The following is a 41,258-nucleotide window of genomic DNA, read 5'->3' on the forward strand; positions in this document are numbered from 1 at the left end:
GCGTCGGCATAATTGCCAGCTTGTCCAAGGGTTTGCGCGACGCGTCGTGCTGAAGGACGGACGCGTCACCGGCGTCGATCTGGGCGACCGGATCGTCCATGCGCGGCGCGAGGTGATCCTGGCGGCGGGGCCGATCAATTCGCCCAAGCTGCTGATGCTGTCGGGAATCGGGCCGGGCGGGCATCTGCGGTACATGGGGCTGGACGTGATCGCGGACCGGGGCGGGGTCGGGGCGAACCTTCAGGACCATCTGGAGATCTATCTTCAGATGATGTGCCGTGAGCCTGTAACCCTTTACAAATATTGGCCTTTGCTGGCCAAGGCCTATGTCGGGATGCGCTGGCTGGTGAACCGGACAGGACCGGGGGCGTCGAACCAGTTCGAAAGCGCCGGTTTCATCCGCAGCCGCGCGGGCGTCGAATACCCCGACATCCAGTATCATTTCCTGCCGCTGGCAGTGCGCTATGACGGTAAGGTCGCGGCGAAAGCCCATGGTTTTCAAGCCCATGTCGGACCGATGCGGTCGCCGTCGCGGGGGTCGGTCACGCTGCGGTCGCCCGATGCGGCAGCGGCCCCGGTCATCCGCTTCAACTATATGAGCCACGAAAAGGACTGGGAGGATTTTCGCCTTTGCATCGCGCTGACGCGCGAGCTTTTCGCGCAGGAGGCGTTCGCGCGCTATGCCGGGGACGAGATTCAGCCGGGCCGAAACGTACAATCTGTACAATCCATCGACGATTTTGTACGTTCCAACGCCGAAAGCGCCTATCACCCCTGCGGCACGGCGCGGATGGGGGCGGCGGACGATCCGCTGGCGGTGGTCGATCCCGAATGCCGGGTCATCGGGGTGCGCGGCCTGCGGGTCGCCGACAGTTCGATCTTTCCGCGCATCACCAACGGGAACCTGAACGGCCCGACGATCATGGTGGGCGAGAAGGCGGCGGATCACATCCTGGGCCGCGATCCCCTGCCGCCGTCGAACCTGACGCCCAACCTGCACCCCGACTGGCGGACGGCGCAGAGGTGATCGCGGAACCGCAGCGTCGGGACGGTGTTGCCGCAGGGCCGAACGGGAACGGCTGGGGATAGAGATGACGGACGACAGACAGGCATTCTGGGGCGCGCGGCCCGCCGGGGACGGACGCTGGCACGCCGCGCTTTGGGCGCCCGAGGCGCAGCGGGTCGCGCTGCGGGTGAACGGGGCGGATACCGACCTGCACCGCGACGCGGACGGGGCCTGGCGCGGCACGGCCGCGGCGTCGGAGGGCGACGCCTATCTTTTCGTCGTGGACGGCAAGGCGCTGCCCGATCCCGCATCGCGCCGCCAGCAGGGCGACTTGCACGGCCCGTCGATCCTGACCACGCTGCGCAAGCCCGATCCGTGGCCGGCGCGGCCATGGTCCGTAGCGGCGGTCTATGAGCTTCACGTCGGCACCTTCACCGACGAGGGCACGTTCGCCGCGGCGGCGCGCAGGCTGCCCGATCTGGCGGCGTTGGGCATCACGGCGGTCGAGGTCATGCCGATCGCGCAATTCGCCGGATCGCGGGGATGGGGCTATGACGGGGTGCTGCCCTATGCGCCGCATCCGGCCTATGGCACGCCCGACGATTTCGCGGCGTTCGTCGGGGCCGCGCACGAGGCAGGGATGATGGTCATCCTCGACGTCGTCTATAACCATTTCGGCCCCGAAGGCGCCTATCTGGGGCAGATCGCGCCGCCCTTCTTCACCGATGACCGGCATACGCCCTGGGGGTCGGCCATCGACTTCACCAAGGTGCCGGTGCGCGAGTACTTCATCGGCAACGCGCTGATGTGGGCGGCCGAGTTCGGGGTGGACGGGTTCCGCCTGGACGCGGTGCACGAGCTGAACGACCCGTCCCAGCCGGACATCCTGACCGAGCTGTCGCAGCGCCTGCGCGCCGCCCTGCCGGACCGTCCCGTGCACCTGATCGCCGAGGACGACCGCAACCTGCCGCGCTGGCGCGACGCGGGCGCGATCACCGCCAACTGGAACGACGATTACCACCATTCGGTGCATTGCCTGCTGACCGGCGAGGACGAAAGCTATTACGCCAGTTTCGCCGTCGATCCGATGGACGACCTGCTGCGCGCGCTGACGATGGGCCATGTGGAGCAGGGCCAGCATCGTCCCCCCAAGGAGGAGGCGCGCGGCGCGCGATCGTCGCACCTGCCACCCACCGCCTTCGTCAATGCCAACCAGACGCACGATCAGGTCGGCAACCGCGCGCAGGGCGACCGGCTGCTGACGCTGGCCGATCCCGGTCAGGTGCGGATCGCGCATGCGCTGCTGCTGACCTCGCCCGCCGTTCCGATGCTGTTCATGGGCGAGGAAGCGGGCGTGCGCCGGCCCTTCCTGTTCTTCGCGGATTTCGACGGCGATCTGGGCCGCGCCGTGACCGAAGGACGGCGGCGCGAATTCGAGGGCTTCGGCGCTTTCGGCGAGGACGTGCCCGATCCGCTGGCGTTGGAGACGTTCACCGCGTCGCGCCCCTTCACCGATCTGCCGGACGATGCCGACGATTGGCGCGACCTGACGCGGCGGCTGCTGGCGCTGCGGGCCGCGTCGATCGCGCCGCTGCTGGCGACGCGCCGCCGTTCGGCCCGCGCCTGGCGGCTGGGCGCGCGGTCGCTGTGCGCCGAATGGCGTTTCGATGGCGGGCGGATCGTGACCTATGCCAATCTGGGCGCCGCGCCGGATCGGGCGTGGACGCTGCCCGGTGCCGACCTTTCCATAGCCCAGCCCACGGACGCCTGCGCGTTCGCCATCAGGATCACCCGATGACCCCCAGACTGACCGCGACCTATCGCATGCAATTGCGGGGCGGCGTCGATTTCGCCCGCGCCGAGGCGTTCCTGCCCTGGATCGCCGATTGCGGCATCAGCCATCTTTACCTGTCGCCGATCTTCACCGCGACGGAAGGATCGACGCACGGTTACGACATCACCGACCCGAACGAGGTCGATCCGGCGCTGGGCGGGATGCCGGGGTTCGACCGGCTGGCCAGGGCGGCGCGCGACCACGGCCTCGGCATCATCGTGGACGTGGTGCCGAACCATACGTCCTTCACGATGGAAAACCCGTGGCTGCGCGATGTGCTGCGGCACGGTCCCGACAGCCGCTATGCGCGGTATTTCGACATCGACTGGGATGCCGGGCCGCTGGTGCTGCCGGTGCTGCCGCGCACCTTCGAGGAGATGCTGGAAGCCGGCGAGATGACCGTGGAAGGGGACGAGTTCGTCGTGGGCGAGCAGCGTTTTCCGCTGCGCGCGCGGCCTGACCCCGTGCCCGGCGACGCCGACGGCCTGCGTGCGCTGCACGAGGACCAGTTCTGGCGGCTGGCGCATTGGCGGCTGGAACGGGACGGCGTGACGCATCGGCGGTTCTTTACCGTGACCGGCCTGATCGGCATGCGCGTCGAGGACCAGGCCGTGTTCGAGGGGATGCACCGGCTGCTGTTCGAGCTGATCGACCAGGGGCTGGTGCAGGGCGTGCGGCTGGACCATGTGGACGGGCTGGCCGACCCGACGGCCTATCTGCGCCGCCTGCGCGCGCGCCTGCCCGACACGCCGATCTGGGTCGAGAAGATCCTGACCGGGGACGAACCGCTGCCCGACTGGCCGGTCGAGGGGACGACCGGATACGAGGCGGGGCGCCAGATCGCGATGGTGCTGACCGATGCGGTCGGCCTTTATCGCGTCGTGGCCGAATGGAAGGCCGCCACCGGATACGAGGGCACGTTCGACGAGGCGCTGGAACAGGCCAAGGGCGAGGTGATCCGCCAGGAGCTTGCGGCCGAGCTGCACCAGCTGATCGGGCTGGCCGAGGCCGCCGCCACCGCGCGCGGCGCCGATCGCGGGGCCGAAACGCTGCGCGAGGCGGTGCTGGCGCTGCTGTCGGCCTTTCCGCGCTATCGCACCTATTTCGCGCCGGGTGTCCGCCCCGAAGGCGACGTGGCGCTGATGCGGCAGGTGGCGGACCGGGCGGCCGAGCCGCTGCGGTTCCGCGATACGGTCGATCTGCTGACCGACATGATCGTGGACGGCGAGACCGGGCAGGACCGCGCCTTCGCCGTGCGCTTCCAGCAGGTGACGGGCGCGCTGCTGGCCAAGGCGCACGAGGATACGGCGGGCTTTCGCTGGAACGGCTATCTGGCCGCGAACGAGGTGGGCGCCGATCCGGGCCATGCGGTGGCGACGCCCGAGGACGTCACGCGCTGGGCGCGGGATCGCGCGCCGCATGCGCTGACGCTGACATCGTCGCACGACACCAAGCGGTCCGAGGATGCGCGGATGCGGATGGTGGCGATCAGCCACGCGCCCGACGCATTCGGGGAGTTGTGGACCGCGGCGGAACAGGCCGACGACGTGTCGGCCAACCGGCGCTGGTATCTGCTGCAATGCGCGCTGTCGATCTGGGATGCGGACGATCCCGACCTGATCGAACGGCTGCGCGACCATACCGTCAAGGCCATGCGCGAGGCGAAGCTTTCGACGAACTGGATCGCGCCCGACGAGGCGGCCGAAGCGGCGGCGATGGACTGGGTGACGCGGCTGGTCGAGGGCTGGCGCGAGGACGAACCCGACGCGCTGCGCCGGCTGGTCGATCTGGGCGCGCGGCTGTCGCTGGCGCAGGTGGCGCTTAAGATGACCATGCCGGGCGTGCCTGACATCTATCAGGGCTGCATCGGCGCGCATTTCGCGCTGACCGACCCCGACAACCGCCGCCCCGTGCCGATCGAGCGGCTGCCGGACCTGCCCGATGCCGCCGGGTTCGAGGGCGCCAAAGCGCGCCTGTCGCGTCGCCTGCTGCACCTGCGCAGGGCGCGGCCCGATTTCTTCGACGGCGCGGATTTCGCGCTGCGCGAAGGCGACGGCACGCTGCTGGAGATCGCGCGGCAGAAGGACGGACAGCGCCTGTATGTCGTCATCGACCTGGGCGCGGACGACCTGGAAGGCACCGTCGATATCCGCAGCGCGCCGGAATAGGGGCGGAACCGAATGCCGGCCTCCGCGTTCGATGCGGGGTCTGGCCGCATGCCCGCCGCGCATCGGTGCTGGATGCGCCCCGTGCCATGCGCTAGGCTGACCGCTACCCCGAAAGTGCCGGCGCGCCGCGCCGGTTCAGACACAATCGCAGTCGCCCGTCATGGACGGTGCGGCGTTCGCGCGAAGGAGTCCGCCCCGTGAAGGATACCAATCATTCGTCCATTCCGTTCGACGCCGATCAGGCCCGGTCGGACACGATGGGGGCCGTGCCCTGGGACGAGGGGACGAACTTCGCGCTGTTCTCGGAAAACGCTACGGCGGTCGAACTGTGTCTGTTTGACGAATCCGGCCAGCACGAGACGCATCGCCAGGAACTGCCCGAGATGGAAGGCGGCATCTGGTACGGATTCGCGCCGGGCGTGAAGGAAGGCCAGGTCTATGGCTACCGCGTCCATGGCCCCTATGCGCCCGAGGACGGGCATCGCTTCAACCCGGCCAAGCTGCTGCTGGATCCCTATGCGCGCGCGCTGACCGGCAAGCTGGAATGGGACGACGCGCTGTTCGGCTATACCGTGGGCGACGACGATTCGGTCGCCGATCCGCGCGATTCGGCGCCCTTCATGTCGAAGGGCGTCGTCGTCGGCAGCGATTACAGCTGGGAAGAGGACAAGGCCTTGCGCCGGTCCTGGAAGGAAACGGTCATCTACGAGGCGCATGTCAAGGGATTGACGCGCAACCATCCCGACGTGCCTGAACGCGAGCGCGGCACCTTTGCCGGTCTGGCGTCGGATGCGATGATTTCGCACCTGCACCGCATTGGCGCGACGGCGGTGGAGCTGCTGCCGGTGCATGCGTTCCTGGACGACCGGCATCTGGTCGAGAAGGGTTTGTCGAATTACTGGGGCTACAACACGCTGTCGTTCTTCGCCCCGCATCGCCCCTATATCACCGGCTGGGACATCCGCGAGGTCAAGCAGGCCATCGACCGCCTGCATGCCAACGGGATCGAGGTGATCCTGGACGTGGTCTACAACCACACCTGCGAAGGGTCCGAACTGGGGCCGACGCTGTCGTTCCGGGGGCTGGACAATGCCAGCTATTACCTGCTGGCCGAGGACAAGCGGCACACGTTCGACACCACCGGCTGCGGCAACACGCTGAACGTGGCGCATCCGATGGTGCTGCGGATGGTGCTGGATTCCCTGCGTTACTGGGTCGAGGTGATGCATGTGGACGGCTTCCGCTTCGATCTGGCCTCGACGCTGGGCCGCGAGGCGCAGGGGTTCGAGCGCGAGGGGTCGTTCTTTGCCGCCGTGCGGCAGGATCCGGTGCTGAGCAGCGTCAAGCTGATCGCCGAGCCGTGGGACATCGGCGACGGCGGCTATCAGGTGGGCGGCTTCCCGTTCCCGTTCCGCGAATGGAACGACAAGGCGCGCGACGACATCCGCGCCTTCTGGCGGCGCGATCCCGGCCTTCTGGGTCCGATGGGCGAGCGGCTGACCGGATCGCCGGTGCAGTTCAACCATTCGCTGCGTCCGGCCACGTCGTCGATCAATTTCGTCGCCGCGCATGATGGTTTCACCCTGTGGGATACGGTCAGCTATAACGAGAAGCACAACGAGGCGAACGGCGAGGACAACCGCGACGGCCACGGCCACAACCTGAGCGACAATATGGGCGTCGAGGGCGAAACCGACGATCCCGATATCCTGGCCGCGCGGATGCGGCGGGCCAAGGCGATGCTGACGACGCTGCTGGTGTCGCAGGGCGTGCCGATGATCCTGGCGGGCGACGAGATCGGCCAGAGCCAGGGCGGCAACAACAACGCCTATTGCCAGGACAACGACATCGCCTGGCTGCACTGGGACAAGGCGCGCCCCGGCCTGATCGACACGGTGGCGGCGGTGACGGCGCTGCGCCGCGAGGTGCCGGGGCTGATCGATTCGCGCTTCAACGCGCTGGTGGACGGCAAGCCGCGGCTGACCTGGCACCATCCCGACGGGCGCGAGATGACCGAAGGCGACTGGACCGACGGCGAACAGCGCTGCACCGGGCTGCGGATCGCGCTGCCGCAGGGCGGGGCGGTGCTGGTCATCGTCAATGCGGGCGACGACCGGGACTTCGCGCTGCCGCAGGGCGACTGGACGCTGCGCATCGACACCGCGCGGGACGAGCCCGCCTGCGACGAAGGGGTTTCGGACAAGGTGGCGCTGGGCTGGCAGTCGGTGGCGATCCTGCTGGACCGGCCGTCCGGCTGATTGCGGGAACGCAGGGTCATTGCAAGATCGTCGCCATGCGTGTTTGCTGGGTTCATCCGATCACGGAAGAACCGAGGAGACACCATGAACAGACGCACATTCAGCCTGGTCGCCGGCGCACTGGCGGGGCTGGGACTGACGGCCACGATCGCCGTCGCCCAGCAGCCGCAATTCTTCCGCATCGGCACCGGCGGCACGTCGGGCACCTACTACCCGATCGGCGGCCTGATCGCCAACGCGATCAGCAACCCGCCCGGATCGCGGTCCTGCGAGGAAGGCGGATCGTGCGGCTATCCCGGCCTGATCGCCACCGCGCTGTCGGCGAACGGGTCGGTCGCCAACGTCAACGCCATCGCGGGCGGGACGCTGGAATCGGGCTTCAGCCAGTCGGATGTCGCCACATGGGCGCAGACCGGCACCGGCATCTGGGAAGATCAGGAACCGGTCGAGAAACTGCGCGCCATCGCCAACCTTTACCCCGAGACGATCCATCTGGTCGCCAGCGCCGACAGCGGCATCGACAGCGTCGATGACCTGCGCGGCAAGAGGGTCAGCCTGGACGAGCCGGGATCGGGCACGCTGGTCGATGCGCGCATCATCCTGGACGCCTATGGCCTGTCCGAAAGCGACGTGGACGCGCAGTTCCTCAAGCCCGACCAGGCGGCGGAACGGATGCGCGACGGGGCGATGGACGCGTTCTTCTTCGTCGGCGGATTCCCGGCGGGCGCCATCGCCGAACTGGCCAGCCAGGAAGACATCGTTCTGGTCCCGATCAGCGGCGACGAGGCGTCGGGCATTACCGACGAATACACCTTCTTCGCGCAGAACACCGTGCCCGGCGGCACCTACGAGGGGGTCGAGGACGACGTTCAGACGCTGTCGGTCGGCGCGCAATGGATCACCAGCGCGGACCAGCCCGACGATCTGATCTATGGCATCACCAAGGCGCTGTGGAACGACAACACCCGGCAATTGCTGGATGCGGGCCACCAGAAGGGCAAGGAAATCACCGCCGAGACGGCGCTGAACGGTGTGGGCATCCCGCTGCATCCGGGCGCCGAACGCTTCTACCGCGAAGCCGGCCTTCTGAACGAGTGACACGAGACCGGGCCGGCCCGTGCCGCGGGCTGGTCCCTTTACGGGGCCGAGGAACCAGCCGATGAGCACAGAGACAGAACGCGCCGAGGCCCTGACCGAAGAGCAGATGAAGGAGCTGGAGGAGCGCTACGATCCCGAAGTCCGCTTCCGACCGCTTCTGCCGGCGCTGGGCTGGCTGACGGCGACCGCGCTGTTCGTCCTGTCCTGCTATCATTTCTATACGGCCGGCTATGGCATCCCGCAGGCCACCACGCATCGCGGCACGCATCTGGCCTTCACGCTGGGGCTGGTGTTCCTGTCCTTCGTCGCATTCGGCCAGCGCAAGGAGCCGCACAACACCGTCCTGACGCCGCTGGGCCTGCCGCTTTACGACTGGATCCTCGCCATCCTCGGCATCGTCTCGGCGCTTTATGTGCCGTGGGTCTTCAACGATCTGGCGTTCCGGGTGGGCAATCCGCTGCCCATCGACGTGACGATGGGCACCATCCTGATCGTCGTGCTGCTGGAGGCGACGCGCCGCGCGATGGGCTGGCCGCTGCCGGTGATCGCGCTGCTGTTCATCGCCTATGCCTATTTCGGCCAGTCGATGCCGGGCGTGCTGATCCATCCCGGCGCAAGTTGGACGAACATCGTCAATCACCTCTATCTGACCAGCCAGGGCATCTATGGCACGGCGCTGGGCGTCATATCGACCTATGTGTTCCACTTCGTGCTGTTCGGTGTGCTGGCGACGCGGATCGGGCTGGGGCAATTGTTCATCGACCTGGCCAGCGCGCTGGCCGGGCGATTCGCGGGCGGGCCGGCGAAGGTGTCGGTGATCTCGTCGGCGATGCTCGGCTCGATCTCGGGGTCGTCCATCGCCAACACGGTGACGACCGGATCGCTGACCATTCCCGCGATGATCCGCATCGGCTATCCGCGCCACTTCGCCGCCGCGGTCGAGGCGGCCAGTTCCACCGGCGGGCAGATCACGCCGCCGGTGATGGGCGCGGTGGCGTTCCTGATGATCGAATATCTGGGCGTGCCGCTGACCACGATCCTGACGGCGGCGCTGGTGCCCGCCTTCATGCATTTCTTCGGCGTTCTGGTGCAGGTGCATCTGGAAGCACGCCGCCGCGGCCTGCGCGGCATGACCAAGGACGAATTGCCGGTCGCCTGGGCGGTGTTCAAGGCGGGATGGCTGACGACGCTGCCGCTGTTCGTGCTGGTGTCGGTGCTGCTGTCGGGCAAGACGCCCTATCTGGCGGCGTTCTACGGCATCCTGTCGTGCCTGCTGGTGCTGGTGATCCAGAACATCGTCCGCCACGACCTGCGCACCGCGATCACGGAATCGGTGCGCGAAACATGGGACGGCTTCGTCGTCGGTGCGAAATATTCGCTGTCGGTCACGGTCGCCGCTGCGCTGGTGGGCGTCATCATCGGGGTCGTCACGCTGACCGGCGTGGGGTTCAAGATCGCCTATATGGTGACGGGTCTGGCCGGCGGCTGGGCGCAGGATGTCAGCGTCTGGTTGTCGGTCCTGCCGTTCGAGCTGATCAGCGTCACCAGCCTGACGCTGCTTTTCACGCTGATCATGACGGCGGTGGTCTGCGTGCTGATGGGCTGCGGCATCCCCACCACGGCGAACTACCTCATCATGATCGCCGTCGCCGCGCCCATCCTCGGCCTTCTGGGGGTCGAGCCGCTGGTCGCGCATTTCTTCGTCTTCTATTACGGGGTGCTGGCCGACATCACGCCGCCCGTGGCACTGGCGGCCTATGCGGCGGCGGGGATTGCGGACGCCAACGCCTTCAAGGCGGGCAATACCGCGTTCCGGCTGGGCATGGGCAAGGTGCTGGTGCCGTTCGTCTTCGTTTTCTCGCCCTCTTTGCTGCTGGTCGTGCCCGGCTTTACCTGGACCGAGTTCTTCCTGGCCACGCTGGGCGCGATGGCGGGCATCACCGTGCTGTCGGCGGCCATCGCCAACTGGCTGTTCGCGCCCCTGCGCGTCTATGAACGGGTGCTGCTGGCGCTGGCGTCGCTGCTGCTGGTGGCGCCCGATCTCTATGCCACCATCGTCGGCGCGGTGCTGATCCTGCCGGCGCTGATCCGGCAATTGCCGCTGCTGGGCCGCAGCGTCCGCGCCCGAGAGGAGATGACTTGACGTGCTGTTCGTCGTCTTCCTGATCGCCTGCGGCGCATCCGCCACGACCGGCGTAATGTTCAAGCCGGGCGACTGGTACAGATCGCTGGACAAGCCGTCATGGACGCCGCCGAACTGGGCGTTTCCCGTGGTCTGGACGGTGCTTTACGTCTGCATCGCGGCGGCGGCGGCGCGGATCGCCCCCTTGCCCGGCAGCGGGCTGGCGATGGCGCTGTTCGTGGCGCAGCTTTGCTATAACACCCTCTGGACGCCGATCTTCTTCGGATTGCACCGGATGAAGGTCGGTCTGGCGGTGATCGGCCTGCTGTGGCTGCTGGTGGCGGCGACGCTGTTGGCGTTCCTGCGGCTCGACATCGTCGCGGGGCTGCTGTTCGTGCCCTACCTGGTCTGGGTCACGATCGCCGGCGCCCTGAACTTCGAGGTGTGGCGCCTGAACCGCGATCGCATGGCCACGGACTGACGCGACGGGATGGGCTTGCCCTTCATGGTCAATCAACTATGACGTGCGCATCCCTTTCTGTCAGGCCGGAGTCTGTCGTGCTTGAGCGATTTTTCAACAGGCGTAACAAACAGCGTCCCGCAGCGCCCAAGCCGCCGGTTCCGCAGCACAAGGCCGACGCACCCCTTCCGCGCGCCAAGGCCCGGCGGGTATCCTTCGTCGTGCCCGCCTATAACGTCGCGCCCTATATCGACCGCTTCCTCGCCAGCCTGTTCGGCCAGTCCTCGGCGTTAAGGAATTTCGAGGTGATCGTCGTCGACGACGGATCCACCGACCGCACGGGCGAGATCGTTCGCGAATGGCGCGACCGTTATCCCGATCACCTGCGCTATGTGCATCAGCCCAATGCCGGCGCCGCGGCCGCGCGCAATACCGGGCTGAAACTGGCGCGGGGCACCTGGGTCGCCTTTCCGGACCCGGACGACTTCCTGGACGTCGACCACGTCCGCAAGATGCTGAAGGAAACCGAGGCCGCGCACGCGAAGCCGCTGCTGGCGGTCGTGTCGAACATGGTCTTTTACCACGAAACGACCGACACGTTCAGCGACAGCCATCCCTTGCGCTATCGCTTCCAGAAGGGGCTGGTGCGCAAGCCGACGGACGATCTGGGCGATTTCATGCAGCTTTCGGTGAACCTCTGCTGGTTTCGCCGCGACGTCATCGCCCGGCACGGCGTGCAATTCGACACCCGCATCGCGCCCGCCTTCGAAGATGCGCATTTCGTCAACAGGCTGTTTCTGCTGGCGCCGGGCCATACCGTCAGCTTCGTTCCTGCCGCGAAATACTATTACCGCAAGCGCGAGGCGGGAACATCCCTTCTGGACGGCACCAAAACGCATATCGGCTGGTTCTCCACGCAGATCGAGCTGGGAAGCCTGGACCTTCTGCAATTCGCCGAACGAATTTTCGGAAGCGTTCCACGTTACATTCAGCGCACCTGCCTTTACGATCTTTTCTGGCGGTTCCGTTATCTGGTCGATCACGACGAACGCGCCACGTTCCTGACCGACGATCAGCGCGCGCAATTCCTGCGGCTTGTCCGTGCGGTCATGGACCGTATCGACGTTTCGGTGATCGAGACATTCGATCTGGCCGGCTGCACCGAGGAACACAAGGTTGCGCTTCTGGCGCTGTACAAGGGCCGGCGGCGGGGCAGTCCGGCCGTCTATGTCACTCAATTCGACCGTCAGACCGGCGCCTTCCAGTTTCAAAGCATGGGCGGTGGGGATGACGATTTCATTCCCCGGATCGTCCTGAACGGACGGGACGTGTCGCCGCAATTGCAAAGCCGGCGGTCCACCCGGTTTTTCGGCCAACCCTATTCGCGGCAGAACCTGTTCTGGGTCGCGATGGAGGATGGCGACGACATCCGGTTCGAGGTGGACGGCACGCCCTGCCGCATCCGGCGCGGCGGAACGGCGCTGGGAAACCGGGCGGACTGGCTGACGCTGCGCAACGCGCTGGTGCCTGCGCGGCCTGCGGTGACGGGCCAGTTCCGGCGCCTGCGCGATCATGTGATGGCGACGCGCGACAGGTTCCGCGATTGCATGGTTCTGATGGACCGCGACGACCGCGCAGACGACAATGCCGAACACCTTTACCGACACATGATGAGGACGGGACGCGCGACGAATGCGTGGTTCATCCTCGACCCGAAGTCGAGCGATTGGGATCGTCTGGCGGCCGAAGGCTTCAGGCTGCTGCCCTACGGTTCCGACGACCACATCGCCGCGCAGATGAACGCGCGGTTCCTGATATCTTCGCATGCGGACGAGTATGTCCTCTGGCCGGTTCCGAAGGCGCAGTTTGGCGATCTTGCGAGGGCGGAGTTTGTATTTCTTCAGCATGGGGTGGCGATCGGAGATATGTCTGCTTGGTTAAATTCGAAACCGATCAGACTGTTTGTGACGACAATGCCGGTTGAGAGCGAATCGCTTGGTTCGTCGTCCAGTCCTTATGTCTTCAGCGAGCGCGAAGTGCTTCTCAGCGGTCTTCCGCGTCACGACGCTTTGAAAAGTAAGGCTGATGCCTGTAATACGGACATGATACTTTTCGCGCCGACGTGGCGTAAGTATTTGACGGCGTTGAATGAAGCGGACGGAGAGAGGCGCTCAAAAGTCCCGACATTTGCCGAAAGCAAGTTTTTCGACAGTTGGGGCAATCTTCTGCGTTCGGATGCCTTGAAAAGCCTTGCGGACAGACATGGCTTGACCGTATGTTTCGCGCCCCATCCCAACATGGCAATGTATATCGATGATATGGCGTTGCCGAGCCATCTCCATATCGTCGATTTCCGTAAGGGCGTTCCCTATCAGAACCTGTTTGCGCGCGCGCGTGTCGCCGTGTCCGATTATTCGTCGGCTGTTTTCGACGTAGCGTATCTGCAAAAGCCGCTGATCTATTTTCAGTTTGATGAGGCGGAGATCTTCAGCGGAGGTCATATCTCTCGTCGCGGCTACTTCTCGTTCGAGCGTGACGGGTTCGGGCCGGTGGCTCGGGATGTGGACGGGGTGTTGGCGCATCTGGAACGCGCTCTTTCGGGGCAGGAGAACCCGGTCTACGCCAGGCGGCGGCAGGCGGCGTTCCCCTTCCGCGACGGGGGCTGCTGCGAACGGGTCTGCGCCGCGCTGGAACGATTGACCGATCGCCGCCCCGGCCTGTCGCTGCTTCACGCGACGCAAGGCACTGTCCGCGATGACGTGCCCGATTCCGCGTCGGCGCAGGCGCCCGTCGTGCCGCTGCGCGAGGTGGCGCGCCTGCGGGGTTAGGCGCGGCACCCCGGCCATGAAATGCCGGGCTTGCGTCGATCTGCCGAAAACACCTGTCCTGCGTCTTTTCCAGACGCCATTGATCCCGTATGCGGATCGCTTGATGCGGCGGATGGCGAATCGTCGATGAGAACGGCAGGAACGATTTCGATGAGCATGACGGACGACAGCCTCGACCCTCCGCTGTCCTTTCCCGCGCGCGTCGTGCGTCTGGCGCGCAGCCCGCGGAACTTTGCGAAATACCGCATGCGCCGCTGGCTGGATGTCGATGTCCCCGAGCCGGACCGCGAAATTCACCGCATCGCCGTGCCGTTGCAGGCCAGCGGCGATCCGCTGGCGATCCTCGACAGCGTCGATCTGGGCTTCGTGCGCCGGTTCGATCCCGACGCGGCGGCGGCCGACGTGATGGGTGCCAGCGTCGAACCGGCGCTGTTCGCGATGCGGGATGCCTGCCGCGCCAACCGGCAGCGATTGTTCCTGATCGACGGCAAGCGCACCCTGCCTGCCGACGAGACGAGGATCCGCGAAATGGCGCAGGCACACCAGTTCGCCGTTGCGGTGCGGGGGTCCGGTGGCGCCATCAACAGCATTCGCAACGTCAATGTCTGGCGGGACGAGGGCGCCTATCTGCGCTGCTTCGCCCCGCGTCAGGTGCTGCCCGTCATGCCCGGCGACAGCACGGTCGACGTTCCCGTCGCGACCGAATTGTCGCGCGATTTTCCGGTCGATGCCGTCTATACCTGGGTGAACGCCGCCGATCCCGACTGGCAAGACCTGATCGCGCCCTACCGCGAGGCGACCCGGCCCGATCCCGACCGTTTCGCCCAGCTGGACGAACTGAAATACTCGCTCCGCTCGCTGGCCTCTTATGCGCCGTGGGTGCGAACCATCTACATCGTGTCCAACTGCGCGCCGCCCGCGTGGCTGAAGGCCCATCGCAAGATCAGATGGATCCGGCACGAGGAGATCATTCCCGCCGAATACCTGCCCACCTTCAATTCCCATGCGATCGAGACGTTCCTGCACCGGATCGACGGGCTGTCCGAACAGTTCATCTATCTCAACGACGATTTCATGCTGGCCGATCACGCGCACAAGGCCCACTTCTTCGACCATCGCGGGCGCGCGATCTCGCGGCTGGAACCCTACGGCGCGGTGCTGAAGATCCCGCCCCTGCTGGACAGCGGCGAGGCGCAGGAATGGCAGTCGGCGGCGATGAACGGCGCCCGCATGATCGAGGCGCGGTTCGGCACCTTTCCGATGCGCCTGCACCAGCATTGCCCCTTCGCGCTGTGCCGGTCGGATTATGCCGCGATGGAGGACGAGTTTTCCGACGCGATACGCACCACCCGCGCGGCCCGCTTCCGCAGCCATGACGACGTGTCGTTCACGTCGTTCCTTTATCACCACTACGTCGCCGAAAACGGGCGCGGCGTCCGGTCGAGTGCTGCCGTCAAGATCGTGCGCCCGACCAACCACGGCCATTTCAGGCGCGATTACTGGAAAAGCCCCATCGACTTCTTCTGTGTCAACGACGGATCGGGCAGCGCGCTCGACCCCGCCTATGCGGCGTTCAAGACGAAGTTTCTTCCCGAAGCCTTCCCGCTGATGGCGCCCTGGGAAAGTTGACCTGTTGCAGGCATCCTGAAAGCCGCTAGAACGCGCCGACACCGCGCAACGGATTCTCGCCCCATGAAACGACTGGCGATCTGCGCCATCTGCCGCAACGAAAAGCCGTATCTGCTGGAATGGCTGGCCTTTTACCGTCTGGCGGGTTTTGCCGACATCTATATCTACGACAACGTCAGCGACGACGGCACGTCCGAGATGTTGGCCGCGCTGGATGCCTTGGGTCATATCCGCCGCATCTTCTTTCCCCGGCGCGAAAAGATCCCGCCGCAGCGCGACGCCTATAACCATTTTCTGGAAAACCACGCCTACAGGCACGATTACGTCCTGGTGGTCGATCTGGACGAATTCCTATTCGTCCACGACACCGCCGGCATCCAGGGCCTGATCGCCCGTGCCGAGGCGAAGCATGGCGAGGTCGCCGCCATCGCCTTCCCGTGGCAGATGTTCGGATCCGACGGCGCGGAGCGGATGGAACCCGGTCTGGTGATCGAGCGGTTCCGCAAGACCGCGCCGCAGCCCGATACTACCGTCAAGACGCTGTTCAACCCGGCTCACACCTACAATTTCCGAACGCATATTTCGAATGCGCTGGACGGCGTCTATCTGACCTCGGCGCTTAAACCTTACAAGTTCGACCCGAAGATGCCGATCCGCATGTTGACGCCCGACGCGGGCGAGGCGGTGATTCACCATTACTATACGAAATCGCGCGAGGAATGGGGCCGCAAGATTCGCATGGCGCGGGTCAACCGTGCGCAGGATCAGAAGCGCCGCGAAAGCAAGTTCGAGGAAACGGCGCATTTCGATCTTGTCAACGATGCCGCCCTGCCGTTCATCGCGCCGGTGAAGGCCGGCATCGCGCAGCTTGGGGCCGATCTGCGCGCGTTCGAGGATCGGGTGACGCCGGACGTGATCCGCATCGTCGGGGTCGATCCGACACGCCTGTTCGGAACACTGACCTATCACGGCCCTGCTCCGCGCCTGCCGATGGTGCGCATTGTGGCCGACGACGCTGCCGAATATCTGGTGGCCGCCCAGCCGACGCAGCGTGCGGGCGTCCACGTCTTCACGCTGCGCCGCAAATGGAAACCGAAGATGCGCATGGTGACGCTGTCGGTGGTCGGGGCGGCGACGTCGGTGCGGGTGGATCTGGACAGCCAGCCGCCGCTTGTTCCCGAAGCGAACGACCGGCACAGTCTTAATTCGGTTCTCGGCGACTGAGGCTCAGGAAGCTCCGTGATCGATCCCCACCCGCGATCCCGCCCCGCTATCCGCCTTGCCTGGCGCATCGCGGGCATCGTCGCGCTGGCGCTGGGGGCGGTCGGCGTCGTTCTGCCGCTTCTGCCGACGACGCCCTTCGCGATTCTGGCGGCGTTCTGCTTTGCGCGGGGCGCGCCCGCGCTGCACGACCGCCTGCTGCGCAGCCGCACCTTCGGCCCGGCCATCGCCGACTGGCAGCACAGCGGCGCGATCGCCCGCCGCTACAAGGCGGTTGCCGTGACGATGATGGGGGCGGCGTTCCTGCTGGCGCTGGCCGCTTCCGTGCCGCCGATGGCGCTGGCGGTGCAGGCCGTGTGCCTGGCCGGGGCGGCGTTGTTCGTCCTGACGCGGCCGGGGCAGGTCAGAACCGGATCAGAAAGCCCCCCAGCCCCATCGTCGCATCCCGCAGATCGCGCGGCCCCTCGGTCCAGTAGTGACGGATAGCGGCGAAAACCTCGACCGCGCTGCCGTCGATCTGCTGTGCGGCCTGCAATCCCAGCGCATAGGACCGGTCGATGCCCTCGGCCGTGTCGAACCCCACATAAAGGTCCGTCGAAAGCGCCGTTTCTCCCAGTTCGAAAACATCGCCGCGCCAGCCCGCCTTGCCATAGACATAGCCGGCATCCGTCCGGTCGTCCTCGTCGCGGACGCCGCCGGCGACGGTGGCGTTCCAGCCGCCGACCGTCAGGACCGACACCGATCCGCCGATCACGTTTCGGTCGCGGGGCGTGTCGAAGGACAGATAGCCGAACGACGCCTGCACCTGCCGGATGGCCGGATTGCCGAACGGCGCCGTTCCCTCGGGCGAAAGATAGCTGAGCGCCACCTGGGTCGAGGACGGCACATCGTCGGACGGTGCCAGCGTCGTTTCCGTCGATTGCGAGACGGACAAGGTGAAGCCGCTCCCGAAGGTCGGCGTGTCGTAGCGCGCCCTGACGGCGCGGCCCCCGTCCAGCGACGGCATCGCTGTGCCGATGGTCAGCGGCGACAGATCGCCGGTCGCGGCATCGCGCAGGTAAAACCCGCCGCCATGGTCGCCGATGGCGGAATAGCCCGCATTGGCGGTGCCCGACAGGTCGCTTTCGAACACGCCGTCCCCTGCCAGCGACCCCTGCCCCAGCGACAGCGTGCCCAGCCGGTCATGCGTCAGCGTCAGTTCCAGCTTGCGGTGATCGACGCCGCCGGGGGATAGGAACCTCTCGCGCTGGTTCGCGATCCCGCTGCCGTTATAGGCATAGTTCGCCTCATAGACGAAGCCCAGCGTCAGCGCCGAGCTGGCGGCATAATCCGCATCCAGGTTCAGCAGGCTGGGGGATCCGCCATTGTCGCCATAGCGCGCATAGGTCGATACGCCGTCGTCGAAGACCAGCACGACATTCGACAGCCGCCCCGTCAGGGTCAGCGTCAGCGGCCCTTCGGACCATGCAAGATCGGCCAGACGATCCGCCGTGACATGGCTGTAGGGGCCGGTCGCATCCGCCAACAGCGGCGTTGCGGCCAGCGCCGCGCCAAGGATCAACGATAGCCGCATCATCGCCGTCGCCTTTCGCGTGTTTCGACCCGGATTACGACGCAGGGGCGCTGCGTCAAGGTCGATCTGCCGCGCCGCGCGCCATCGGCCCGTTCAGCCGCCGTTCTGCACCGTGTTTGCGTTCGCGCAAACTGCGCAAGCGGCGCGGGGGTATGACGCGGCCATGACCGGCCTGCGTCTTGTCCTTGTCCTTGCCCTCGCGCTGCTCGGCGCGCTGCCCGCCGCCGCGCAGTCGGTCCTGTCTAACCTGCTGCCCGACATCGAGGCCGGCGCTCTGGTCGAAGGGGCCGACGCCTTCGGCCCTGTCCGCGACGACATGCCGGTGGCCCCGGTCCTGGCGGGCGGCGAGACGGTCGGATGGGCGTTCGTCACATCGGATTTCGTGTCCACCACCGGCTATTCGGGCAAGCCCATTCACACGATGGTGGCCATCGACGGCGATGCGCAGGTCATCGGCGCTCAGCTTGTAAAGCATTCCGAACCGATCATCCTGATCGGCATTCCCGATGCGAGGATGCGGGCGGTGGTGGCGGGATACCGGGGCCTCGATCTGGTGGCCGAGGCGGTGTCGGGCGGCACGGCGCACGAACTCGACATCATCTCGGGCGCGACAGTGACGATCATGGTGATCGACGATTCCATCGTGCGTGCCGGGCTGAAGGTCGCGCGCGAACTGGGTCTGGGCGGACTTGCTCCCGAAGCCGCGCCGACCGGCCCTCGATTCACGCTCGACCCCAAAGCAAAGGCCGCGGACGACTGGATGGCGCTGGAAGGCGACGGCACGCTGCGCCGGCTGTCGCTGGATGTGGGGCAGGTCAACGCCGCCTTCGCCGCAATGGACGACCCGCGCGCCTCCGCCCGCGCGCTGACCGATCCACCCGAGACGACGTTCATCGAGATGCAGACGGCGCTGGTCTCGCACCCCGCGATCGCCCGCGCCCTGCTGGGCGAGGCCGAGGCGGAAAACCTGGCTGCCTGGCTGGACGAGGGCGATCACGCCATCGCGGTCTTCGGTCGCGGGCTTTATTCCTTCAAGGGGTCCGGCTATGTGCGCGGCGGCATCTTCGACCGCATCGTTCTGGTGCAGAACGATCTGTCGGTGCGCTTCCGCGACCGCATGCACCGCCGCATCAACACCGTCGCCGCCGACGGCGCGCCGGTCTTCAACGAGGCGGACATCTTCAGGATCCCCGCCGACAGCGGCTTCGATCCCGCGCAACCCTTCCGCATCCAGCTTCTGGTGCAGCGCGATGTCGGCGCGATCGAGCGGGTCTTCACCACCTTCGATCTGGGCTACGAGCTGCCGCAGCACTATCTGAGCCCCGTCGCCGCGCCAGCCGAACCGCCCGCCGCCGCGACCGCGCTGGCGACACAATCCGAAACCGACGCGCATCAGGCGCTGTGGCAGCGCATCTGGGAAGCGCGCACCGTCGATATCGCGATCCTCGGCGGGATGCTGGCGCTGCTGACGGCGGTGTTCTTCTTTCAGGGCGCGGCCACCCGCCACGAACGCGCGTTCTTCTGGTTTCGCATGGCGTTCCTGACCGTCACGCTGGTCTATCTGGGCTGGTACGCCAACGCGCAGCTTTCGGTCGTCAACCTGATCGCGCTGGCCAATTCGCTGGTCACGGGGTTCAGCTGGCAGGCGTTCTTGCTGGATCCGCTGGTGTTCATCCTGTGGTTCGCGGTGGCCGCCGCGCTGATCTTCTGGGGGCGGGGGGCCTATTGCGGCTGGCTTTGCCCCTTCGGCGCGTTGCAGGAACTGCTCAACCGGATCGGCCGGGCGCTGCACATCCCGCAATGGACGCTACCCTGGGGGCTGCACGAACGGCTGTGGCCGATCAAATACATGATCTTCCTCGGTTTGTTCGGCGTCTCGCTGGCCAGCGTCGAACAGGCCGAACGTCTGGCCGAGGTCGAACCCTTCAAGACCGCGATCATCCTCAACTTCGTGCGCGCCTGGCCCTTCGTCGCCTATGCCGCGGCGCTGCTGATCGCGGGGCTGTTCGTGGAACGGTTCTTCTGCCGGTATCTCTGCCCGCTGGGCGCGGCGCTGGCGATCCCGGCGCGGATGCGGATGTTCGACTGGCTGAAGCGCTACCGCGAATGCGGCAACCCCTGCCAGACCTGCGCCATCCAGTGCCCCGTCCAGTCGATCCACCCGACGGGCGAGATCAACCCCAACGAATGCATCGACTGCCTGCATTGCCAGGTGCTCTATCGCTCGGAAACGACCTGCCCCGTGGTCATCAAGAAGCTGCGTCGCCGCGAAAAGATCGGCACCGTGCCCGACCTTGGGCGCAGCGTCGCGGGGCATCCCAACACCACACGCAAACCGCAACTCGAAGGGACATCCCATGTCTGAAGGCAAGAAACTGCCGATCACCCGCCGCAACCTGCTGGGCGCCACCGCCGGGGGCGCGGCGCTGGCCGGCGCGTTCGGATCGCGCGCCATGCTGACCGGAGGAGCCGCCATCGGCGCTGCGACCGTCGCGGGCACCACCAGCGCGCGCGCCGCCGCCGGCGCCGAGGTGGGGCCAGGGCAACTGGACGAATATTACGGCTTCTGGTCGTCGGGCCAGTGCGGCGAGATGCGCATCCTCGGCATCCCGTCGATGCGCGAACTGATGCGGATCCCGGTCTTCAACATCGATTCCGCGACCGGCTGGGGCATCACCAACGAATCCAAGCGCATCCTGACCGAAGGGCTGACCGACAAGACCAAGGCCTATCTGGCAGCCAACGGTCTGGAATTTCCGCGCAACGGCGACCTTCACCACCCGCACATGTCCTTCACCGAAGGCACCTATGACGGCCGCTATCTGTTCATGAACGACAAGGCCAACACACGCGTCGCGCGGGTGCGCTGCGACGTGATGAAATGCGACAAGATCATCGAGATCCCGAACGCCAAGGGCATCCATGGCCTGCGTCCGCAGAAATGGCCGCGCACCAACTATGTGTTCTGCAACGGCGAGGACGAGGTGCCGATGGTCAATGACGGCCAGATCCTCGACGAACCCGACAAGTATGTGAACTTCTACACCGCCATCAACGCCGACGAGATGACGATCGCCTGGCAGGTGATGGTGACGGGCAACCTCGACAATACCGACTGCGACTATGACGGCAAATACGCCTTCTCGACCTCCTACAACTCGGAAATGGGCATGGACCTTGCCGGGATGACCGAGGCCGACATGGATCATGTCGTCGTCTTCAACATCGCCGAGATCGAGAAGGGGATCGAGGCCGGCGATTACCAGGAATTGAACGGCGTCAAGGTTCTGGACGGCCGCAAGGGGCAGAACAAGAACTATACCCGCTATGTCCCCATCCCCAACAACCCGCACGGCATCAACATGGCGCCCGACCGCATCCACCTGTGCGTGGCGGGTAAGCTGTCGCCGACCGTGTCGGTCATCGACGTTCGCAAGCTCGATGCGTTGTTCGAAAGCGATGTCGATCCGCGCAGCGTCGTGGTGGCCGAACCGGAACTGGGCCTCGGGCCGCTTCACACCTGTTACGACGGGCAGGGAAACGCGTTCACCACGCTGTTCCTCGACAGTCAGGTGGTGAAGTGGAACATCGAAAAGGCGATCCGCCTCTATAACGGCGAGGATGTCGATCCGATCATTACCAAGCAGGACGTGCATTACCAGCCCGGCCACAACTCGACCGTGATGGGCGAGACGCTGGAAGCCAGCGGCAAGTATTACCTGACGATGAACAAGTTCTCGAAGGACCGCTTCCTGAATGTCGGTCCGCTCAAGCCCGAGAACGAACAGCTTTTCGCCATCGACGGCGACAAGCTGACGCTGATCCACGACGGCCCGACCTTTGCCGAACCGCATGATTCCATCATCGTCGATCCCAGCAAGGTGAACCCGAAATCGGTCTGGGACCGCAACGATCCCATGTGGGCCGAAACCCGCAGGCAGGCCGAGGCGGACGGCGTCGATCTGGACGACTGGCAGGATACGGTGATCCGCGACGGCAACAAGGTGCGTGTCTACATGAGCAGCGAGGCGCCGCAATTCTCTCTCGACTCGTTCACCGTGCAGCAGGGCGACGAGGTGACGGTCATCGTCACCAACATGGACGATATCGACGACCTGACTCACGGTTTCACCATGAACAACCATGGTGTCGCCATGGAAATCTCGCCGCAGCAGACGGCGTCGGTCACGTTCATCGCCGCCCAGCCCGGCGTCTACTGGTATTATTGCCAGTGGTTCTGCCATGCCCTGCACATGGAAATGCGCGGGCGCATGTTCGTCGAACCGAAATCGGCCTGACGCCATGCGCCTTGTCCCGATCCTGACGCTGTGTCTTGTCGCCGCCTTGCCTTGCGGGGCGGACGACATGCGCGTGGCGCCAGGGGCGGGCACGCTGGCAAATGCCATCGCCGGGGCGGATCCCGGCGATGTGCTGACGCTGGAAAGCGGCCGGTTCGAGGGCGCCATCGTCATCGACCGCCCGCTGACCGTCACCGGCCCCCAGGACGCGATCATCGACGGCATGGGGCAGGGCACGACGATCACCATCGACGCGCCCGACGTGACCCTGCGCGGCGTGACCGTCACCGGGTCCGGCATGAATGGCGAGGATCTCGATGCCGGGGTGAAGATCCTCGAGGGCGCCGACCGGGCTTTGGTCGAAGGCAACAGGTTGCTGGGCAATCTGCACGGCGTGGACGTGCATGGCGGCCGCGACGCGCAAGTGCGCGGCAATGTCATCGAAGGCACGCGCGATCCGCGCATGAACGACCGCGGCAACGGGCTTTATGTCTGGAACTCGCCCGGCACGGTGCTGGACGGCAACGACGTGCGCTGGGGCCGCGACGGCATCTTCTCGAACGCCTCGCGCGGCGGTACGTATGTGAACAACACCTTCCGCGACCTGCGCTTCGCGGTGCATTTCATGTATACCAACAATTCGCTGGTGGCAGGCAACGTGTCGGTCGGCAATCACCTCGGCTATGCGATCATGTTCTCGAACCGGGTGGACGTGACGGACAACCTCAGCCTCGGGGATGCCGATCACGGCATCATGCTGAACTATGCCAACAATGCCGACGTGTCCGGCAACCTGGTCCGGGGCGGCACGAACAAATGCACGTTCATATACAATTCGCACAAGAATCTTATCTTCGACAACACGTTCCAGGGCTGCGGCATCGGCATCCACTTCACCGCCGGGTCCGAGCGTAACGTGCTGACCGGAAACGCCTTTGTTGGCAACCGCGAGCAGGTGAAGTATGTCGGCACCAAGGATGTGGAATGGAGCCACGAGGGCCGCGGCAACCACTGGTCCGACCACCCCGCCTTCGATCTGAACGGCGACGGAATCGCCGATAGTTCGTTTCGTCCCAATGACTTGATGGACCATATCCTGTGGTCGCAGCCCGCCGCCTCGCTGCTGACGGGAAGCCCCGCCGTCCAGTTGATCCGCTGGGCGCAATCCAGCTTCCCCGCCACCCTGCCCGGCGGCGTCATCGACAGCGCCCCCCTGATGACCGCCCCCGACAGGCCGGTTCCGCAGAAATATCAGGCGATGGAAGCCAAAGCGCTGGCCCGTCGCGCAGAAAGACACCCCGATGACTTCGACATTGACGATCTCGCATCTCACTAAGACCTTCGACGGGACGCGCGCCCTGTCGGACGTGTCGCTGAACGTGATGCCAGGCGAGCGGGTGGCGTTGCTGGGCCATAACGGCGCGGGCAAATCGACGCTGATGAAGATCGTCCTCGGCCTTGTTCCCTGGGACGAAGGACGCGTTTCCGTGTGCGGCGGTGTGCCGGGCGGGACGGCCGCACGGCGACAAGTGGCCTATCTGCCCGAAAATGCGGCCTTTCATCCCGCGCTGACGGGTCTGGAACAGCTGCGCCAATACCTGCGCCTGCGCGGATTGCCATCATCCGAAGCGGCAGGGCTTCTGGGCCGGGTCGGTCTGGCGGATGCCGCGCACCGGCGGATCGGCACCTATTCCAAGGGGGATGCGGCAGCGGGTCGGTCTGGCGCAGGCGTTGATCGGCCATCCGCGTCTGCTGGTTCTGGACGAACCGACCAGCGGGCTCGATCCCGTTTCGCGGCGCGATTTCTACGAACTGCTGGACACGCTCGCCGCCGACGGTGCGGCGATCCTGATGTCCAGCCACGCCCTGACGGAAGTCGAGGCGCGCACCGACCGGCTGCTGATCCTGTCGGGCGGGCGGCTGGTGGCTGAAGGCAGTCTGGCGGAACTGCGCCGCGCGGCCGCGTTGCCCACCGCCCTGCAAGTGACGCCGCGCAACGGCCATGTCGCCGAGTTGGCATCCGACCTGGGCGGCGCGATCCGCGTTGGCGATCAGCTGCGCCTGTCCTGTTCGCAGGAAGACAAGCTGCCGATGCTGGCGCGCATATCCGCGATGGAGGATCGCATTGCCGATCTGGATGTGATTCCGCCCAGCCTCGAGGACATCTATAGTCACTTCAGCCGGAGGGACGGACAATGACCGGGCGTATCCTCGCCACGGCGGCGACCGAAATTCGGATCGCGCGGCGCAACCGCTGGGTGGCGATAGCGGTGCTGCTGATGGTCGTCTTTTCGCTGGTGCTATCGGCGGCGGGGTCGGCCCCGACAGGAGCGCTGGGCGCGGACCGGCTGTCGGTCACGGTCGCGTCGCTGACGTCGCTATCGGTCTATCTGGTGCCGCTGGTGGCGCTTTTGATGTCCTTCGACGCCATCGCCGGCGAGGTCGAGCGCGGCACGCTGCCGCTGCTTCTGACCTACCCCGTCGCCCGGTGGGAGTTGCTGGCCGGCAAGCTGCTGGCGCATCTGGCGATCCTGACCCTGGCGCTTGTCGCGGGTTACGGCGCGGCGGCCGGCGTTGCAGTGGCCCTCGACAGCGGGGCCGCCGCCGGGCTGCCTGCGCTCTGGCGGCTGACATGGACATCGGCATTGCTGGGAGCCACGTTCCTCGGCATCGGATATGCGCTGTCGTCCCTGGCACGCAGGCCGTCCGGCGCGGCGGGACTGGCCATCGGGCTTTGGCTGGGGCTGGTCGTGCTTTACGATCTGGGGCTGCTGGCGGCGGTGGTGGCCGACGATGGCGGCCGATTCACCACCGATGTGTTCCCCTTCGCGCTGCTGGCCAACCCGGCCGATGCGTTCCGGCTGTTCAACCTTGCCGCGTCTCAGGCGACGGCCGCTTCGGCGGGCATCGGCGGCGCCGCGTCCAGCGTGCCGCTGTGGCAATCGCTGGCCTCGGTGTCGATCTGGCCGTTGGCGGCGCTGGGCCTCGCATCGCTGGCGTTCCGGCGGGTGGTGCCATGAAGGGCGCGGTCGCCATACTGGCGCTGCTGGCGCTTGCGGGGTGCAAGGAAGATGCGGCGCAGGACGTAACGCCTTTGGCGTTGACCCCGGCGGCGATCGGGCATTTCTGCCAGATGAACCTGATGGAACACGAAGGGCCCAAGGCGCAGGTGCATCTGGGCGGGCTGCCCGGCGCACCGCTGTTCTTCAGCCAGGTGCGCGACGCGCTGGCCTATGCGCGAATGCCCGAACAAACGCACGAGATCCTGGCGATCTGGGTGAACGACATGGGGGCCGACGGCGCGACCTGGGCCGTGCCCGGCATCGACAACTGGATTGCCGCCGGGGACGCCGTCTATGTCCTTGGCAGCGACGCGGTCGGCGGCATGGGCGCGCCGGAAATCGTGCCCTTCTCGGACGCAGCCGCTGCCCGGTCCTTCGCCGATACGCATGGCGGGCGGGTCGTGACGCAGGACGCCATCCCCGACGATGCCGTGCTGGCTCCGGTCGCCATCGAACCGGACACCGAGGATACGGAATTCGAGCAACGCCTGCGCGCCCTGTCGCGCCGGAACTGAAAGGGATGCCATGCCAAGCCGCCGCCGATTCCTGATCGTGACCGCAGCCGCACTTGCGCTGCCCGCCGCGGCACGCGCGTCGTCCGTCCATATTTGGCAAGGCGTGGCGCTGGGCGCGCGCGCCACGATCCGGTTGGACCATCCCGACGCCGCCGCGATCACGCACCGCGCCGGGGCCGAAATATCAAGACTCGAGGACGTGTTCAGCCTGTTCCGCCCCCAAAGCGCGCTGTGCCTTCTGAACCGCTCGGGCAGCTTGTCGGCCCCGCCTTTCGAGCTGTTGGAATGCCTGTCGCTGGCAGCGGCCGTGCATCTTGCCAGCGGGGGCCGCTTCGATCCGACGGTCCAACCGCTTTGGTCGGCCTGGGCGGACAGGGCGGGGCAGGGCGCGCCCGATACCGCGTCCGTGCGGTCGCTGCGGCGAAGGGGCGGCTGGGACGATGTCGTGTTCGGCCCCGATGCCGTGACGATGCGGCCGGGCATGGCGCTGACGCTGAACGGAATCGCGCAGGGTTATATCGCCGACCGCATCGCCGCGATGCTGAAGGCCGAAGGGTTGACGGATGTGCTGGTCGATACGGGCGAGATGACCGCGCTGGGGGGGCATCCGGACGGCGGGGCGTGGCCCGTGGGCTTTGGCAATGGCGACAGGACGACCCTGCGCGACGGGGCACTGGCAACCTCCGCGCCGCTCGGCACGACGTTCGATGCGGACGGCGCGGCGAGCCACATCCTCGACCCGCGCACGGGCCATCCGGCAGCATCGCCGTGGCGCGAGATTACGGTCGCCGCCCCGTCGGCCGCGCTGGCCGATGCGGCATCGACGGCCGCCTGCCTGACGGCGACGCGCGAGGAAGCCGAAGAACTGGTATCGTGTTTGTCGAAGGTATCGCTGCTGCGGGCAATTCCCGCGTAAGGCGCCGTCAGGATCCGGCGCGGGGCGGTTCGCGGTCGCTGACCAGCCGCATGCCCAGATGGGCCGGGGGCGCTCCGACGGCGCAGCCGCCGCGCGCGGGGTCGCTTTCCAGGAACGGCATCGCGGCGGCATGTTCGCCCGCGACCCAGAAGGCCGGGCAGCGGTCGGGGTCGATGGCGCCTTGGCTGCCGGCATAGCAGTCGCGCGTCCATTCCCACACCGATCCGTCCAGATCGCGGATGCCGGCCGGTGACGTGGACCAGCCGCCGGTCGGCCGTAGGGCGCGGCTTTTCCGCTCGGCCACCAGGTAGGACGACGCCCAGGTCAGGCTGGGATCTCTGAAGATCGGATCGGGTTCTTCGGGCAGGACATCGGCGGCAAGGGTCTGCCATTCGGCAAGGTCGGGCAGGCGGAAGGGATGGCCAGACCGCCGGCTGATCCATTCGGCATACTGCACCGTATCGGGATAGCTGAGGCCCGTCGCAGGCATCGCCGCAGGGTTGGTCCGGGGCCGTACCGGCAGCGGGAAGCCGCATCCGCCGTCATCGAAACACCTGTTCCATTCCGCGACCGTCACCTCGTCGCGCTGGACCCATAGCCTGCGTTCGCCGCCGTCCGGGTCGGGCAGACGGGCTGCGACCGTCCGCGGCAGGACGGAAAGGTCGCGGTCGGGGCCGCGCGTCAGCGACACGGCCCCGACGATCACCCCCGCCGCCGCCAGCCCGGCAACGGCCATCACGGCCAGTTTCGGGGCATTCGCGGCGGCGAGGATCGTCATGGTCGTTACCTCAAGCAGGTGTCACGCCTCGAAGCTTTCGGGGGCCGTGACCTGTTCCATCAGGGCGTTGTTCCATTCGCCTTCGACGACGAAGTGGGCTGTCGCGCCCTTGATCGCGGCGATGATGAGGTTGTGGTTCACGTAGGCGTAAACGCCCGGCTGCTCGAACGTGTACATCGCGGCCGCGGCGCTGCCGCCCCGGACGAACCACGTTTCCATCGAGGTCAGCGGCGCCACGTCGAAGGACGTTTCCCACACATAGTCGCCATGTCCGCCGATCAGGTGCGGCCGCGAGTCGACGTTGCACGAATTGTGCACCATCAGCACCGTTTCACCCACGTTGAACTTCAGCGCGCCCGGCCCGGTCAGCGCGCCCACCGCGCCGTTGAAGACCTGGTGCGTCGGCGTCAGCGTCGCCATCGCGGCGATGCTGTCGGGATAATCCTCGCCGGCGATGGCGTATTGCTTGAAGTTGCCGTCCTCGTCGATGGGCAGATAGTAATCCTGCTCGCCCATATACGCGATCTTGTCGTATTTCAGCGGGTTGCCGTCCTTGTCCTTCAGTCCGTCGCGCGGCAGCACCATGATGGCGCCGTTCATGCCGTGGCAGACGTGATAGGGGATCATCGCGCCGCCCGGCGCGCAGTGATAGGTAAAGCACCCGGCCTTCGTCGCCTTCCAGCGGAGCACGACCTTTTCGCCCGGATAGATGTGGGTCAGACCGCCGCCGCCCAGCGCGCCCGTCGAGGCGTGGAAGTCGATGTTGTGCTCCATCTGCGAATCGTGCGGGTTGCGCATCGTCAGTTCGACGTAATCGCCTTCGTGCACGATGATCAGCGGGCCGGGGACCGAACCGTTATAGGTCAGCGCCCAGATGCTGGCGCCGGTATCCTCGTCCACCACCATCAGGCGTTCGGTCGTGTCCATCTCGATCTCGACGATCTTGGGGCCGCCCTGGGCCACCTGATCGTGCTTGGGCGCATAGGGCGGGGCCACAAGTTCTTGCTTGACGCGTTCGTAGCCCGACAGATCGACCGGCTTGGCGCTGCTTTGCGCCTGCTTTTCGGCCTGGACGAAATGCGCTTCGGGCAGACGCATGCGGGGGGCCGCCATGCGGTGCGGCGTGGCCGCGGCCTGATGGGCGATCCCGCCCGTCACCGCGGCGGCACCGGCCAGAAGCGATCCGCGCAGCACGTTGCGGCGGCTGGTGGAGGCGAGTCCGGGGTTGATGAACTTGGTCACTTTTCTGTCCTCCTCGGGATCAGAGTGTGAGGCGGACCGCAGGCAAGCCATGGCCCGCGGGATGGATCAAAGGCTGTCGAGCTGTTCGAGCTGTTCGGCGAAGCGTTCCTTGGCCTTGGCCGGCATGCGCCCTTCCATGTAATCGTCGGGGATGGTCACGTCGTCGCCCACGGCCACGGTCATCACCATGCCCATCGCGTAATGCGGCAGGCACTTGACGCCATAGAGGCCCGGCTGGTCCAGAGTGACCTCGATCTCCTCGTTGATCTTGCCCTTGAAGGTGTCGGCGCCGTCGGGGATCATGTCGAGGATGGATTCCGCGTTGTGACCCTTGTCGGTCGCCACGAACTTGACGGTATCGCCGGGCTGGACGCGAACGAAATCGGGTTCGAACACCATCGCGCCCTTCTCGCCCTTGTTCAGCATCTTCACCTCGACCGTCTCGGCCAACGCGGCGGTTCCCGTCAGGGCCATGGCCAGGGCCAATACTGCGCCTATCTTGAGGGACATCCGGTTTCCTTTCCCTGTGAATACCGTTGACCCGGATCTAGGGATGGACGATCAGCATGACTTTGTGCCGGAACAAACTGTTGGCGGATCGCCGCGCGGTCGGGACGGATATGCGGCCGATGCCGCCCCAGGAAGGAAACCAAGGTGTCCAGACTCGACGAAAGCCTCGTCAACCGCCTGCCGCCCTTCAGTCGTCTGAAGCGGTCCGAGATCCGCGAGATCCTCGATCTGGCGGGCACGCAGCGGCTGGATGTCGGCGAGACAGTCTTTCACGAGGGGCAGGAGGCCGACCGGTTCTTCCTGCTGCTCGACGGCTATATCCGCGTCGTGCGCGTCACCGCCGAGGGCGAGCATGTGACGCTGCTGCATTTCGGCCCCGGCCAGCTTTTCGGGTTCGCCAAAGCGCTGGGCCGCACGACCTATCCCGCCACCGCGGTGGCGGCATCGGAATCGCTGGCGCTGCATTGGCCGATGCGGCTTTGGCCGGTCTTCGCCGAACGCCATGACGGGTTCGCGACCGAAACCTATGCGACCATCGGGCGCCGCATGGGCGAAATGAACGACAACACAGTCGCGATGGCGACCCAGCAGGTCGAACAGCGCGTCGCCCATGCCGTCCTGCGGCTGGTCAACCAGACCGGACGCAAGACCCCCGAGGGGATCGAGATCGGCTTTCCGGTCACGCGGCAGGATCTGTCCGAGATGACGGGCACCACGCTGCACACGGTCAGCCGGATGCTCAGCGCGTGGGAAAAGGACGGGATCGTCGAAAGCCGGCGCAAGCACGTCACCGTGCGCGACCCCCACCGCCTTGTCCTGGTGGCCGAGGCTATCGGCCGCCGCTGACCGCCGCCTTCAGCTCCTCGACGAACGCGATCTCGTCCAGATCGTATTCGCGGCAGGCGTCCACGATCGTGTGGAACGGATTGATCAGGCATCCGACGCACAGCATCCGGTGCGACAGGAACACCGGCACCGTCTGCGGCCAATGCGTCATCATCTCGGCCAGCGGCAGGTCGGGATCGTCCAGAGGGGGTGCTGACATGGATGGGCCTCCGGCAATCGGAAGGCCAGAATCGCCGGTTCGTTCGCGCCGTTCTTTGATGTTTCGCAAACTCATCCGCCAAAGGGCAGTCTAACCGGGACCGACAGTAACCGGAAAGGAGGCTTGCGGATGGCCGAAATCCTGACGAAATCGCGGGCGCGCAACATCTTCTACGGCGGTTCGATCTTCTTCGTGGTGATCTTCATCGCGCTGACGGTCCATTCGCACCGCTACATCACCCAGACATCGACCGCCGGAATGCCGCTGACCGATGCGGTCCTGCATGGCAAGCATGTCTGGGAACGCAACAGTTGCATCAACTGCCACACGCTGCACGGCGAAGGCGCGTATTTCGCCCCCGAACTGGGCAACGTGATGACCCGCTGGGGCGTGCAGGACGACCCCGAAGGCGCGTTCCTGATGATGGACGGCTGGATCGAGGCGCAGCCGTCGGGAATCGAGGGCCGCCGCCAGATGCCGCATTTCGACCTGACCGAAGAGGACAAGCGCGGGCTGGCCGAATTCCTGCGCTTCGCCAACCAGACCAGACGGCAGGACTGGCCCCCGAACGAGGCGGGCTGAGGAGAAAAGAGCATGAGATATCAATCCCAAAAAGTCGCCTATGCCTATTTCATCTGCGCGATGGGCCTGTTCGCCATCCAGGTGCTGGGCGGGCTGACCATCGGCTGGATCTACGTCCAGCCGAACTTCCTGGCCGAGGTGTTCCCCTTCCACATCATCCGCATGGTGCATACCAACGCTTTGGTCGTCTGGCTGCTGCTGGGCTTCTTCGGGGCGACCTATTTTCTCGTCCCCGAGGAAAGCGAGCGCGAGATCTGGTCGAGCAAGCTGGCCTATCTGCAACTGGCGATCCTGATCGTCGGCACGCTGGGCGCCGTCATCGGCTACGGCTTCAAGATCCACGGCGGGCGCGAGTTTCTGGAACAACCGCTCTGGGTGCGGTTCGGCATCCTGATCGCGGCGGTGATCTTCCTGATCAACGTGTCGATGACCGTCCTGGCCGGGCGCAAGACGGCGATCACCGGCGTGTTGCTGATGGGTCTGTGGCTGCTGTCGCTGCTGTGGATCTTCGCCCTGATCAATCCGTCGAACCTCAGCCTCGACAAGATGTACTGGTGGTTCGTCATCCACCTGTGGGTCGAGGGCACGTGGGAACTGGTGATGGCGTCGATCCTGGCGTTCATCCTGCTCAAGCTGACCGGCGTGGACCGCGAGATCGTCGAGAAATGGCTCTACGTCATCGTCGCCACGGCGCTGTTCACCGGCATCCTCGGTACCGGGCACCACTTCTACTGGATCGGCACGCCCGGCTACTGGCAATGGATCGGGTCGATCTTCGGCGCGCTCGAAATCATCCCGTTCTTCCTGATGATGTCGTTCGCCTTCGTCATGGTCTGGAAGGGCCGGCGCAACCATCCCAACAAGGCCGCGCTGCTGTGGTCGCTAGGTTCGGCCACCATCGCCTTCTTCGGCGCGGGGGTCTGGGGCGTGCTGCACAACATGCATGGCGTGAACTACTACAGCCATGGCACGCAGATCACCGCGGCGCACGGGCACCTGGCCTTCTATGGTGCCTATGTGGCGATCAACCTGGCGATCATCACCTATGCCATGCCGATCCTGCGCAACCGCGAACCCTATAACCAGGTGCTCAATATGGCGAGCTTCTGGATGATGACGGGGGGTATGGCGTTCATGACCTTCACGCTGACCTTCGCGGGCACGATCCAGACGCATATGCAGCGGGTGCTGGGCTACTATTATATGGAAGTGCAGGACGAACTGGCGCTGTTCTATCTGATGCGCTGGATCTCGGGCATCTTCGTGGTGCTGGGTGCGCTGCTGTTCATCTACTCGATCTTCGTCGTCCGCCGGCACGAGGTGATCGAGGCCGGCCCCGCCAACCCCGCGCCCACCGTGTCCGACCCGCTGCCCGGAGAATGACCATGAACGCGATGACAGACATGAAGCCCGAGACGCGGCAGATCCCGCATTACCGGCCCGCCGGAAACGAGATCGCGCTGTTCGAAATGGCCCATGCCAACGGTCTGCCCCTTCTTCTGAAGGGGCCGACCGGCTGCGGCAAGACCCGCTTCGTCGAATACATGGCCGCGCGGCTGGGCCGCAGGCTCTATACCGTGGCCTGCCACGACGACCTGTCGGCGGCCGATCTGATCGGGCGCTATCTGCTGCGGGGCGGGGCGACGGAATGGGTGGACGGGCCGCTGACGCGGGCCGTGCGCGAGGGCGCCATCTGCTATCTCGACGAGGTGGTCGAGGCGCGCAAGGACGTGGCCGTGGTGCTGCATCCGCTGACCGACGACCGCCGCACCCTGATGATCGACCGCACCGGCGAGGAACTGAAGGCGCCGCCGGGCTTCATGCTGGTGGCCAGCTACAACCCCGGCTATCAGAACGTGCTGAAGCGGATGAAGCCGTCCACCCGCCAGCGGTTCCTGTCGGCCAGCTTCGACTTTCCCGACCCCGCGACCGAACAGGCCGTGGTGGCGCAGGAAAGCGGGCTGGATCTGGCCCGCACCGCGCCGCTGATCCGGCTTGCGGGCCGCATCCGCGCGCTGTCGGGGATGGATCTGGAAGAAGGCGTGTCCACCCGCCTGCTGATCTATGCCGCGACGCTGATCGCCGGGGGCATGGGTCTGGACGACGCGTTGGAAGCGGCGGTGATCGAACCGTTGACCGACGACGCGGATGTCCGCACCGCCCTGCGCGATCTGGTCGCGACCACCTGGGGATAGACGCCATGGCCTTCCGCCCGCTCGACCTGCTGGACCCCGAGGAAACGGTCGGCCACATCTGGCACGACCTTGTCGAAGGCGTCGGCGCGTCGGCCTCGTGGCCCGAGGCGGCGGTCGCGCTGGACAGCGTGCGCCCCAGCCTTGCGGTGCTGTTCCGGGCGCTCGGTGGCACGCCGGGCGTCGAGTTGCGCGAGGCCGTCGCCAGCCCCGCGCTGCACCGCCGGTCCATGCGCCGCCGTCTGGGCACCGGGCGCGAGACGCTTTTTCGCGCCGCGTTCGATGGCGAGGCGCTGGCGCTGCCGCCCACGCTCGACTGCTTTCCGGACCGCGATCTAAACCGCGCCGCCTATCTGTGGCTGACCGCGCTGGCGGCCTGCTGCACGGATGACGACCTGCCGCAGGCCGACAGCGATGCCGTGCAGATCGCCGCCAATGCTCGCCTGACCGAACGCGCGCTGACGCTCTGCCCCGGCCTGCGGGACGCCCATGCGGCGATGGCGGCGCAGGCGCTGGCCGCCCGGCCCCGCGTCGTCCTGCCGCCCGCCGAGGCCGCGACCGAACGCGCGGTGCGGGCCGTGCTGCGCGGCGAAGCGCCCGAAGCTTCGCCCGAAGACGCGGCGCGCGGTCATCTGCCCTTCGCCCCCGTGCCGATCTGGCTGCACCTTGCGCGGCCCGGCCGGGGGGCTGCGGCGGGCGACGATCCCGATGGGGCCGAAGCGCCCGACGCCGTCGCCACCACCACCCGCAAGATGGGGCTGCGGCGCGATCTGGCGCAGGCCAACCGCAAGGACAGCCTGATCGTCCACCGTTTCGAATCGATCCTCAGCTGGGTGGAATCGCTCAACATCAGCCGCAACGTGGACGATGACGACGACGAGAACGCCAAGAAGGCGGCCGAGGATCAGGACAACATCACCCTGACGCGCAACGACAAGCGCGCCGCGACCCGCCTGCGCCTGCATCTGGACCTGTCGCCGGCCGATGCCGATCACGAAAGGCTGGCCGGCGCGCATACCTATCCCGAATGGAATCACCGCAGTCGCAGTTATCTGGACGCGCATGTCCGCGTGCTGGAGGCCGAGGCGAGACGGGATCCCGGCGCCCATTTCACCCCCGACCCCAGGCGCGCGCGCGAGGTGCGCCGCCAGTTCGAGGCGCTGCATCCCCGCCGGATCCTGCAACCGCGTCAGATCGACGGGACGGAACTGGATCTCGACGCGCTGATCGCGGCGCAGGCCGATCTGGCCGCGACGGGGCAGGGCAGCGACCGGGTGTGGAAATCCGCCCGCCAGACCGAACGCGACCTGTCGGTGGCGTTCCTGATCGACACCTCCCGTTCGACCGAAGCCGCGGTCGGCGAAACCTGCGTCATCGACGTGGCGCGCGACGCGCTGGGCGCGCTGGTGGGCGGCATCGGCGCGGCGGGCGACCGGCTGGGCATCTGGGGCTTCTCATCGCTGCGCCGAGACCGGGTGTTCGTCACCCGCTGCAAGGGCTTCGACGACCCGCTGGACCAGCGCGTGCTGGACAATATCGGCGCGCTGAAGCCCGGACATTACACGCGCCTCGGCGCGGCGATCCGCCATGCCAGCGCGCGCCTGGCTGAGGAAGGCGCCGCGCGCAAGCTGCTGCTGGTGCTGACCGACGGCAAGCCCAACGATCTGGACCACTACGAAGGCCGCCACGGGATCGAGGACAGCCGCATGGCGGTAATCGAGGCGCGGCGCGCGGGCCAGACCGTGCATGCCGTGATTGTGGACGAGGATGGGCAGGACTGGTTCGCCCGCATCTTCGGACGCGGCGGCTTCCACCTGCTGCCCTATCCCGCGCGCCTGACCCGTGCGCTGCCCGACATCTATCGCACCCTGACGACCGAGGTATGACATGCGACACCTGACCGCGACGATCCTGACGCTGCTGCCCGGTGCGGCGCTGGCCCAAGGCTATGACCGCCCCGTTCCGGGCGTCCACGATGCCACCGCCGAATTGTGGTTTCTGGCCGCCAGCATCGCCTTTCTGGCCGCGCTGCTGGCCGTGCACCTGCTGGTCAACCGCAAGCCATGAGCCGGAATGTGCGGCTGACGATGATGCTCTGGCCCTTCGGGGCGGGGGCGATGGCGGTCAACCTGTTCTTCGCGTCGCTGATGGGACAGGCCATCGGACTGCCGGTCATCCCGCCTGTCTGGGCGGTGGCGGGCGGCGCGGTGCTGGGCGTGCCCGCCACGTGGTTCTTCGCGCGCCATATCGGCACCCTGATGGACAAGGCCGACGGCGAGGCGCGCGACGATCCCCGCACGATGTGACGCTTGCCGCCCCGTCCCTTCGCGGGGCAGGATGCCGCGATGAAGCCCGGAGACCGGGACGCAATCGCGCGGAACATCGTCCATGACCATCGCAGCCCGCCCCGGCACCTATCTGGCCGTCCTGTCCCTGCTGGGGCTGACGCATCTGCTGAACGACCTGATGCAGTCGCTGATCCCGGCGGCCTATCCGATCCTCAAGGAAACCTACGGTCTGGATTTCGTCCAGATCGGGATGATCACGCTGACCTTTCAGATCGCCGGATCGCTGCTGCAACCCGTGATGGGCCTGCTGACCGACCGCTATCCGGCGCCTTATTCGCCGGTGGCGGGGATGATGTTCACGCTGTCGGGGCTGGTCAGCCTCGCCTTCGCCGGAAGCTATGCGGCGATCCTGGTCTCGGTCACGCTGATCGGTATCGGATCGTCCATCTTCCACCCCGAGGCGACGCGCATGGCCCGCTACGCCGCCGGCAGCCGGCAGGGTCTGGCGCAGGGCATCTTCCAGGTCGGTGGGCAGGCGGGCGGTGCGCTGGGGCCGGTCTTCGCCGCGCTGGTCATCGTGCCCTGGGGGCAGCCCAGCCTGGCCTGGTTCGCCGTCAGTGCCCTGCTGGCGATGCTGCTGCTGACATGGATCGGCAGCCGCCAGCGCCAGATCAGCGCCGAATATTTCGCCAATCGCGCCCGCAACCGCAAGGCGGGGGCCGAGCCTGCCTATGCGACGCCGACCATCCTGACCGGGCTGGTCGTGCTGACGCTGCTGATGTTCTCCAAGAACCTTTACGGCGAAAGTTTCCGGTCCTTCTATACCTTCTACCTGATGGAACGGTTCGGCCTGTCGATCCCGTCTGCGCAGATGATGCTGTTCGTGTTCCTGCTGGCCGCGGCGGTCGGCGTTCTGGCGGGGGGGATGCTGGGCGACCGGATCGGGCGCTACCGGATCATCTGGTTCTCGGTGCTGGGGCCGCTGCCGCTGACGCTGATCCTGCCCTATGCCGATCTGTTCTGGACAGGGGTTCTGACGGTTCTCATCAACCTCATCATGGCCAGCGCCTTCGCGTCGATCCTGATCTATGCAATCGACCTGCTGCCCAACCGGATCGGCCTGATCGGCGGGCTTTTCTACGGTCTCAATTTCGGGCTGGCGGGCATTGCCGCCGCGATCCTCGGCGCGCTGGCCGACACCTACGGGGTCGAGGCGGTCTATCGCATGTGTTCGGTGCTGCCGCTGGCCGGGCTGATGGCGTGGTTTCTGCCCCGGATCGACGTTAACGCAAACACGGAAAATCCGGCGGAACAAAAGACCTGACGGGCCGATTACCGATGCAACCGCCGCATACAGGCGGCAGGCGACCGGACCTGTGAGGAGTTGCATCCATGTCCACCCCCCCCCAAGACCGACATGCGCCCGCATCCCGATTCGCCCAAGCTCGGCCTGCTGGACCGGCGCGGCTTTCTGGGCGCGGCCCTGGGCGGCACGGCCATCGCTGGCATCGCCGGCGGGGCCGCGGCGCAGCAGGAAGGCCCGCCCGAACCGCTGCCGCTGGACCAACTTACGCCAGAATTCTTCACCCCCGCCGAATGGGTGATGTTGATCGCGCTTTGCGACGTGCTGATCCCCGCCGATGGCGACGGTCCCGGCGCACTTGAGACGCGCGTGCCGGTCTTCATCGACCGCCAGATGGTCGGCCATTACGGCCGCGCCGAACGCTGGTACATGGAAGGCCCGCACGACCCCGATGCAAGCCCACTCAAGGGGTTCCAGTCGCCGCTGACCCCGGCCGAGATCTATCGCGCCGGGCTGGCGCATTTTCAGGACTGGTGCGGCCGCACCCACGGCGCGGGCTTTACCGATCTCGACGCCGACACGCGCCTCGCGGCGGTGGGCGCGCTGATGGACAACGACGTGGACCTGCCGGCCGAACTGCGCGACTTCCCCGATTTCCTGCTGCTTAACGTCAAGCAGGGCTATCTGTCCGACCCCCGCCACGGCGGCAATCACGGCATGGCGGCGTGGAGCTATATCGGTTTTCCCGGCGCGCGCGCCAACTTCCTCAGCTGGACGCATCCCGACAGGGACAATGTGCCCTATCCGCTGGGGCCAGTCTCGATCAACGGGGAGCGTGCGTGATGGCGACCGAGATGCCGAAAAAGGACGTGGTGATCGTCGGGCTGGGCTGGACCGGGTCGATCCTGGCGATGGAACTGTCGAAGGAAGGGCTGGACATCGTCGCGCTGGAACGCGGACCGATGCGGCGCACCGTGCCCGACTGGCAATACCCGATCAATACCGACGAGCTGACGCATGCCCACCACTTCGAATTGATGCAGCGCCCGCGCCATTCGACCCTGACGATGCGGCACGGTCTGGACGACACCGCGCTGCCCTATCGCAAGCTGGGATCGTTCCTGCCGGGGCACGGCGTCGGCGGGGCCGGCGTGCACTGGAACGGCCAGAATTGGCGGCCGCAGGTGGCCGAGTTTCGGCTGAAAAGCTATGTCACCGAAACCTTCGGCGCCGATGTCATTCCCGAAAAGATGCAGATCCAGGACTGGGGTGTCGAATACGACGAGCTGGAGCCCTATTTCGACCGCTGGGAACGGCTGATCGGGTGCACCGGGATCGCCGGCAACCTCAACGGCACGATCCAGCCCGGCGGCAACCCGTTCGAAGCGCCGCGCAGCGCCGACTATCCGTTGCCGCCGCTGCCCGAAGGCGCCGCCGCCCGCTTCTTCCGCGACACCGCCGAGGCGATGGGCCTGCATCCCTTCCCGCGGCCGGGCGGCAACGCGTCGCGCGCCTATGTAAACGAATACGGAATGCAGCTCGGCCCATGCACCTATTGCGGGTTCTGCGAATGGTATGGCTGCTACAATTATTCCAAGGCGACGCCGCAGACCTGCGTGCTCGACGCGCTTTACCAGCAGCCGAACTTCGAGGTCCGCACCGGCGCCGACGTGATGCGCGTCGAACTGGCTTCAGACGGCAAGACCGCGACCGGCGTGACCTATGTGACCGACGACATGCAGGAAGTGTTCCAGCCCGCCGATCTGGTGCTGATCTGCGCCTTCCCGCTGCATAGCACCCACCTGATGCTGCTGTCTGGTATCGGCAAACCGTATGACCCCCGGACCGGCGAAGGCGTCACGGGACGCAACTATGCCTATCAGATGATGGGCAGCACCAGCGCCTATTTCGCGGATGCCGAGTTCAAGCCCTTCGTCGGGGCGGGCATCGACGGCTATTCGGTGCTCGATTACGGGGTCGAACAGATCGACTTCGCCAAGGAAGGCTTCATCGGCGGCAGCTATATCTCGGTCGGCCACACCAACGGCCAGCCGATCCGCTCGATGTCGCTGCCCGAAGGCACGCCGAACTGGGGCGCGGGCTGGAAGAAGGCCATCGGCGACTGGTATGGCAAATCGCTCAGCGTCAGCAGCCACGGGTCGAACATGGCCTATCGCGACTGCTATCTCGACCTCGATCCGACCTACCGCGACCCCTACGGCCGCCCGCTTCTGCGGATGACGTTCGACTGGAAACAGAACGACATCCGCATGACCCAGTTCATGAAAAAGCAGACCGAGGCGATGGCCAAGGCGATGCAGCCCGACAGCTTCAAGTCGTCCTACAAGGACGCGGACAGCCATTACGACATCCGCCCCTATCAGACGACGCACAATGTGGGCGGCCTGCCGATGGGCAACGACCCCGCCACCAGCGCCGTCAACCGCTATCTGCAAAGCTGGGACGTGCACAACGTGTTCGTGTCGGGCGCATCGGCCTTTCCGCAGAACATCCAGTTCAACCCGACGGGCGCCGTCGGCGCGCTGACCTACTGGATGGCCGACGCGCTGCGCTCCGACTATCTCAAGAATCCGCGGCCTCTGATGTAAGGGAACCGGACCATGAAGACCTTCCTTCGCATCCTGGCCGCGCTGGCCGTCATCGGCCTGGTCGCCCTGGCTTTGTTCGTGTTCTGGCCGCTCGACCGCACCGCCCCCGAACGGCTTGCGCTGGCCGACGGCACGATGGCGCTGCCCGACGTGGAGACCGACGCCTATCCGCGCCTTGCCGCCGTCGCCGCCGATTGCGGCGCCTGCCACAGCGCCGATGACGGGGAACGCTATGCGGGCGGGCGGGCCTTCCCGACGCCGATGGGCACGATCTATTCGACCAACATCACGCCGGACCCCGAAACCGGCATCGGCACCTATACGCTGGCCGATTTCCGCGCCGCGCTGGTGGACGGCATCCGCGACGATGGCGCGCATCTCTATCCGGCGATGCCCTACACCAACTATCGCAAGCTGACCGAACGCGATGTCGAGGCGATCTATGCCTACTTCATGAACGAGGTGGAACCGGTCCGCCACATCCCGCCCGACAACGAGATGACGTTTCCCTTCAACCTGCGCTTCGGCATCCGCGCCTGGAAATGGCTGTCCCTGCCCGAACCGGGCTTCGTCGCGCCCGACGATCCCGTCCTCGCGCGCGGTGCCTATCTGGTCGAAGGCCCCGAACATTGCGGCGCCTGCCATACCCCGCGCAGCGTCTTCTACGTCCAGCAGGGCTATACCGCCGCCGATCCGGCCTTCCTGTCGGGCGGCGAACTGAACGGCTGGCCCGCCCCATCGCTGCGCGCGGCCGACGGCGCGCCAGCGCGCTGGTCCGCCGCCGCGCTGAAGGCGTATCTGCAAACGGGCCGCAACGTCAGCTCGGCCACCGCGGGCGAGATGACCAACGTGATCGAGCATTCGCTGCAATACCTTCCCGAAAGCGACATCGACGCGATCGTCGCCTATCTTCGCGCCATCGCCCCGAACGGCGGCGGATCCGAAGACGAACCCGCGCTGACCGGATCGCGCGCCGTCGCCCTTTGGGACGCGGCCGCGGCGGGCGGCACGACCGCGCTGCTGGCATCCGCCGACCCCGCTGCGCTGGACATCGGCGGGCGGCTCTATCTCGACAACTGCTCGGCCTGCCACATGATCGACGGCAAGGGCGGCGACCTGATGTTCCCCGAACTCGACGGCAATTCCATCGTCCAGGCCGATCAGCCGGGCGGCCTGCTCAACGTCATCCTGCACGGCGAAACGCTCCCCTCCACCCGGCTCGCCCCCATGCAGCTCGACATGCCGGGCTTCGCCAACCGTCTGAACGACGCCGAGATCGCCGCCCTCGCCACCTTCCTGCGCACCGCCTGGTCCAACACCGCCCCCCCCGTCGCCCCCGAGGATGTCGCGGATATGAGAAACTAGCCGCAGGCCCGCCGACCCCCCGCCCGGCCCGAATACCCCCACTTCGCTCCCTGCCGTCGGGCTGGGGGCGACCCACCGGACGGAATCAGGCGCGGCGTCACGGCATTGTTGCGATCCACGCGCCTTATAGGGGGTGATTCAGCACGAAGATTGCGGTCAGCCCGGCACCCATGTTTCGATCCACGCCCCCGTGTGGGGGGCGACGTCTTTCCCGATGCCTTCATCCCTCTTTGCGAAGAGTTTCGATCCACGTCCCGTGTGGGGGGGCGACATCCCGCCCCCGCCGTCGGCCTGATCCACGCCCCCGTGTGGGGGGGCGACTCTTATGCGCGCTGACCTTAAGGATGCTAACCTTG

33 protein-coding genes and 1 pseudogene are annotated in these 41,258 nt (G+C 66.3%); 29 read left to right on the plus strand and 5 right to left on the minus strand.

Going from position 1 to position 41,258, the window contains the following annotated elements; translation table 11 throughout:
- From OCGS_RS05280 to OCGS_RS05330, 11 genes are all read left to right on the plus strand, one after another.
- Nucleotides 1-1,027: GMC oxidoreductase (locus tag OCGS_RS05280; protein ID WP_040610594.1), on the plus strand; the 1,027-nt coding region annotated here is incomplete at its 5' end.
- Nucleotides 1,028-1,091: 64 nt separating this feature from the next.
- Nucleotides 1,092-2,804 (plus strand): malto-oligosyltrehalose trehalohydrolase, encoded by a 1,713-nt coding sequence (gene treZ / locus OCGS_RS05285; RefSeq protein WP_007426201.1) that lies wholly within the window; start codon nucleotides 1,092-1,094, stop codon nucleotides 2,802-2,804.
- Nucleotides 2,801-5,008, plus strand: coding sequence for a malto-oligosyltrehalose synthase (treY, locus tag OCGS_RS05290; RefSeq protein ID WP_007426202.1), 2,208 nt, complete (start codon nucleotides 2,801-2,803; stop codon nucleotides 5,006-5,008). Before treZ ends, treY begins: the two co-directional genes overlap by 4 nt.
- A gap of 257 nt (nucleotides 5,009-5,265) precedes the next feature.
- Nucleotides 5,266-7,266, plus strand: coding sequence for a glycogen debranching protein GlgX (gene glgX / locus OCGS_RS05295; RefSeq protein WP_083848208.1), 2,001 nt, complete (start codon nucleotides 5,266-5,268; stop codon nucleotides 7,264-7,266).
- Between the two features lie 84 nt (nucleotides 7,267-7,350).
- Nucleotides 7,351-8,364: a TAXI family TRAP transporter solute-binding subunit gene (locus tag OCGS_RS05300; RefSeq protein WP_007426204.1), complete on the plus strand. Its 1,014-nt coding sequence runs from the start codon at nucleotides 7,351-7,353 to the stop codon at nucleotides 8,362-8,364.
- A 61-nt stretch (nucleotides 8,365-8,425) separates the two neighbouring features.
- Nucleotides 8,426-10,507: a TRAP transporter permease gene (locus tag OCGS_RS05305; RefSeq protein WP_007426205.1), complete on the plus strand. Its 2,082-nt coding sequence runs from the start codon at nucleotides 8,426-8,428 to the stop codon at nucleotides 10,505-10,507.
- Between the two features lies 1 nt (nucleotide 10,508).
- On the plus strand, nucleotides 10,509-10,967 hold the full coding sequence (tspO, locus tag OCGS_RS05310) for a tryptophan-rich sensory protein TspO (protein WP_007426206.1): 459 nt from the start codon (nucleotides 10,509-10,511) through the stop codon (nucleotides 10,965-10,967).
- A gap of 77 nt (nucleotides 10,968-11,044) precedes the next feature.
- The gene (locus OCGS_RS05315; RefSeq protein ID WP_007426207.1) at nucleotides 11,045-13,774 is read left to right on the plus strand and encodes a bifunctional glycosyltransferase/CDP-glycerol:glycerophosphate glycerophosphotransferase; all 2,730 of its coding nucleotides are present in this window, start codon (nucleotides 11,045-11,047) and stop codon (nucleotides 13,772-13,774) included.
- A 150-nt stretch (nucleotides 13,775-13,924) separates the two neighbouring features.
- Nucleotides 13,925-15,403 carry a stealth conserved region 3 domain-containing protein gene (locus OCGS_RS14500; protein WP_007426208.1) on the plus strand — a complete coding sequence of 493 codons (1,479 nt, stop codon included), beginning with the start codon at nucleotides 13,925-13,927 and terminating at the stop codon, nucleotides 15,401-15,403.
- A gap of 63 nt (nucleotides 15,404-15,466) precedes the next feature.
- Nucleotides 15,467-16,627 carry a glycosyltransferase family 2 protein gene (locus OCGS_RS05325; RefSeq protein WP_007426209.1) on the plus strand — a complete coding sequence of 387 codons (1,161 nt, stop codon included), beginning with the start codon at nucleotides 15,467-15,469 and terminating at the stop codon, nucleotides 16,625-16,627.
- A 15-nt stretch (nucleotides 16,628-16,642) separates the two neighbouring features.
- Nucleotides 16,643-17,110, plus strand: coding sequence for a YbaN family protein (locus tag OCGS_RS05330; protein WP_338009670.1), 468 nt, complete (start codon nucleotides 16,643-16,645; stop codon nucleotides 17,108-17,110).
- Here OCGS_RS05330 and OCGS_RS14505 read toward each other — a convergent pair.
- The gene (locus tag OCGS_RS14505; RefSeq protein ID WP_007426210.1) at nucleotides 17,028-18,200 is read right to left on the minus strand and encodes a hypothetical protein; all 1,173 of its coding nucleotides are present in this window, start codon (nucleotides 18,198-18,200) and stop codon (nucleotides 17,028-17,030) included. The genes OCGS_RS05330 and OCGS_RS14505 overlap by 83 nt on opposite strands.
- A gap of 160 nt (nucleotides 18,201-18,360) precedes the next feature.
- Here OCGS_RS14505 and OCGS_RS05340 point away from each other — a divergent pair, with 160 nt between their 5' ends.
- The 7 genes and pseudogenes from OCGS_RS05340 (at nucleotide 18,361) to OCGS_RS05370 (ending at nucleotide 26,988) form a co-directional block, all read left to right on the plus strand.
- Nucleotides 18,361-20,562, plus strand: a complete 2,202-nt coding sequence (locus OCGS_RS05340) for a NosR/NirI family protein (protein ID WP_007426211.1) — start codon at nucleotides 18,361-18,363, stop codon at nucleotides 20,560-20,562.
- Entirely contained in the window at nucleotides 20,555-22,495 is a 1,941-nt protein-coding gene (nosZ, locus tag OCGS_RS05345) for a TAT-dependent nitrous-oxide reductase (RefSeq protein ID WP_007426212.1), read from the plus strand. The genes OCGS_RS05340 and nosZ overlap by 8 nt, the downstream gene beginning before the upstream one ends.
- Nucleotides 22,496-22,499: 4 nt before the next feature.
- Complete coding sequence (locus OCGS_RS05350) at nucleotides 22,500-23,831, plus strand: nitrous oxide reductase family maturation protein NosD (RefSeq protein ID WP_007426213.1); 1,332 nt, start codon at nucleotides 22,500-22,502, stop codon at nucleotides 23,829-23,831.
- A pseudogene (locus tag OCGS_RS05355) lies at nucleotides 23,797-24,694 on the plus strand (ABC transporter ATP-binding protein). The gene OCGS_RS05350 and the pseudogene OCGS_RS05355 overlap by 35 nt, the downstream one beginning before the upstream one ends.
- Nucleotides 24,691-25,515, plus strand: coding sequence for an ABC transporter permease (locus OCGS_RS05360; RefSeq protein WP_007426215.1), 825 nt, complete (start codon nucleotides 24,691-24,693; stop codon nucleotides 25,513-25,515). Before OCGS_RS05355 ends, OCGS_RS05360 begins: the two are co-directional and overlap by 4 nt.
- On the plus strand, nucleotides 25,512-26,072 hold the full coding sequence (locus OCGS_RS05365) for a nitrous oxide reductase accessory protein NosL (RefSeq protein ID WP_007426216.1): 561 nt from the start codon (nucleotides 25,512-25,514) through the stop codon (nucleotides 26,070-26,072). The genes OCGS_RS05360 and OCGS_RS05365 overlap by 4 nt, the downstream gene beginning before the upstream one ends.
- 10 nt (nucleotides 26,073-26,082) lie before the next feature.
- A complete protein-coding gene (locus tag OCGS_RS05370) occupies nucleotides 26,083-26,988 on the plus strand; it encodes an FAD:protein FMN transferase (RefSeq protein WP_007426217.1) in 906 nt (301 codons plus the stop codon).
- A gap of 7 nt (nucleotides 26,989-26,995) precedes the next feature.
- On the opposite strand, the gene OCGS_RS05375 is transcribed toward OCGS_RS05370, so the two are convergent.
- The 3 genes from OCGS_RS05375 to OCGS_RS05385 form a co-directional block, all read right to left on the minus strand.
- A complete protein-coding gene (locus OCGS_RS05375) occupies nucleotides 26,996-27,766 on the minus strand; it encodes a formylglycine-generating enzyme family protein (protein ID WP_007426218.1) in 771 nt (256 codons plus the stop codon).
- A gap of 21 nt (nucleotides 27,767-27,787) precedes the next feature.
- Entirely contained in the window at nucleotides 27,788-29,008 is a 1,221-nt protein-coding gene (gene nirK / locus OCGS_RS05380; RefSeq protein WP_007426219.1) for a copper-containing nitrite reductase, read from the minus strand.
- 66 nt (nucleotides 29,009-29,074) lie between these two features.
- Nucleotides 29,075-29,518, minus strand: a complete 444-nt coding sequence (locus OCGS_RS05385) for a pseudoazurin (RefSeq protein ID WP_040610590.1) — start codon at nucleotides 29,516-29,518, stop codon at nucleotides 29,075-29,077.
- A 144-nt stretch (nucleotides 29,519-29,662) separates the two neighbouring features.
- Between OCGS_RS05385 and OCGS_RS05390 the strand changes: the two genes are divergently transcribed.
- Complete coding sequence (locus OCGS_RS05390) at nucleotides 29,663-30,364, plus strand: Crp/Fnr family transcriptional regulator (protein ID WP_007426221.1); 702 nt, start codon at nucleotides 29,663-29,665, stop codon at nucleotides 30,362-30,364.
- On the opposite strand, the gene OCGS_RS05395 is transcribed toward OCGS_RS05390, so the two are convergent.
- Entirely contained in the window at nucleotides 30,348-30,563 is a 216-nt protein-coding gene (locus OCGS_RS05395) for a DUF1858 domain-containing protein (protein WP_007426222.1), read from the minus strand. The two genes, OCGS_RS05390 and OCGS_RS05395, sit on opposite strands and share 17 nt — an antisense overlap.
- A 129-nt stretch (nucleotides 30,564-30,692) precedes the next feature.
- On the opposite strand from OCGS_RS05395, the gene OCGS_RS05400 reads away from it, so the two are divergent.
- The 10 genes from OCGS_RS05400 to OCGS_RS05445 all read left to right on the plus strand — a co-directional run bounded on the left by OCGS_RS05400 (nucleotide 30,693) and on the right by OCGS_RS05445 (nucleotide 40,902).
- A complete protein-coding gene (locus tag OCGS_RS05400; protein WP_007426223.1) occupies nucleotides 30,693-31,145 on the plus strand; it encodes a c-type cytochrome in 453 nt (150 codons plus the stop codon).
- A gap of 12 nt (nucleotides 31,146-31,157) precedes the next feature.
- On the plus strand, nucleotides 31,158-32,528 hold the full coding sequence (locus OCGS_RS05405) for a cbb3-type cytochrome c oxidase subunit I (protein ID WP_007426224.1): 1,371 nt from the start codon (nucleotides 31,158-31,160) through the stop codon (nucleotides 32,526-32,528).
- Nucleotides 32,529-32,530: 2 nt separating this feature from the next.
- The gene (locus OCGS_RS05410) at nucleotides 32,531-33,340 is read left to right on the plus strand and encodes a CbbQ/NirQ/NorQ/GpvN family protein (RefSeq protein WP_040610601.1); all 810 of its coding nucleotides are present in this window, start codon (nucleotides 32,531-32,533) and stop codon (nucleotides 33,338-33,340) included.
- A gap of 5 nt (nucleotides 33,341-33,345) precedes the next feature.
- Nucleotides 33,346-35,223, plus strand: coding sequence for a nitric oxide reductase activation protein NorD (locus tag OCGS_RS05415; RefSeq protein ID WP_007426226.1), 1,878 nt, complete (start codon nucleotides 33,346-33,348; stop codon nucleotides 35,221-35,223).
- A gap of 1 nt (nucleotide 35,224) precedes the next feature.
- Nucleotides 35,225-35,404 (plus strand): hypothetical protein, encoded by a 180-nt coding sequence (locus tag OCGS_RS05420; RefSeq protein WP_007426227.1) that lies wholly within the window; start codon nucleotides 35,225-35,227, stop codon nucleotides 35,402-35,404.
- Nucleotides 35,401-35,643 carry a hypothetical protein gene (locus tag OCGS_RS05425; protein WP_040610592.1) on the plus strand — a complete coding sequence of 81 codons (243 nt, stop codon included), beginning with the start codon at nucleotides 35,401-35,403 and terminating at the stop codon, nucleotides 35,641-35,643. The genes OCGS_RS05420 and OCGS_RS05425 overlap by 4 nt, the downstream gene beginning before the upstream one ends.
- An 82-nt stretch (nucleotides 35,644-35,725) precedes the next feature.
- Nucleotides 35,726-36,949 (plus strand): MFS transporter, encoded by a 1,224-nt coding sequence (locus tag OCGS_RS05430; protein ID WP_007426229.1) that lies wholly within the window; start codon nucleotides 35,726-35,728, stop codon nucleotides 36,947-36,949.
- Nucleotides 36,950-37,042: 93 nt separating this feature from the next.
- Nucleotides 37,043-37,771, plus strand: coding sequence for a gluconate 2-dehydrogenase subunit 3 family protein (locus tag OCGS_RS05435; protein WP_007426230.1), 729 nt, complete (start codon nucleotides 37,043-37,045; stop codon nucleotides 37,769-37,771).
- Nucleotides 37,771-39,537: a GMC family oxidoreductase gene (locus OCGS_RS05440; RefSeq protein WP_007426231.1), complete on the plus strand. Its 1,767-nt coding sequence runs from the start codon at nucleotides 37,771-37,773 to the stop codon at nucleotides 39,535-39,537. The genes OCGS_RS05435 and OCGS_RS05440 overlap by 1 nt, the downstream gene beginning before the upstream one ends.
- 12 nt (nucleotides 39,538-39,549) lie before the next feature.
- Nucleotides 39,550-40,902 (plus strand): cytochrome c, encoded by a 1,353-nt coding sequence (locus OCGS_RS05445; RefSeq protein WP_007426232.1) that lies wholly within the window; start codon nucleotides 39,550-39,552, stop codon nucleotides 40,900-40,902.
- Nucleotides 40,903-41,258 lie beyond the last annotated feature (356 nt).

Source organism: Oceaniovalibus guishaninsula JLT2003 (assembly GCF_000299575.1).
Lineage (GTDB): Bacteria > Pseudomonadota > Alphaproteobacteria > Rhodobacterales > Rhodobacteraceae > Palleronia > Palleronia guishaninsula.

Bases quoted from the DNA above. Each gene is read 5' to 3' on its own strand.
- treZ (WP_007426201.1), top strand. From the start codon at position 1,092: ATGACGGACGACAGACAGGCATTCTGGGGCGCGCGGCCCGCCGGGGAC.
- treY (WP_007426202.1), top strand. From the start codon at position 2,801: ATGACCCCCAGACTGACCGCGACCTATCGCATGCAATTGCGGGGCGGC.
- glgX (WP_083848208.1), top strand. From the start codon at position 5,266: ATGGGGGCCGTGCCCTGGGACGAGGGGACGAACTTCGCGCTGTTCTCG.
- OCGS_RS05300 (WP_007426204.1), top strand. From the start codon at position 7,351: ATGAACAGACGCACATTCAGCCTGGTCGCCGGCGCACTGGCGGGGCTG.
- OCGS_RS05305 (WP_007426205.1), top strand. From the start codon at position 8,426: ATGAGCACAGAGACAGAACGCGCCGAGGCCCTGACCGAAGAGCAGATG.
- OCGS_RS14500 (WP_007426208.1), top strand. From the start codon at position 13,925: ATGAGCATGACGGACGACAGCCTCGACCCTCCGCTGTCCTTTCCCGCG.
- OCGS_RS05325 (WP_007426209.1), top strand. From the start codon at position 15,467: ATGAAACGACTGGCGATCTGCGCCATCTGCCGCAACGAAAAGCCGTAT.
- OCGS_RS14505 (WP_007426210.1), bottom strand. From the start codon at position 18,200: ATGATGCGGCTATCGTTGATCCTTGGCGCGGCGCTGGCCGCAACGCCG.
- OCGS_RS05340 (WP_007426211.1), top strand. From the start codon at position 18,361: ATGACCGGCCTGCGTCTTGTCCTTGTCCTTGCCCTCGCGCTGCTCGGC.
- nosZ (WP_007426212.1), top strand. From the start codon at position 20,555: ATGTCTGAAGGCAAGAAACTGCCGATCACCCGCCGCAACCTGCTGGGC.
- OCGS_RS05350 (WP_007426213.1), top strand. From the start codon at position 22,500: ATGCGCCTTGTCCCGATCCTGACGCTGTGTCTTGTCGCCGCCTTGCCT.
- OCGS_RS05360 (WP_007426215.1), top strand. From the start codon at position 24,691: ATGACCGGGCGTATCCTCGCCACGGCGGCGACCGAAATTCGGATCGCG.
- OCGS_RS05365 (WP_007426216.1), top strand. From the start codon at position 25,512: ATGAAGGGCGCGGTCGCCATACTGGCGCTGCTGGCGCTTGCGGGGTGC.
- OCGS_RS05370 (WP_007426217.1), top strand. From the start codon at position 26,083: ATGCCAAGCCGCCGCCGATTCCTGATCGTGACCGCAGCCGCACTTGCG.
- OCGS_RS05375 (WP_007426218.1), bottom strand. From the start codon at position 27,766: ATGACGATCCTCGCCGCCGCGAATGCCCCGAAACTGGCCGTGATGGCC.
- OCGS_RS05385 (WP_040610590.1), bottom strand. From the start codon at position 29,518: ATGTCCCTCAAGATAGGCGCAGTATTGGCCCTGGCCATGGCCCTGACG.
- OCGS_RS05395 (WP_007426222.1), bottom strand. From the start codon at position 30,563: ATGTCAGCACCCCCTCTGGACGATCCCGACCTGCCGCTGGCCGAGATG.
- OCGS_RS05400 (WP_007426223.1), top strand. From the start codon at position 30,693: ATGGCCGAAATCCTGACGAAATCGCGGGCGCGCAACATCTTCTACGGC.
- OCGS_RS05405 (WP_007426224.1), top strand. From the start codon at position 31,158: ATGAGATATCAATCCCAAAAAGTCGCCTATGCCTATTTCATCTGCGCG.
- OCGS_RS05410 (WP_040610601.1), top strand. From the start codon at position 32,531: ATGAACGCGATGACAGACATGAAGCCCGAGACGCGGCAGATCCCGCAT.
- OCGS_RS05415 (WP_007426226.1), top strand. From the start codon at position 33,346: ATGGCCTTCCGCCCGCTCGACCTGCTGGACCCCGAGGAAACGGTCGGC.
- OCGS_RS05420 (WP_007426227.1), top strand. From the start codon at position 35,225: ATGCGACACCTGACCGCGACGATCCTGACGCTGCTGCCCGGTGCGGCG.
- OCGS_RS05425 (WP_040610592.1), top strand. From the start codon at position 35,401: ATGAGCCGGAATGTGCGGCTGACGATGATGCTCTGGCCCTTCGGGGCG.
- OCGS_RS05430 (WP_007426229.1), top strand. From the start codon at position 35,726: ATGACCATCGCAGCCCGCCCCGGCACCTATCTGGCCGTCCTGTCCCTG.
- OCGS_RS05435 (WP_007426230.1), top strand. From the start codon at position 37,043: ATGCGCCCGCATCCCGATTCGCCCAAGCTCGGCCTGCTGGACCGGCGC.
- OCGS_RS05440 (WP_007426231.1), top strand. From the start codon at position 37,771: ATGGCGACCGAGATGCCGAAAAAGGACGTGGTGATCGTCGGGCTGGGC.
- OCGS_RS05445 (WP_007426232.1), top strand. From the start codon at position 39,550: ATGAAGACCTTCCTTCGCATCCTGGCCGCGCTGGCCGTCATCGGCCTG.